Origin of the sequence: Pseudomonas sp. NPDC087612 (genome assembly GCF_044743505.1) — a bacterium.
Classification (GTDB): Bacteria; Pseudomonadota; Gammaproteobacteria; order Pseudomonadales; family Pseudomonadaceae; genus Aquipseudomonas.
On the sequence record NZ_JBIUWO010000002.1, the window covers coordinates 1 to 56,270 of the forward strand.

General features: G+C 64.0%; 51 protein-coding genes (1 of these 51 running past the window's edge). 37 read left to right on the forward strand and 14 right to left on the reverse strand.

All coding sequences use genetic code 11. From position 1 onward, the window contains the following. Positions 1–209: 209 nt before the first annotated feature. The 7 genes from ACIOVF_RS03540 (at position 210) to ACIOVF_RS03570 (ending at position 9,836) form a co-directional block, all read left to right on the forward strand. Entirely contained in the window at positions 210–512 is a 303-nt protein-coding gene (locus ACIOVF_RS03540) for a hypothetical protein (protein WP_258578838.1), read from the forward strand. A 73-nt stretch (positions 513–585) separates the two neighbouring features. Next, the gene (locus ACIOVF_RS03545; RefSeq protein WP_045193701.1) at positions 586–1,044 is read left to right on the forward strand and encodes a hypothetical protein; all 459 of its coding nucleotides are present in this window, start codon (positions 586–588) and stop codon (positions 1,042–1,044) included. 173 nt (positions 1,045–1,217) lie between these two features. Continuing rightward, positions 1,218–1,946, forward strand: a complete 729-nt coding sequence (gene dsbC, locus ACIOVF_RS03550) for a bifunctional protein-disulfide isomerase/oxidoreductase DsbC (RefSeq protein ID WP_045193700.1) — start codon at positions 1,218–1,220, stop codon at positions 1,944–1,946. A gap of 79 nt (positions 1,947–2,025) precedes the next feature. Continuing rightward, positions 2,026–3,330 (forward strand): homoserine dehydrogenase, encoded by a 1,305-nt coding sequence (locus ACIOVF_RS03555; RefSeq protein WP_093386830.1) that lies wholly within the window; start codon positions 2,026–2,028, stop codon positions 3,328–3,330. A gap of 105 nt (positions 3,331–3,435) precedes the next feature. Then, positions 3,436–4,845, forward strand: coding sequence for a threonine synthase (thrC, locus tag ACIOVF_RS03560; RefSeq protein WP_045193698.1), 1,410 nt, complete (start codon positions 3,436–3,438; stop codon positions 4,843–4,845). Positions 4,846–4,934: 89 nt separating this feature from the next. After that, a complete protein-coding gene (locus ACIOVF_RS03565; RefSeq protein ID WP_401287618.1) occupies positions 4,935–8,531 on the forward strand; it encodes a transporter substrate-binding domain-containing protein in 3,597 nt (1,198 codons plus the stop codon). An 84-nt stretch (positions 8,532–8,615) separates the two neighbouring features. Further along, complete coding sequence (locus tag ACIOVF_RS03570) at positions 8,616–9,836, forward strand: EAL domain-containing protein (RefSeq protein ID WP_401287621.1); 1,221 nt, start codon at positions 8,616–8,618, stop codon at positions 9,834–9,836. A 7-nt stretch (positions 9,837–9,843) separates the two neighbouring features. Here ACIOVF_RS03570 and ACIOVF_RS03575 read toward each other — a convergent pair whose 3' ends face one another. Continuing rightward, a complete protein-coding gene (locus ACIOVF_RS03575; protein WP_045193697.1) occupies positions 9,844–10,506 on the reverse strand; it encodes a response regulator transcription factor in 663 nt (220 codons plus the stop codon). 138 nt (positions 10,507–10,644) lie between these two features. Between ACIOVF_RS03575 and ACIOVF_RS03580 the strand changes: the two genes are divergently transcribed. Further along, positions 10,645–10,941, forward strand: a complete 297-nt coding sequence (locus ACIOVF_RS03580) for a DUF3509 domain-containing protein (RefSeq protein ID WP_082075368.1) — start codon at positions 10,645–10,647, stop codon at positions 10,939–10,941. A 159-nt stretch (positions 10,942–11,100) separates the two neighbouring features. On the opposite strand, the gene ACIOVF_RS03585 is transcribed toward ACIOVF_RS03580, so the two are convergent. Next, positions 11,101–11,988: a TIGR02285 family protein gene (locus tag ACIOVF_RS03585; RefSeq protein ID WP_156160154.1), complete on the reverse strand. Its 888-nt coding sequence runs from the start codon at positions 11,986–11,988 to the stop codon at positions 11,101–11,103. Positions 11,989–12,032: 44 nt separating this feature from the next. Next, positions 12,033–13,232, reverse strand: a complete 1,200-nt coding sequence (locus ACIOVF_RS03590; RefSeq protein ID WP_093386800.1) for a CaiB/BaiF CoA-transferase family protein — start codon at positions 13,230–13,232, stop codon at positions 12,033–12,035. 130 nt (positions 13,233–13,362) lie between these two features. Here ACIOVF_RS03590 and ACIOVF_RS03595 point away from each other — a divergent pair, with 130 nt between their 5' ends. The 3 genes from ACIOVF_RS03595 (at position 13,363) to ACIOVF_RS03605 (ending at position 16,890) form a co-directional block, all read left to right on the forward strand. Then, positions 13,363–13,902, forward strand: a complete 540-nt coding sequence (locus ACIOVF_RS03595; RefSeq protein WP_045193694.1) for a YaeQ family protein — start codon at positions 13,363–13,365, stop codon at positions 13,900–13,902. Between the two features lie 54 nt (positions 13,903–13,956). Further along, positions 13,957–15,666 carry a single-stranded-DNA-specific exonuclease RecJ gene (gene recJ, locus ACIOVF_RS03600; RefSeq protein WP_045193693.1) on the forward strand — a complete coding sequence of 570 codons (1,710 nt, stop codon included), beginning with the start codon at positions 13,957–13,959 and terminating at the stop codon, positions 15,664–15,666. Between the two features lie 117 nt (positions 15,667–15,783). Beyond that, entirely contained in the window at positions 15,784–16,890 is a 1,107-nt protein-coding gene (locus ACIOVF_RS03605) for an NADH:flavin oxidoreductase/NADH oxidase (protein ID WP_195885800.1), read from the forward strand. A gap of 139 nt (positions 16,891–17,029) precedes the next feature. Here ACIOVF_RS03605 and ACIOVF_RS03610 read toward each other — a convergent pair whose 3' ends face one another. From ACIOVF_RS03610 to ydcS, 6 genes are all read right to left on the reverse strand, one after another. Further along, complete coding sequence (locus ACIOVF_RS03610; RefSeq protein ID WP_401287628.1) at positions 17,030–18,892, reverse strand: NAD(P)-binding protein; 1,863 nt, start codon at positions 18,890–18,892, stop codon at positions 17,030–17,032. Between the two features lie 13 nt (positions 18,893–18,905). Continuing rightward, complete coding sequence (locus ACIOVF_RS03615) at positions 18,906–20,330, reverse strand: gamma-aminobutyraldehyde dehydrogenase (protein ID WP_401287631.1); 1,425 nt, start codon at positions 20,328–20,330, stop codon at positions 18,906–18,908. A gap of 18 nt (positions 20,331–20,348) precedes the next feature. Next, a complete protein-coding gene (locus ACIOVF_RS03620) occupies positions 20,349–21,155 on the reverse strand; it encodes an ABC transporter permease (protein ID WP_045193687.1) in 807 nt (268 codons plus the stop codon). Then, the gene (locus tag ACIOVF_RS03625; protein ID WP_045193686.1) at positions 21,145–22,083 is read right to left on the reverse strand and encodes an ABC transporter permease; all 939 of its coding nucleotides are present in this window, start codon (positions 22,081–22,083) and stop codon (positions 21,145–21,147) included. The genes ACIOVF_RS03620 and ACIOVF_RS03625 overlap by 11 nt, the downstream gene beginning before the upstream one ends. 1 nt (position 22,084) lies before the next feature. Further along, entirely contained in the window at positions 22,085–23,125 is a 1,041-nt protein-coding gene (locus tag ACIOVF_RS03630) for an ABC transporter ATP-binding protein (protein ID WP_401287636.1), read from the reverse strand. 72 nt (positions 23,126–23,197) lie between these two features. Further along, positions 23,198–24,349: a putative ABC transporter substrate-binding protein YdcS gene (gene ydcS, locus ACIOVF_RS03635; RefSeq protein ID WP_045193682.1), complete on the reverse strand. Its 1,152-nt coding sequence runs from the start codon at positions 24,347–24,349 to the stop codon at positions 23,198–23,200. A 152-nt stretch (positions 24,350–24,501) separates the two neighbouring features. On the opposite strand from ydcS, the gene ACIOVF_RS03640 reads away from it, so the two are divergent. From ACIOVF_RS03640 to ACIOVF_RS03710, 15 genes are all read left to right on the forward strand, one after another. Then, on the forward strand, positions 24,502–25,221 hold the full coding sequence (locus ACIOVF_RS03640) for a tellurite resistance TerB family protein (RefSeq protein WP_123565735.1): 720 nt from the start codon (positions 24,502–24,504) through the stop codon (positions 25,219–25,221). Positions 25,222–25,351: 130 nt separating this feature from the next. After that, positions 25,352–26,974, forward strand: a complete 1,623-nt coding sequence (locus ACIOVF_RS03645) for a methyl-accepting chemotaxis protein (protein ID WP_045193679.1) — start codon at positions 25,352–25,354, stop codon at positions 26,972–26,974. Between the two features lie 7 nt (positions 26,975–26,981). Next, on the forward strand, positions 26,982–27,512 hold the full coding sequence (locus tag ACIOVF_RS03650) for a chemotaxis protein CheW (RefSeq protein ID WP_401287640.1): 531 nt from the start codon (positions 26,982–26,984) through the stop codon (positions 27,510–27,512). Continuing rightward, positions 27,509–28,783, forward strand: coding sequence for a protein-glutamate O-methyltransferase CheR (locus ACIOVF_RS03655; protein ID WP_093386751.1), 1,275 nt, complete (start codon positions 27,509–27,511; stop codon positions 28,781–28,783). The genes ACIOVF_RS03650 and ACIOVF_RS03655 overlap by 4 nt, the downstream gene beginning before the upstream one ends. Further along, positions 28,780–29,445, forward strand: a complete 666-nt coding sequence (locus ACIOVF_RS03660) for a chemotaxis protein CheW (RefSeq protein WP_401287643.1) — start codon at positions 28,780–28,782, stop codon at positions 29,443–29,445. Before ACIOVF_RS03655 ends, ACIOVF_RS03660 begins: the two co-directional genes overlap by 4 nt. Beyond that, the gene (locus tag ACIOVF_RS03665; RefSeq protein ID WP_045193674.1) at positions 29,442–31,727 is read left to right on the forward strand and encodes a hybrid sensor histidine kinase/response regulator; all 2,286 of its coding nucleotides are present in this window, start codon (positions 29,442–29,444) and stop codon (positions 31,725–31,727) included. Before ACIOVF_RS03660 ends, ACIOVF_RS03665 begins: the two co-directional genes overlap by 4 nt. Beyond that, complete coding sequence (locus tag ACIOVF_RS03670) at positions 31,724–32,737, forward strand: chemotaxis response regulator protein-glutamate methylesterase (protein ID WP_045193672.1); 1,014 nt, start codon at positions 31,724–31,726, stop codon at positions 32,735–32,737. Before ACIOVF_RS03665 ends, ACIOVF_RS03670 begins: the two co-directional genes overlap by 4 nt. A 51-nt stretch (positions 32,738–32,788) precedes the next feature. Next, complete coding sequence (locus ACIOVF_RS03675; protein ID WP_045193671.1) at positions 32,789–33,793, forward strand: PleD family two-component system response regulator; 1,005 nt, start codon at positions 32,789–32,791, stop codon at positions 33,791–33,793. Between the two features lie 153 nt (positions 33,794–33,946). Continuing rightward, positions 33,947–35,042 (forward strand): peptide chain release factor 2 gene (gene prfB / locus ACIOVF_RS03680; protein ID WP_143013309.1). Its coding sequence is split into 2 segments (ribosomal slippage): positions 33,947–34,018 and positions 34,020–35,042, totalling 1,095 coding nucleotides; the frame shifts between segments, so codons are not numbered across the junction. Between the two features lie 93 nt (positions 35,043–35,135). Then, entirely contained in the window at positions 35,136–36,638 is a 1,503-nt protein-coding gene (gene lysS / locus ACIOVF_RS03685) for a lysine--tRNA ligase (protein WP_045193670.1), read from the forward strand. Positions 36,639–36,738: 100 nt separating this feature from the next. Then, the gene (locus tag ACIOVF_RS03690; protein ID WP_093386736.1) at positions 36,739–37,443 is read left to right on the forward strand and encodes a TetR/AcrR family transcriptional regulator; all 705 of its coding nucleotides are present in this window, start codon (positions 36,739–36,741) and stop codon (positions 37,441–37,443) included. Positions 37,444–37,471: 28 nt separating this feature from the next. Then, positions 37,472–38,017: a hypothetical protein gene (locus ACIOVF_RS03695; RefSeq protein WP_401287649.1), complete on the forward strand. Its 546-nt coding sequence runs from the start codon at positions 37,472–37,474 to the stop codon at positions 38,015–38,017. A gap of 24 nt (positions 38,018–38,041) precedes the next feature. Then, positions 38,042–39,319 carry a flavohemoglobin expression-modulating QEGLA motif protein gene (locus ACIOVF_RS03700; protein ID WP_045193667.1) on the forward strand — a complete coding sequence of 426 codons (1,278 nt, stop codon included), beginning with the start codon at positions 38,042–38,044 and terminating at the stop codon, positions 39,317–39,319. Continuing rightward, on the forward strand, positions 39,291–40,214 hold the full coding sequence (locus tag ACIOVF_RS03705) for an alpha/beta hydrolase (protein WP_401287652.1): 924 nt from the start codon (positions 39,291–39,293) through the stop codon (positions 40,212–40,214). Before ACIOVF_RS03700 ends, ACIOVF_RS03705 begins: the two co-directional genes overlap by 29 nt. Further along, positions 40,211–40,537 (forward strand): hypothetical protein, encoded by a 327-nt coding sequence (locus ACIOVF_RS03710; RefSeq protein ID WP_195885810.1) that lies wholly within the window; start codon positions 40,211–40,213, stop codon positions 40,535–40,537. Before ACIOVF_RS03705 ends, ACIOVF_RS03710 begins: the two co-directional genes overlap by 4 nt. A gap of 90 nt (positions 40,538–40,627) precedes the next feature. Here the strand turns inward: ACIOVF_RS03710 and ACIOVF_RS03715 are convergent, their stop codons facing one another. From ACIOVF_RS03715 to ACIOVF_RS03725, 3 genes are all read right to left on the reverse strand, one after another. Further along, the gene (locus ACIOVF_RS03715; RefSeq protein WP_045193663.1) at positions 40,628–41,416 is read right to left on the reverse strand and encodes an OmpA family protein; all 789 of its coding nucleotides are present in this window, start codon (positions 41,414–41,416) and stop codon (positions 40,628–40,630) included. Between the two features lie 50 nt (positions 41,417–41,466). Continuing rightward, positions 41,467–41,880 carry a DUF4398 domain-containing protein gene (locus ACIOVF_RS03720; RefSeq protein ID WP_045193662.1) on the reverse strand — a complete coding sequence of 138 codons (414 nt, stop codon included), beginning with the start codon at positions 41,878–41,880 and terminating at the stop codon, positions 41,467–41,469. 274 nt (positions 41,881–42,154) lie between these two features. Further along, complete coding sequence (locus tag ACIOVF_RS03725) at positions 42,155–42,499, reverse strand: pilin assembly protein (protein WP_093386725.1); 345 nt, start codon at positions 42,497–42,499, stop codon at positions 42,155–42,157. A 131-nt stretch (positions 42,500–42,630) separates the two neighbouring features. Here ACIOVF_RS03725 and ppc point away from each other — a divergent pair, with 131 nt between their 5' ends. The 8 genes from ppc (at position 42,631) to ACIOVF_RS03765 (ending at position 49,793) form a co-directional block, all read left to right on the forward strand. After that, complete coding sequence (gene ppc / locus ACIOVF_RS03730; RefSeq protein ID WP_401287657.1) at positions 42,631–45,258, forward strand: phosphoenolpyruvate carboxylase; 2,628 nt, start codon at positions 42,631–42,633, stop codon at positions 45,256–45,258. A gap of 43 nt (positions 45,259–45,301) precedes the next feature. After that, entirely contained in the window at positions 45,302–45,505 is a 204-nt protein-coding gene (locus tag ACIOVF_RS03735) for a hypothetical protein (RefSeq protein WP_093386719.1), read from the forward strand. Positions 45,506–45,515: 10 nt separating this feature from the next. Beyond that, positions 45,516–46,166 (forward strand): adenylate kinase, encoded by a 651-nt coding sequence (gene adk / locus ACIOVF_RS03740; RefSeq protein ID WP_045193658.1) that lies wholly within the window; start codon positions 45,516–45,518, stop codon positions 46,164–46,166. 87 nt (positions 46,167–46,253) lie between these two features. Continuing rightward, positions 46,254–46,928 carry a tRNA (adenosine(37)-N6)-threonylcarbamoyltransferase complex dimerization subunit type 1 TsaB gene (tsaB, locus tag ACIOVF_RS03745; protein ID WP_045193657.1) on the forward strand — a complete coding sequence of 225 codons (675 nt, stop codon included), beginning with the start codon at positions 46,254–46,256 and terminating at the stop codon, positions 46,926–46,928. A 129-nt stretch (positions 46,929–47,057) separates the two neighbouring features. Further along, entirely contained in the window at positions 47,058–47,354 is a 297-nt protein-coding gene (locus tag ACIOVF_RS03750; protein WP_045193656.1) for a hypothetical protein, read from the forward strand. A 3-nt stretch (positions 47,355–47,357) separates the two neighbouring features. After that, positions 47,358–48,227: a DUF72 domain-containing protein gene (locus ACIOVF_RS03755; RefSeq protein WP_045193655.1), complete on the forward strand. Its 870-nt coding sequence runs from the start codon at positions 47,358–47,360 to the stop codon at positions 48,225–48,227. Between the two features lie 33 nt (positions 48,228–48,260). Next, positions 48,261–49,091 carry an oxaloacetate decarboxylase gene (locus ACIOVF_RS03760; RefSeq protein ID WP_195885813.1) on the forward strand — a complete coding sequence of 277 codons (831 nt, stop codon included), beginning with the start codon at positions 48,261–48,263 and terminating at the stop codon, positions 49,089–49,091. Positions 49,092–49,097: 6 nt separating this feature from the next. After that, positions 49,098–49,793, forward strand: a complete 696-nt coding sequence (locus ACIOVF_RS03765; RefSeq protein WP_401287664.1) for an extensin family protein — start codon at positions 49,098–49,100, stop codon at positions 49,791–49,793. Positions 49,794–49,796: 3 nt separating this feature from the next. Here the strand turns inward: ACIOVF_RS03765 and ACIOVF_RS03770 are convergent, their stop codons facing one another. Further along, the gene (locus ACIOVF_RS03770; protein ID WP_195885814.1) at positions 49,797–50,417 is read right to left on the reverse strand and encodes an energy transducer TonB; all 621 of its coding nucleotides are present in this window, start codon (positions 50,415–50,417) and stop codon (positions 49,797–49,799) included. A 95-nt stretch (positions 50,418–50,512) separates the two neighbouring features. Here ACIOVF_RS03770 and ACIOVF_RS03775 point away from each other — a divergent pair, with 95 nt between their 5' ends. Then, entirely contained in the window at positions 50,513–51,295 is a 783-nt protein-coding gene (locus ACIOVF_RS03775) for a class I SAM-dependent methyltransferase (protein WP_045193652.1), read from the forward strand. Here ACIOVF_RS03775 and ACIOVF_RS03780 read toward each other — a convergent pair. Further along, positions 51,292–51,924, reverse strand: coding sequence for a TetR/AcrR family transcriptional regulator (locus ACIOVF_RS03780; protein WP_045193651.1), 633 nt, complete (start codon positions 51,922–51,924; stop codon positions 51,292–51,294). The two genes, ACIOVF_RS03775 and ACIOVF_RS03780, sit on opposite strands and share 4 nt — an antisense overlap. 195 nt (positions 51,925–52,119) lie before the next feature. Here ACIOVF_RS03780 and ACIOVF_RS03785 point away from each other — a divergent pair, with 195 nt between their 5' ends. Both ACIOVF_RS03785 and ACIOVF_RS03790 read left to right on the forward strand, forming a co-directional pair. Further along, entirely contained in the window at positions 52,120–53,220 is a 1,101-nt protein-coding gene (locus ACIOVF_RS03785) for an efflux RND transporter periplasmic adaptor subunit (protein WP_045193650.1), read from the forward strand. Positions 53,221–53,226: 6 nt separating this feature from the next. After that, positions 53,227–56,270, forward strand: partial view of an efflux RND transporter permease subunit gene (locus ACIOVF_RS03790; RefSeq protein WP_401287669.1) — the 5' portion only. 25 nt of this gene lie beyond the right edge of the window; 3,044 of the gene's 3,069 nt are visible here — the first part of the coding sequence; its start codon is at positions 53,227–53,229; the stop codon falls past the right edge of the window.

Genomic DNA, 56,270 nt, shown 5'->3' on the forward strand with positions numbered 1-56,270 from the left:
GAGTGAGTGATCTGAGCGTTTCGGATCGACTCGCCACGTTCAAAATCGGCGGTGGCCGAAGTCAGCCAGAAACACATGGCTACTTCAGACCATCCCTAGTGCAAACCTAGATGCAATTGGTAAAGCTAGGTACATAGAGATCAGTGATCTCAATAAAGCTAAAGTCAAACCGAAATGGACTCGCCGGATAGCTTGTGGAGGAAAATAAAATGAAAAAAATTGTTGATGTCAGAGTGCGTTGGGTCGATGAGCAATTAGGCGGGAAAGCCGTGCTGCCTCACAAAACACCTTTTTATGTTACGACCGACCTGCTTCGAAATGAATCAGGGATAGAGACGAACTGGAGTCTAGTGTTGGAAATAGAAAGCAATACAGAAGATGTCGGTAGCAGAACCGGTCTTGGTAAAGCCTATTTTCTGGTGGAGAACGCGCCATCCTCTTTACTAAGAAAAGGGTGTTCTTTGAAAGTGTATGAAGGCAGACGGTACGTTGCAGTGGTTGAGGTGGTTTAGCTGTTTCATCTGTAACGGCTGGTGAATATCCGCTCTAGATGCTTGCAGTCGGTGATTACATTCAAGGGTGAGCATGAAAAATAGAATCATCGTTGAAACCTACATTAAAATCGCCGACGGTTTCGTTGACTTTTTTGAGTTTCAAGGCGAGGTACGCCACCTGGATCAAATTGAAGGGGCTTTGGTTCTATCTATCAATGGTAAACGTCTTATTGATCAAAGCATGTTTGATTACGTCGACGACCTGTGGAGCTATTTGTCAGAAGGACTGCTGAAGGTCAGCGAGGGTCAATCGTTCAGCTGCTTTTTTCCGGACCAGCCAATCGAAGTCAAACTGACCCATGCCAATGGTCGTCTGCAGGTGAGCGTCAATTGCCACCGCGAGGTGTCTGTCGCCGCCGATAAAGATGAATTTGTCAGGGTCATGAGCGAGCAGGCGCGCAAATTCTTCATCCACTTACAGAACATACAACCCGGCGCCCAACGTACGTGCAGCTATGCCTTGGGCCATCTGGACAAGATTTGTCGGTAAATGTCGATCACCGACACCTGGCGCTATCTGCCTTGCGCTCCCGATCGAGCACGCCTCCGACCGTCGCCGCTTCTGTGGTAGGCTTGACCGGTTTGCACCGAGGGCCGCAATGACACCCCGTTTTCAGTACGGGCGTGCTGCATCCGGCCCCCCGTCCGCCCTCAGGAGTTCCCATGCGCGTGACCCAGATTTTCGCCGCCGCCGCCCTGGCGCTGGTCAGCACCTTTGCCGCTGCCGCCGACAACGCCGAGCAGGCGATCCGCAAGACCTTGCAGTCCCTGGAACTGGGCGTGCCGGTCGATAGCGTTGCCAGCAGCCCGCTCAACGGCCTGTATGAAGTCAAGCTCGAAGGCGGCCGCGTGCTGTACGCCAGCGCGGATGGCCAGTTCGTCATGCAGGGCTACCTGTTCCAGATCCAGGACGGCAAGCCGGTCAACCTGACCGAGAAGACCGAACGGCAGGCCATCGCCAAGACCATCAATGCCATTCCAGCGGCCGAGATGGTGGTTTATCCTGCCAAGGGCGAAACCAAGTCGCATATCACCGTGTTTACCGACACCACCTGCCCGTACTGCCACAAGCTGCACGCCGAAGTGCCTGAGCTCAACCGTCGCGGTATCGAAGTGCGCTACGTCGCCTTCCCGCGTCAGGGCCTGGGTTCGCCGGGTGACGAGCAGTTGCAGGCGGTCTGGTGCTCGAGCGACCGCAAGGCGGCGCTGGACAAGATGATCGACGGCAAGGAAATCAAGGCCGCCAAGTGCGCCAACCCGGTCGGCAAGCAGTTCGCCCTGGGCCAGTCGATCGGCGTCAACGGCACGCCGGCCATCGTCCTGGAAAACGGCCAGGTGATTCCGGGCTACCAGCCGGCGCCGCAAGTGGCCAAGCTGGCCCTGGCCAAGTAATTCAATCGCAAGCCGTTGCCTTGGGGTGACGGCAGTTTCACGATCGGCTGCCAGCCGGTCGTTTCATGGGGAGTTCACAGTGAAACCGGTCAAAGTAGGCATCTGTGGGTTGGGGACCGTCGGTGGCGGTACCTTCAATGTACTTCAGCGTAACGCCGAGGAGATCGCCCGCCGTGCCGGGCGTGGTATTGAAGTGGCACAGATTGCCATGCGTTCGCCAAACCCGAATTGCCAGATTACCGGTACCCCCATTACCGCTGATGTGTTCGAGGTCGCAACGAACCCGGAAATCGACATTGTCATCGAGCTGATCGGCGGCTACACCATTGCCCGCGAGCTGGTGCTCAAGGCCATCGACAACGGCAAGCACGTGGTCACCGCCAACAAGGCGCTGATTGCCGTGCACGGCAACGAGATCTTCGCCAAGGCCCGTGAGAAGGGCGTTATCGTCGCCTTCGAAGCGGCTGTGGCCGGTGGCATCCCGGTGATCAAGGCGATCCGTGAGGGCCTGTCGGCCAACCGTATCAACTGGGTGGCTGGGATCATCAACGGTACCGGCAACTTCATCCTCACCGAAATGCGTGAAAAAGGCCGTGCGTTCCCCGACGTGCTGGCCGAAGCCCAGGCCCTGGGTTACGCCGAAGCCGACCCGACCTTCGACGTCGAAGGCATCGATGCCGCGCACAAGCTGACCATCCTGGCGTCCATCGCCTTTGGTATCCCGCTGCAGTTCGACAAGGCCTACACCGAAGGCATCACTCAGCTGACCACCGCTGACGTCAACTACGCCGAAGCGCTGGGTTATCGCATCAAGCACCTGGGCGTGGCCCGCAGCACTGCCAACGGTATCGAGCTGCGTGTGCACCCGACGCTGATCCCGGCCGACCGCCTGATCGCCAACGTCAACGGCGTGATGAACGCCGTGATGGTCAACGGTGATGCTGCCGGTTCGACCCTGTTCTACGGTGCTGGCGCCGGCATGGAGCCTACCGCTTCGTCGGTGATTGCCGACCTGGTCGATGTGGTTCGCGCCATGACTTCTGATCCGGAGAACCGCGTACCGCACCTGGCCTTCCAGCCTGACTCGCTGTCGGCCCACCCGATCCTGCCGATCGAAGCCTGCGAAAGCGCCTACTACCTGCGCATCCAGGCCAAGGATCACCCGGGCGTGCTGGCCCAGGTGGCGAGCATCCTTTCCGAGCGCGGCATCAATATCGAATCGATCATGCAGAAGGAAGTCGAGGAACAGGACGGCCTGGTGCCCATGATCCTGCTCACTCATCGAGTGATCGAGCAACGCATGAACGACGCCATCACCGCCCTGGAAGCCTTGCAGGATGTGGTCGGCAACGTCGTGCGTATCCGCGTCGAACAACTCAACTGACAACTGCGGCAAGCGGCAAGCTGCAAGCGGCAAGATCACAGCGGGACTGCGGTGACTTGCAGCTTGAAGCTTGAAGCTTGAAGCTCAAACCGAAGGTTTGCAAAAATGCGCTACATCAGTACCCGCGGCCAGGCACCGGCCCTGAACTTTGAAGACGTGCTGCTGGCTGGCCTTGCCAGCGACGGCGGCCTGTACGTGCCGGAAAACCTGCCGCGTTTCACCCAGGAAGAAATCGCTTCCTGGGCCGGCCTGCCCTACCACGAGCTGGCCTTCCGGGTGATGCGCCCGTTCGTCACCGGCAGCATCGCCGATGCCGATTTCAAGAAGATTCTCGAAGAAACCTACGGCGAGTTCGCCCATGCCGCGGTTGCACCGCTGCGTCAGCTGAACAGCAACGAATGGGTGCTGGAGCTGTTCCATGGCCCAACCCTGGCGTTCAAGGACTTCGCCCTGCAACTGCTCGGCCGCCTGCTTGATCATGTGCTGGCCAAGCGTGGCGAGCGCGTGGTGATCATCGGCGCCACCAGTGGTGATACCGGTTCCGCCGCCATCGAAGGCTGCCGCCGTTGCGACAACGTCGATATCTTCATCCTCCACCCGCACCAGCGCGTGTCGGAAGTTCAGCGCCGGCAGATGACCACCATCTTCGGCGAGAACATCCACAACATCGCCATCGAAGGCAACTTCGACGACTGCCAGGAAATGGTCAAGGCCAGCTTCGCTGACCAGGGCTTCCTCAAGGGCACCCGCCTGGTGGCAGTGAACTCGATCAACTGGGCGCGGATCATGGCCCAGATCGTTTACTACTTCCATGCAGCCCTGCAGTTGGGCGGCCCGGCGCGTTCGGTGGCGTTCTCGGTTCCGACTGGCAACTTCGGCGATATCTTCGCCGGCTACCTGGCGCGCAACATGGGCCTGCCGATCAGCCAGCTGATCGTCGCCACCAACCGCAACGACATCCTGCACCGCTTCATGAGCGGCAACCAGTACGTCAAGGAAACCTTGCACGCAACCCTGTCGCCGTCCATGGACATCATGGTTTCGTCGAACTTCGAACGCCTGCTGTTCGACCTGCACGGTCGCAATGGCGCGGCTATCGCCGGGCTGATGGACAACTTCAAGCAGGGCGGCGGTTTCAGCGTCGAACAGGATCGCTGGACCGAAGCGCGCAAGCTGTTCGATTCGCTGGCGGTCGATGATGCGCAAACCTGCGAAACCATCGCCGACGTCTTTGCCCAGACCGGTGAGGTGCTCGACCCGCACACCGCGATCGGCGTCAAGGCCGCACGCGAGTGCCGCCGCAGCCTGGACACGCCGATGGTGGTGCTGGGCACTGCGCACCCGGTCAAGTTCCCGGAAGCGGTGGAGAAGGCCGGTGTCGGCAAGGCTCTGGAACTGCCGGCGCACCTGACTGACCTGTTCGCCCGCGAAGAGAAGTGCACGGTACTGGCCAATGACCTGAAAGCCGTTCAGGCTTTCGTCAGCCAGCACGGTAATCGCGGCAAACCGCTCTGATCGACTGATCGGCACAACAAAGCCCGTCTCTGACGGGCTTTTTTATTTCTACACTGGCAATGGTTTGCAGCAACGGATCAAGGGTATCAATGAGCACCGGACATCGACGCACAACAGGGCTGTTGCTGGCCTGCCTGTTCTGGCTGGGTATCGGGCCCTGGGCCCAGGCCGCCCAGAGCCTGCCCTTTACCCTGGTACCGCCGTTCACCGAGCTTGGGCCGATGCCATTGACCGCGGCCCAGCAACAATGGCTGGGCCCGGCGCGGGTGTTGCGGGTCGGTATCTCGTTTGCCGACTACGAGCCGGTGGACATCACCATCGACCGCAACCGCTACCAGGGCATCAGCGCCGACTACCTGAGCCTGGTTGCCGAACGCCTGGGGGTGAAAACCCAGGTGCTGGCCTTCGCCAAGCGCGAGGAGGCGATCGAGGCCTTGCGCCATGGCGACATCGATGTCCTGACCAGCGCCAACGGCTTTGAACGCAGCGTGGCGGGCCTGGCGTTCTCCGACGATTACATTCCGGACCGCTCCATGGTCGTGGTGCGTGGCGGCGCGCCGGTGCCGCCAAAGTCGCTGGCGGGGAAGAAAGTGGTCCTGCTCGACGGTTATGCCGACACCCGGGTCATGCACCAGGTTTATCCCGACAGTCAGGTGCTGCTGGCGCCCAACCTCAGCAGTGCCCTGGAGGCGCTCAACCAGGGTGAAGTGGATGCGTTTGTCGGCAACGAGATCATCATCCGCGCCTTCAATGCGCTGCGTCCGTACCTGGGCCTGCAGGTGGTCGGCCCCAGCGCCTTGCCGCCGATTGGCTTCGCCTTTGCCGTGCGTGCCGAAGACCGACTACTGCAGGAGATGTTCAACCAGGCGCTGGCCAGTATCGAGGAGTCGGTGCGCCGCGAAATTCTTGGCCGCTGGACCTCCGGCCTGGGCTCGGACGTGGCTCATCACCGGGTCGAGCTGAGCGTCGCCGAGCGCCGCTGGATCGCCAGCCATCCGCGGGTGACCGTGGTTGGTAGCCAGTATCCGCCTTACCTGTTCCGCACTCGCCAGGGCGCCTGGGTGGGGCTTAACAGCGATGTGTTGGCGACCATTGCGCAGATGACGGGCCTGCAGTTTGACTATGCGCCGTCCGAATCGATTGCCCAGAGCCTGGAACTGCTCAGGAGCGGGCAGGCCGACATGAGCACAACCCTCAGTGAAACCGCGGAGCGCCGCGAGTTTCTCGGGTTCACGCATTCCATTGGCGGGCAGAGCTGGGTGTTCATCGTTCGTGCGCCGCAACTGGGCCTGGCGTCGCTGGACGAACTGGCCGGGCAGACCCTGGCACTGCCGGCGCAGCATGCGCTGGAGAGCACCCTTCGCGAGGATCACCCGGGTATTCGCCTGTTGTTGGTGGACTCGCTGGAGCAAGCCCGGGAAAAGGTCCGCAACGGCGAAGCCCTGGCCACCATCGACAGCGAAATCGGCGCCTACAGCGTGATCGGCAACGACCCGGTGCTCAAGGTCGGGCGCGGAGTCGAGGGCAAGTGGGCACCTGACCGGTTCTCGGTGCGGCGCAGCGCTCCGGAGCTGGAGAGCATTCTGAACAAGGCCCTGGAAGCCTTTCCGGTCGCTGATTTGCGCACTGTGCGGATGAAGTGGCTGGGCGCGTTGGCGCCCCCCGCGCCGGCCTGGCAGCGGATTGCACCATGGATCTACTGGACTGTGGCGGCAGCGGTGCTGTTCGGGCTGGTGTCGCTGGTCTGGAGCAGTCGCCTGCGCGCGCAGATCAACCAGCGGCAAAAGGCTGAGCAAGCCCTCAACGACCAGTTGGCGTTCAAGCGTGCACTGCTCGACGGGATCCCCAACCCGATCTACGTGCGCGACCTGGAAGGGCGGCTGATCACCTGCAACAAAAGCTACGAACAGGCCTTCTCGATGCGCCTGGAAGATGTCAAGGGCCGGCGATTGACAGACATCGATGTCATTCCCGAGGCGCTGGCCAGGCAACTGCATGCCGATTACCTGAGCCTGCTTGAAGATCCGCAACCGGTGTTCGCGGACCGCTGTATCGAGTTTGAGGGCCAGCGCACCGATGCCTACCAGTGGACCGTGCCGTTCTACAGTGCCGACGGCCAGCTGCAAGGCTTGCTGGGCGGCTGGATCGACATCACCGAGCGCAAGCAACTGGAGGTGGCGCTGGTCGAAGCCCGGCAACAGGCCGAGCAGGCCAACCAGGCCAAAAGTACCTTTCTGGCGACCATGAGCCACGAGATTCGCACGCCCATGGCGGTGATCATCGGCCTGCTCGAACTTGAGCGGGAAACCACCCTGGGCCGCGGTGAGCAGCCGTCCCAGCGGCTGGAAACCGCCCATCAATCAGCCCGCGAGCTGATTGCGCTGATCGGTGACAGCCTCGACCTTGCCCGGATCGAGGCCGGCAGCCTGCAGCTCGAACCCCAGGCCCGGGCACTGGCGCCGTTTCTCAAGGCTATCGTCGAGCAGTTCCAGGCCCAGGCCCTGGCTCAGGGCCTGGACTTGCGCCTGCAACTGGCCAGCGAAGCAGAAGGGGTGTACTGGTTCGACCCGCTGCGCTTGCGCCAGGTGCTGACCAACCTGCTGGGCAACGCCCTGAAATTCACCCACCTGGGCCTGGTAGAGCTGCAGGTCAGCCGCACGGGCTGCGACAGTTTGCAGGGCATTGGCTTGCGCTTGTGTGTGCGTGACACCGGCATCGGTATCAGCAAGCAACAGCAGAGCGCGCTGTTCCAGCCCTTCGCTCAGGCAGGCGCGGGTGCCGAATATGGCGGCTCGGGCCTGGGCCTGAGCATTTGCCGGCAGTTGGTCGAGTTGATGGGCGGCAACATTGCCCTGCGTAGCGTGCCGGGCAAAGGTACCGAGGTCAGTGTCGAGCTGACCCTCGAAGCGCTGGCTGCCGAGCCTGTAGCGCCAGCGCCGACGCGTGGGCTGGCGGGCGGGCCGGCGCGGCGGATTCTGGTGGTTGATGACCTTTCGGCCAGCCGCTTGGTGCTCAGCCAGCAACTGGAATTCCTTGGCCATGAGGTGCTGGCTGTGGAGAACGGCCAGAGTGCTTTGCAGGCCTGGCAGGACGGCGATTTCGACCTGGTGCTCAGCGATTGCAACATGCCGGTGATGAACGGTTATGCGCTGGCCCGTGGCATCCGCCGCCTGGAACGCGACAGCCAGCGCCCAGCGATCGCCATCGTTGGCTGCACCGCCAACGCTATGAAAGAGGAGCGCGCCCGCTGCCTGGAGGCCGGCATGGATGAATGTCTGGTCAAGCCGGTTGCGCTGGCCCAGCTTGTCGCGGTGATCGACAGGCTGGCCGCGCGGCCCAGCTTCAGGATGGATACCCTGCAGAAGATGACCCAGGCCAACAATGCGGTACTGCGGCGCATGCTTGAGGAGTTGCGCAAAAACCTGCGGGAAGAGTCCGCTTTGCTCGCCTCTGCCGTCCAGACCCAAGGCTGGGAAGCCATTGGCGTGGCATTGCACCGCCTCAAGGGCGTCGCCTGCCTGATTGATGCGCTGCCCCTGGCGCAGGCGTGCGCGCAACTGGAAAAGGCCAGCCAGGTGCGCTCGACGCAGGCTGCCGACCCGGGATGGGCAGCATTGCAGGCGGCAATCGACCAGTTGAATCAGGACATTGAACAAGAGCTGTGGAAAATGTCACCTCAACTTTAGGACATGTCCTATGGGCGTCCTAGGTCAATTTTCCTAGAGTTGCACAGTGCTGTCGTTCAGATCGGCTACTGCGGGGAAATTTTCATGCACTCACTTAAGGTTCTGATTCTCGAGGATCATCCTTTCCAACTGATGGCCTTGCATCAGATGCTCAATGCCAATGGCGTCTTCGATGTGCTGACGGCGGAGTCGGTCGACGGCGCACGGCAGACGCTGTCCCGGCGCGGGCGGGTCGATATCGCCATCTGCGACCTGCACATGGACGGCCAGGACGGCCTGGAGCTGATCCGTCACCTGGCTGACAGCGGCCTGGCGGCGGCCTTGATTATCCTCAGCAGCGCCGAACGTGGTGTGCTCGATAGCGTTGCCGACCTGGCGCGACAGTTGGGCTTGCGGGTGCTCGGCAGTCTGCAGAAGCCGGCTTGCAGCGTGTCGCTGCACAAGTTGCTGCGCCGCTACCTCGACGAGCCCGGCGATTCGCCCCAGGCGCTCGCCGCACCGGCCCATGCCGAGCTGTTGGCCATGTCGCCCGCCGAGTTGGCGCAGAGCCAGGCGCAGTGGCAGGCCCATTACCAGCCCAAGGTGGGTTTCGACGGTGCCCTGGTCGGGGTGGAGGCGTTGGTACGTTGGCAACACCCAAGCCTTGGCTTGCTTAGCCCGGCGCAGTTCTTCCCCTTGATCGAGGGCGCCGGGCTGCTGGAGATGCTTAGCTGGCATGTGCTCGACCAGGCCCTGGCATTCAGTGCCCAGGCCAGGCTCGCCAGTGGCCAGCCATTACCCGTGGCGGTCAACATCGCCCCGCTGATGCTCACCCGCGATGATTTCGCCGCGCAGGTCGTCGCGGCCCTCAAGCGCCATGACGTGCCGGCCAGCGCCCTGACCCTGGAGGTCATCGAAACCCACAGCTGCCAGCTCGACAGCAACCAGCTCGAAGGGCTGTTGCACCTGCGCATCCAGGGCTGCCAACTGTCGATCGATGATTTCGGCATGGGCGTGTCCAATCTGCAGCGCCTGCTCGAACTGCCATTCAGCGAGTTGAAACTGCCCAGCGAGTTTGTCCGGGGCATGGCCGATGATGGCCGTAAGGCGGCGGTGGTGGCGGGGGCGCTGATCATGGCCCGGCGCATGGACCTGAACGTGGTGGTCGAGGGCGTCGAGACGGTGGATGACCTGATGGCGATCAAGGCCCTGGGCAGCCCGATCATGCAGGGCTATTTCATTGCCCGGCCGATGGCGGGGCAGGACCTGCGCCGGTGGATGCTCGAGCGTGAGCCGGCCGAGGCCAGGCTGCGGCGCAGGGCGTGAACAGCCTTCAGCCCAGGCCGTGCTCCTGCAAATAGAGGTACAGCGCGGCGTCATTGGCCAGGCCCAGCTTGCGCATGGCACTGACCTTCTGGCTGCTCACTGTCTGCTTGCTGCGGTTGAGCAGGGTGGCGATCTGGCCGACCGTGTGGCCGCCGGCGAGCAGGCGGGCGACTTCCAGCTCGCGCGGCGACAACGCCGTCTGGTCGCGAGCCAGGTCTTCACGCACGGCACCGTCCTGCAACAGCAACTGCTGCACCGAATCGGCCAGGTAAATCTTGCCGCTGCGCAGGCGGGCGATGGCCTGGGGCAATTCGTCGGCCAGGCTGGCCTTGCTCAGCAGGCCATTGACGCCCAGGGCCAGCATGGCCCGGAACAGCCCGGCATTGTTGAGCATGGTCACCACCAGCAGCGGCAACTGCGGATGGTGCCGGCGCAGTTGTTCGAGCAGCTTCAAGCCATCGTTCTGCTGCTCCAGCGGCATCATGAAGTCGGTCACCAGCACGTCGCATTCCAGGCTTTGCAGCAGGGTCGTGAGCTCCAGCGGGCCGCCAGCTTCGCCCACTACGCGAATGCCCGGAAGCTGCTCGAGCACGGCGCGCAGGCCGATGCGAAAGATCGGGTGGTCATCGGCCAGGATGATGCGCAGTTCACTGGGGGCAGGGGCTGTCACAGGCAGGCTCCGCTCAACGTGCTGGATTTCAATCTGTCATTTTTGCCGGGCATGCTGGGTAAAGGAAATCGCACTGAGAGAACTTTTCCGGCTGCCTCAGGGTCAGTGAAAGACCCCTTCTCGACAGGTAGGTGAACAATGAATGAGATGGAATGTATCAGATTGTTGCTTGGTCAAGCATTGGCACCGTACCGGGTCAGGCTGGTGCGCCTGAGCACCGGCTGTGATTTCGACCTGCGCCTGACCGACGAAACCAACCGCAGCGTGCTGCAGCGCACGGTCAAGCCCAGCCAATTGCAGGACCAGCGCCTGCTGGTCGACCTGGTCGATGGCCTGCAGCGTGACCTGCTGATTGTAGAGGGCCGCCTGCAGCCTTGCGTCATCGCGGCGCAGCGCCATCTGCAGCAAGGCCGCTCGATCAGCGCCAGGGTGTGACGGAACCTTTGCCGGGCAAGGCAATCAGACCTAACAAGGACAGCTGATCGGGATTTTGCTCCGATGTCGTGAAGCTGTCGTGCGAAGCCCTATGGGCTTTTGTTTAGCCCCGGGCGGCCTCCCCACCGTTCGGGGTTTCTTTTTGCCTGCGATCGGGCCTCAGGGGTGCTCGCCAAACAGGTGCAGGCTGTCGTGCAGGTACTGTTCGCGCATTTGCGGCGCCAGCCACTGGGCGTACAGGTCGGGCAAGGTGTCGTTGCGCAGCGCCAGGAGCAGTTTGTTGATATGGCTGATGGCTTCGCGCCCCAGCGGCGTGTCGGAGCAGCCGACCCGCAGCAACTGGTACTGCTCGACTCCCTGGATCGGGTAGAAGGCATAGTCGTCGCTGGGCCAGCCTTGCTGTTGCAGCAGGTAGCGCACTTCCGGCCAGTAGCCGAGCACCAGTTGCAGGCGGTCATGCTGCTGCATTTGCAGCAAGCTGGTCACTGCGTCATTGCCGTAGTGGCGGCTGAGGGTAGTGTCGGGCAGGGTCTTGAGCAGTTCATCAACCGCCGGGCTGTAGCTGCGCTGAGCCACCACACCCAGCTTGAGCGCGGTACTGCCGAGCAGCGTCTGCAGGTCGACCTGCTGGTTGTGCAGGTAGGGGTCAAGCAGGTGCTGGTCCTTGCGCCGGACCACCAGGCCGCTGCTGAGCACGCCCAGGCTGGGGATCGAGAAATGCACATAGCGCGCCCGCTCCGGGGTCCACAGCAGGGTCGGGTCGCAGGTGAAGGTGGGCGCCTGGAGCATCTGGATGCCGCGGGCGCGGTTGACCCGGACGATGCTGTGATCGTACTCGGGCATCTGTTCGATCAGCAGCGGCAGCAAGCGGTCGATCACCCCCTGGCCCTTGCCGGTACCTTCGAAAATGGTCAGCGGCGGCAAGTCGCGCAACAACCAGAACAAACGCTCCTTGGCCGAGGCCGGAGCGGGCAGGCCCAGGCAAAGCAACAGACCTAGCAACAGCGGCAATCCACGACGCATGCTCGCTTGCCAGTGATGGGTCATGTCCAGGTCTCCACCGTTGCCACGCAACTTGAGTAGTGCCGTGTTCAGACTGCGCCTTGCGTGCGTAGCCGGGCAATCGCTGCTGTGTCATAACCCAGCCCGGCCAGTACCTGCTCGGTGTGGGCTCCAAGCTCCGGCCCGACCCATTCGCTGGAGCCGGGGGTGTCCGAGAGCTTGGGGACGATTCCCGGCATCTTGAACGGCGTGCCGTCGGGCAGCTTGGCTTGCAGGAACATCTCGCGGGCGAGAAACTGCGGGTCGCTGAACATATCTTCGGCACTGTAGATGCGGCTGGCCGGTACCTGGGCCTCATTGAGCACCTGCATCAGCGCATCCAGTGGCAAGGTCCGCGCCCAGCGGTCGATCACCCCGTACAACTCATCGCGGCGCAGGTCGCGGCCGTCATTGCTGGCGAGCGCCGGATCGTCGGCCAGGTCATTGCGGCCGATGGCCTGCATGAAGCGCTTGAAGATCGCATCGCCATTGGCGCCGATCTGCACGTGCTTGCCATCGGCGCTGGTGTGGATGGAGGAGGGGGTGATGCCGGGCATGATGTTGCCGGTACGCTCGCGGATAAAGCCGAACACGTCGAACTCCGGCACCATGCTTTCCATCATGGCGAAGATCGCTTCGTACAGGGCCACGTCTACCACCTGGCCCTGGCCGCCGTTGACTTCGCGATGACGCAGGGCCATCAACGCCCCGATCACGCCCCACAAGGCCGCAATCGAGTCACCGATGGAGATGCCGGTACGCACCGGCGGGCGGTCCTCGAAACCGGTGATGTAGCGCAGCCCGCCCATGGATTCGCCGACGGCGCCGAACCCCGGCTGGTCTTTCATCGGCCCGGTCTGGCCGAAGCCGGACAGGCGCACCATCACCAGCTTCGGGTTGAGGGCGTGCAGCACGTCCCAGCCCAGGCCGAGTTTTTCCAGCACCCCGGGGCGGAAGTTCTCGATCAGGATGTCGGCTTCGGCCAGCAGCTTCTTGAGAATATCCAGCCCTTCGGCATGCTTGAGGTTGAGCGTCAGCGACTGCTTGTTGCGTGCCTGGACGAACCACCACAGCGACGTGCCTTCGTACAGCTTGCGCCACTTGCGCAGCGGGTCGCCGCCATCGGGCGACTCGACCTTGATTACCTCGGCGCCGAATTCGGCGCAGATGCGCGAAGCGAACGGGCCGGCGATCAGGGTGCCGAGTTCGATGACTTTGAGGCCGGCGAGAGGTTTGCTGGGCGTAGGCATGAGGCGTCCGTGGCAGCGGGTCAGGGCCCCCGTTTTTATCATAGCTGGGCGCGCCCAGATACTGCTGCGGCGCAAGGAACATGCGGATCGGTTAGACTGGGCGACTTTCCTTGCCGCAAGAAGCCCGTCCATGGCCCAGCCATCCACCACCTACAAGTTTGAACTGAACCTCACCGACCTTGACCGCGGCGTGTACGAAAGCGTCAAGCAGACCATCGCCCGTCACCCGTCGGAAACCGAAGAGCGCATGGCCGTGCGTCTGCTGGCCTACGCCCTGTGGTACAACGAGCAACTGTCTTTTGGCCGCGGTCTGTCGGACGTGGACGAAGCGGCGGTGTGGGAAAAAAGCCTGGACGACCGCATCCTGCACTGGATCGAAGTCGGCCAGCCCGATGCCGATCGCCTGACCTGGTGCTCGCGTCGCACCGAGCGCACCAGCCTGCTGGCCTATGGCAGCCTGCGCGTGTGGGAAACCAAGGTGCTGCCGGCGGTCAAGAACCTGAAAAACCTCAACATCGCCGCCGTGCCCCAGGAAGTTCTGGAAACCCTGGCCAAGGACATGCCGCGGGCGATCAAGTGGGACGTGATGATCAGCGAAGGCACGGTGTTCGTCACCGACGATCGCGGCCAGCACGAAGTCCAGCTGCAATGGCTGATGGGCGAGCGCTGATCGCGCGTCCTTTCAAGCCGAACATCCCTGATTGACGAGAAGCCCCAACGCCCCATGCGTATCGATCCCCGCCCGTTGCCGTCCACGTTGCCCTTTCTCGGCGACCTGCCACCCTTGCTGACCCGCCTGTATGCCGCCCGTGGCGTGCAATCGGCAGCCGAGCTGGATAAGAGCCTGGCGCGCCTGCTGCCTTACCAGCAGCTCAAGGGCATCGAGGCGGCAGTCGACCTGCTGGTGACGGCACTGGCAGAACGCCAGCGCATCCTTATCGTCGGCGACTTCGATGCCGATGGCGCCACCGCCAGCACCGTCGGCCTGCTCGGCCTGCGTCTGCTGGGTGCTGCCCATGTTGATTACCTGGTGCCCAACCGCTTCGAGTACGGCTATGGCCTGACTCCGGAGATTGTCGAAGTGGCCTTGCAGCGCCAGCCGCAATTGCTGATCACCGTCGACAACGGCATTTCCAGCGTCGAAGGCGTGGCCGCCGCCAAAGCTGCGGGATTGAAGGTCCTGGTGACCGATCACCACCTGCCTGGCCATGAGCTGCCGGCGGCCGACGCCATCGTCAACCCCAATCAGCCGGGCTGCGAGTTCCCCAGCAAGGCGCTGGCCGGGGTCGGGGTGATTTTCTATGTGCTGATGGCCTTGCGCGCTCGGTTGCGCAGCCTCGGTCACTACGACAACGCGCCGCAACCGAACATTGGCGAGCTGCTCGATCTGGTGGCCCTGGGCAGCGTCGCTGACGTGGTGCCGCTGGATGCCAACAACCGTATCCTGGTGCACCAGGGCCTGGAACGCATCCGTGCCGGACGGGCGCGGCCGGGGCTCAAGGCCATTCTTGAAGTGGCCCGCCGCGATCACGCGCGCATCACCTCCACCGACCTTGGCTTTATTCTTGGCCCACGGCTCAATGCGGCCGGGCGCCTGGACGACATGAGCCTGGGCATCGAGTGCCTGCTCAGTGACGATGCCAACCTGGCTCGGGAAATGGCCGGCCAGCTCGACGAACTGAACCAGGACCGCAAATCCATCGAGCAGGGCATGCAGCGCGAAGCCCTGGCCCAGCTCAAGGACCTGCCGCTGGAATCGATGCCGTTCGGCCTGTGCCTGTTCGAGCCGGACTGGCACCAGGGCGTGATCGGCATCCTTGCCTCGCGCCTGAAAGAGCGTTACCACCGCCCGACCATCGCCTTTGCCGATGCCGGCGACGGCATGCTCAAGGGCTCGGCGCGCTCGGTGCCGGGCTTTCATATTCGCGATGCGCTGGATGCCGTGGCGGCGCGCCATCCGCAGTTGATCAGCAAGTTCGGCGGCCACGCCATGGCCGCCGGCCTGTCGCTGCCGGCTGATAACTTTCCGGCCTTTGCCCAGGCCTTCGACGAAGAAACCCGTCGCCAGCTGTGTGAAGAAGACCTCACCGGCCGCTTGCTGTCGGACGGCACCCTGGCGGTCGAGGAGTTCCACCTGGAGCTGGCCCGGGCTTTGCGCAACGCCGGGCCCTGGGGCCAGCACTTCCCCGAGCCGCTGTTCCACGGGGTGTTCCAGCTGGTCGAGCAACGGGTCGTCGGTGAGCGGCACCTGAAGGTGGTGCTCAAGAGCGAATGCGGTTCGCTCAAGCTCGATGGCATCGCCTTTGGCGTCGACCGTGAAGTCTGGCCCAACCCCACCGTGCGCTGGGTCGAGCTGGCCTACAAGCTCGACGTCAACGAGTTTCGCGGCCAGGAAAGCGTGCAACTGATGATCGCGCATATCGAGCCGCGCTGATCTCACGGGGCAAAGTGGTCTAGGCTTCGAATGATGGGTCGAAGAACCTGCGGGGAAGATTCTGTAGTCGGCCGGTCAACTACCTGGAGCCTTACCACTTGATTTGAGAGGTGCCCCATGAGCCTGCTGCTTGAGCCGTATACCCTGCGCCAGCTGATCCTGCCCAACCGCATTGCCGTCTCACCCATGTGCCAGTATTCCAGTGTCGACGGCCTGGCCAATGACTGGCACCTGGTGCACCTGGGCAGCCGCGCGGTGGGTGGTGCGGGGCTGATTTTCACCGAAGCCACTGCCGTGACTGCCGACGGGCGCATTACCGCGCAAGACCTGGGCTTGTGGGACGACGCGCAGATCCCGGGGCTGCAGCGTATCACCCGTTTCATCACCGCCCAGGGCGCGGTGCCCGGCATCCAGCTGGCCCATGCCGGGCGCAAGGCCAGCACCCATCGGCCGTGGCTGGGCAAGCATGGCAGCGTCAAGGTCGACGATGGCGGCTGGGTGCCAGTGGGGCCCTCGAAAATTGCCTTCGACCCGGAGCACACAGCCCCCAGCGAACTGAACGAAGCGCAGATCGGCGAGATCATCCAGGCCTTTGTCGCCGCTGCCCGGCGCGCCCTTGAGGCCGGTTTCAAGGTGGTCGAAGTGCATGCCGCCCATGGCTACCTGTTGCACCAGTTCCTGTCGCCATTGAGCAACCAGCGCCGTGACCAGTACGGCAGCTGCTTTGAAAACCGTATCCGCCTGACCCTGCAAGTGACCGAAGCGGTGCGCGAGGTGTGGCCGGCCGAGTTGCCGGTGTTCGTGCGGCTATCGGCCACTGATTGGGTCGAGGATGGCTGGAACCCGGATGAGACTGTGGAGCTGGCCAAGCGCCTGCGCAAACTGGGCGTGGACCTGATCGACGTGTCCTCTGGCGGCACCTCGGTAAAAGCCGAGATCCCGACCGGGCCGGGCTATCAGACCCAGTTCGCGGCCAAAGTGCGGGAAGAGGCGGGGATCGCCACCGGGACGGTGGGCATGATCACCGACCCGATGCAGGCTGAAACCATCTTGCGTACCGCGCAGGCCGATATCATCTTCCTCGCCCGCGAGCTGCTGCGCGACCCGTACTGGCCGCTGCATGCCGACGACGACCTGGGCGGCAACAAGGCGGTGTGGCCGGCGCAGTATCAACGGGCTACCAGTCGCGAGCAGCCGATACATGAGTCTGATTTACGCGATTGACTGAATGGCGAGCGCTTCGCGCTCGATCGCGGGGCAAGGCCCGCTCCCACAGGTTCGGTGCCGCTCTCAGGATGGTGAATCAAGGATGATGGAGATCTTGTGGGAGCGGGCCTTGCCCCGCGATGCGGGCACCGCGCAATTAGGCCAATTCCCCCACCGCCCGCCACGCCTCATCAATCGCCGCATGGGCATAGGCGCTCCAGGCCGCGTCCGAGTTGGCGATGCTGACCTTGCCCACGGGCTGGCGCGCCAGCTCCATCCACTGCTCGATCTGCGCCGGGTCGTCGTAGAGGGTATTGGTGGAGCAGGCATAACCATGGGGCGAGCGGTTGACCGTGATCGCCAGGATGTCCTTGTTGTGGTCAAAGCCACCAGGACCCAGCATGCGTTGCAACTGCTCGCGCAGCTGGCTTTCCAGTACCTCGAATGAGGTGCCGTACAGGCGCCCGCGTCCGGCACGGGCCTGGTCGCGGCTGCTCATGCCGCTGTCGGGGCTGGTCGGGACAAACACCATGTGCAGGCCGATGGGCTGCGCCGGGTCGCGTGGATGTTCGTAGCCGCCGAGGCTCACCGGGTAGTCGAGCTTGATCCGGCTGTAGGGCTGGGTGGCGGCGTAGATCTCGTGCACGCCAAGCTTCTGGAACGCTTGCCAGTTGCGCACGATGACCTTGGTGTACACCAGCGGGAACTTGACGTTCTGGCTCAGGGCGTGGGCCTGTTCGGCCGACAGCTCGCGCAGCAGGTAGGGGATCATCATGTTGTAGCAGGCCAGGATGCAGTGCTTGGCGCGCACCTTGGCCAGTTGCCCGGCGCGGCTGTAGCCGACATCGACCCCACCCGCGACGTTGCGCACGCTCACCGCCGTGCTGTTCAGGCGCAGGCGCAGCGGTTGCCCGGCGCGGTCGAGCTGGCTGTAGTCGAAATTGGCGAGGACGATGTCTTCCATGCTCTGGCCCGGCGCCACCGATGGCACCAGGCTGCGCACCAGCAGGCGTGCCAGCGAGGCGTTGCCGTCGGGGAAGTGGTAGATGTAGGGCTCTTCCATCTCCGCCTTGGCTTCCTCGCTGAGCGGCGCCAGGTTCATCGCGGCAAAGCCCGGGAAGCCGACAGAGTAGGCGTCGGCAGCGGCGACGGCATCGATGCCCACGGCCATGAAGTCGTTGGTGCGGCCCTGGAAGTACTTGACCGCCCTGGCCGACAGGCCGACGTCCTTGAGCAGGAAGTCGCGGTAGCTGGTGCGCTCCAGATAGGCCGTCTTGTCCTCCAGCGACTTGCCGGCCAGGTAGTCGCGCGGCGCCTGGTGCAGGTCGATCAGCGCCTTGCGGTCGCTTGCGGGCAAGGGGAAGTCATTGATGAAATCGGCAATCGGGCGGGCGTTGAGCTGGCTCGGGGCGATGTCGTCGGCGACCATCGGCGTCGGGTCGCCAGTGACCAGCTTGTCTTCGCCGAAGGTTTCCTGGTCGAAGAACACCGCGCGCGACAGGCCCAGGTCGGGGTAGAAGCTGCGGTCAAAGGCGGTCTCGAAACGCTTGATATCGACGCCAAGCTTTTGCAGCAGGCCGTTGACCTCCTTGCTGTACAGATGGTTGGGCGACTGCAAGGCTTCACTGCCGCCATAACCGAGGATCATCCGCCCACCGGCGCTGAACTCGTTGCGCTTGGCGTGGCCGCCGAAATCGTCGTGGTTCTCGAGGATCAGGATCTTCGCGGCGGGATGTTTCTCGCGATAGAAGAACGCCGCCGCCAGGCCGCTGATGCCGCCGCCGACCACCACCAGGTCGTATTCCTCGCTGATCGGCAGGGCGTCGGTGGCGAAGGTCTTTTTCTCCCAGCCCATCTGGTGCGCAACTTCGAAGGCGCCGACATGGCTGCCACGCAAACCGGTCAAGGCCGGTGGGTAATAGCGCCCGCTGGGGGCCGCCTGAAGCAGTTGCAGCGGGGTCAGGCCCGCTGCGACGCCGATGGCGACTCCGTTGATGAAGTCGCGTCGGGTGATTTCCATGGGTGTCCTTACCTTAATGTTTGAACATCACATGCCGGACGCAGGTGTAGTCCTCCAGCCCGTACATGGACATATCCTTGCCATAGCCAGACAGTTTCTGACCGCCATGGGGCATTTCGCTGACCAGCATAAAGTGCGTGTTGACCCAGGTACAGCCGTACTGCAGGCGCGCCGAAACGCGATGGGCACGGCCGACGTCGGCGGTCCACAGCGACGACGCCAGGCCGTAGTCGGAATCGTTGGCCCAGGCCAGGGCCTGCGCTTCATCGTCGAAACGGGTTACCGAGACCACCGGCCCGAACACCTCGCGGCGGACGATCTCGTCATCCTGCTGGGCATCGGCCAGCACCGTAGGTTCGAAAAAGAAACCGTCACCGGCCACCGCCTTGCCACCGGTGACCAGGCGAATATGCGGCTGGGCAACGGCCCGTTCGACCATGGCCGCCACCCGGTCGCGGTGCTGGGCGGTGATCAGCGGGCCGAGCTCGGTGTCCGGGTCGTTCTGCAGGCCATGCTTGATGCTGGCCACGGCCTTGCCGAGCTTCTCGACGAATTGCTCGTAGATGCCGCTCTGGGCATAGATGCGGCAGGCGGCGGTGCAGTCCTGGCCGGCGTTGTAGAAGCCGAAGGTGCGGATGCCGTCGACTGCGGCGTCGATATCGGCGTCATCGAAAATGATCACCGGGGCCTTGCCGCCCAGTTCCATGTGCATGCGCTTTACGCTTTCGGCGGTGCTGGCAATGATGTTGGCGCCGGTTGGGATCGAGCCGGTCAGCGACACCATGCGCACTTTCGGGTGGGTCACCAGCGGCGTGCCGACGCTCGGCCCGCGGCCGAAAAGAATGTTCAGCACGCCGGCCGGCAACAGATCGCTGGCAAGTTCTGCCAGGCGCAGCGCTGTCAGCGGCGTTTGCTCCGACGGCTTGAGCACCACGGTGTTGCCGGCGGCCAGCGCCGGGGCGATCTTCCAGGCAACCATCATCAGCGGGTAGTTCCACGGCGCGATCGAGGCGACCACGCCCAGCGGGTCGCGACGGGTCATCGAGGTATGCCCCGGCAAGTATTCACCGGCAGCCGAGCCGCCCAGACAGCGGCTGGCGCCGGCAAAAAAGCGGAACACATCGGCGATCGCCGGGATCTCGTCATTGAGCGCGGCGGCGTAGGGCTTGCCGCAGTTGTCCGACTCCAGCCGGGCCAGTTCTTCGCCGTGGGCCTCGATGGCGTCGGCAAGTTTGAGCAGCAACAGCGAACGCTCTTTGGGCGTGGTCTGCGACCAGCTGTCGAAGGCACGGTCGGCGGCGCGCACGGCAGCATCGACCTGGGCCTCGCTGGCCTCGTTGACTTCCACCAGCACGCTGCCCAGCGCCGGGTTGAGCACCGCGTAGCCTGCGCCTTCGCCGTCCACCAGTTGGCCGTTGATCAACAGTCGGGTTTGCATGGTCCAGTCCTCCAGGAGTTATTTGCCGCTGCCGGCTACGCTTTCGCCGCCGCGGGTCAGGTAATAGGCGCCGAGGATCGGCAGCATGGTCACCAGCATCACCAGCATGGCCACTACGTTGGTGACCGGCACATCGCGCGGCCGGCTCAACTGGTTGAGCAGCCAGATTGGCAGGGTGCGCTCGTGGCCTGCGGTGAAGGTGGTGACGATGATTTCATCGAACGACAAGGCAAAGGCCAGCATGCCGCCGGCCAGCAGTGCCGAGCCGAGGTTGGGCAAAACGATGTAGCGAAAGGTCTGCCAGCCGTCGGCGCCCAGGTCCATCGACGCCTCGATCAGGCTCTGCGAGGTGCGCCGCAGGCGGGCGATGACGTTGTTGTAGACGATCACCACGCAAAAGGTCGCGTGGCCGACGACGATGGTGAAAATGCCCGGCTCGATCCCCAGGGTCTTGAATGCCGAGAGCAGGGCGATGCCGGTGATGATTCCGGGCAGGGCGATGGGCAAAATCAGCATCAGCGAGATGCTCTCCTTGCCGAAAAAGCTGCGCCGGTACAGCGCCGCCGAGGCCAGGGTGCCGAGCACCAGGGCGATCAGCGTCGCCAGGCAGGCGACCTGCAGCGACAGTTTGATCGACTCCAGCACGTCCGGGCGCGCAAACGCCACGCTGAACCACTTCAGGGTCAAGCCCTGGGGCGGAAAGCTGAAGGCGGCGTCCTCGGTGTTGAAGGCATAGAGGAAGATGATCAGGATCGGGAAGTGCAGGAACACCAGCCCGCCCCAGGCCGCCAGGCGCAGGCCGATCGAGGCGCGTTCAGAGTGCATCGAAGGCCCCCAGGCGTTTGACTATGGTCAGGTACACGGCAATCAGCACGATCGGCACCAGGGTAAAGGCCGCGGCCATGGGCATGTTGCCGATGGCGCCCTGCTGGGCATAGACCATGCTGCCAATGAAGTAGCCGGGCGGGCCGACCAGTTGCGGGACGATAAAGTCGCCCAGGGTCAGCGAGAAGGTGAAGATCGAGCCTGCGGCGATGCCCGGCACCGACAGTGGCAGGATCACCTGCATGAAGGTCTGTCGCGGCCGCGCGCCAAGGTCCGCCGAGGCTTGCAGCAACGAAGGCGGCAGGCGCTCCAGCGAAGCCTGGATCGGCAGGATCATGAACGGCAGCCAGATGTACACGAACACCAGGAAGCGCCCCAGGTGCGAGGTCGACAGGGTGCTGCCGCCGACCCCGGGAATAGCGAGGATGAACTGCAGCACCGGCCCCAGGTTGAGTTGCTGGACGAACCACTGGGCCACGCCGCCCTTGGCCAGCAGCAGGGTCCAGGCGTAGGCCTTGACGATGTAGCTGGCCCACATCGGCATCATCACCGCGATATAAAAGAACGCCTTGGTCTTGCCGCTGGTGTAGCGGGCCATGTAGTAGGCGATGGGGAAGGCCAGCACGGCGCTGGCCAGCGACACGGCGATGGCCATGCCCAGGGTGCGCAGGATGATGTCGAAGTTCGATGGGTTGAACAGCGCAGCGAAGTTGCCCAGGGTCAGGTCAGGGGTGACCGCCATGGTGAAGTCGTCGAAGGTGTAGAAACCCTGCCACAGCAGGCTCAGCAGCGACCCCAGGTAGATCGCGCCAAACCACAGCAGCGGCGGCACCAGCAGCAGCGCCAGGTACAGGTTGGGGCGCCGGTAGAGCAGGGTCGAGAAGCGCCGCATGACGCCCGGCGCGCTGTTTGCCAGAGCCTGGGTCATTTCAGTGGCCCTCGCCGGGCACGGTTTCCTGCAACGCCGTCATCGCCTCGCGGGCCCAGCGTGCCTGCAGGCGCTGGCCGGGCTGCCAGGGCGCGGCGTGTTCCTGCCACTGGTTGTTGGCCTGGCTGATGCTCAGCAACTGGCCGTTGTCCAGCTGCAGCTCGTAGCGGGTGGCGCTGCCCTGGTACTGGATATCGTGGAGCAGGCCGCTGACCTGGATTTCGTTGCTGGCCGCCGGCTGGTCGCCAAGGCGGATGTGTTCCGGGCGGATCGAGAACGGCAGCTGGCTGCCATTGAGCTGCTGCGCCAATGCGCCGCGCAGCACATTCGAGGTGCCGACGAACTCGGCGACGAAAGTGGTCGCCGGCTTCATGTACAGGTTGCGTGGAGTGTCGACCTGCTCGATGCGGCCGCGGTTGAACACCGCGACGCGGTCCGACATCGACAGCGCCTCGGTCTGGTCATGGGTGACAAAGATGAAGGTGATGCCCAATTGGCGCTGCAGCTTTTTCAGCTCGCCCTGCATTTGCTCGCGCAGTTTCAGGTCCAGCGCTCCCAGCGGTTCATCGAGCAGCAGCACCCGCGGGCGATTGACCAGCGCCCGCGCCAGGGCCACGCGCTGGCGCTGGCCGCCAGACAGTTGCACCGGCTTGCGCTGGCCATAGCCGCCCAGGGCAACCATGGCCAGGGCCTCTTCGGCGCGGGCATGGCGTTCGGCCTTGGCCACGCCCTTGACCTTGAGGCCATAGGCGACGTTGTCGCGCACGTTCATGTGCGGGAACAGCGCGTAGTCCTGGAACACCGTGTTGACGTCGCGCTGGTAGGGCGGCAACCCCGCCGCCTCTTCACCGTGGATGCGGATCGACCCGGCACTGGGTTGCTCGAAGCCTGCAATCAGGCGCAGGCAGGTGGTCTTGCCCGACCCTGAGGGGCCGAGCATCGAGAAGAACTCACCGTCGTGGATGTCGATCGACACCTGGTCAACCGCCCTGACCTCGCCAAAGGTGCGCGAGACATTGGTGAACTGCACTGCAAGGTTCATGGTGCGAAGCTCCAGCAAGAGGGAGCAAGCCCGCGTCTTCAGGTGGGAGCGGGCTTGCCCCGCGACAGGGCCCTAACGGCCGCCCATGATCGCAATATAGTCCTGGGTCCAGCGGCTATAGGGCACGAACTTGCCCCCTTCGGCCTGCGGGGTCTTCCAGAAGGCGATCTTGTCGAACTGGTCGAAACCATTGGTCTTGCAGCCCTCGGCGCCGAGCAGTTCGCTGCCGCTGCAGGCCGCCGGCACCGCGGGCAGCGAGCCGAACCAGGCCGCTACGTCGCCCTGGACCTTGGGCTGCAGCGACCAGTCCATCCACTTGTAGGCGCAGTTGGGGTGCTTGGCCTCGCTGTGCAGCATGGTGGTGTCGGCCCAGCCGGTGGCGCCTTCCTTGGGAATGGTCGAGGCCACCGGCTGTTTGTCGGCTTGCAGGCCGTTGACCATGTAGCCCCAGGAACTGGAGGCGACCACGCCCTCGTTCTTGACGTCACTCATCTGCACCGTGGCATCGTGCCAGTAACGGTGGATCAGCGGATGTTGCTGGCGCAGCAGGTCGAGCACCGCTTGGTACTGGGTTTCGTTCAGTTCATAGGGGTTGTGGATGCCCAGTTCAGGTTTGGCCGACTTCAGGTACAGCGCCGCATCGGCGATGTAGATCGGCCCGTCGTAGGCCTGCACCCGGCCCTTGTTGGGCTTGCCGTCGGGCAGCTCCTGCGGCTCGAAAACCACGCTCCAGCTGGTCGGCGCCTGCTTGAACACCTCGGTGTTGTACAGCAGCACGTTCGGACCCCATTGGTAGGGCGTGCCGTACACCTGTTGGTTGACCACGTACCAGGCGCCGTCCTTGAGCCGCGGGTCGAGGTTCTTCCAGTTGGGGATCAGCGCGGTATTGATCGGCTGCACGCGCTTGCCGGCGATCAGGCGCAGCGAGGCGTCACCGGAGGCGGTGACCAGGTCGTAACCGCCCTTGGTCATCAGGCTGACCATCTCGTCGGAGGTGGCGGCGGTCTTGACGCTGACCTTGCAGCCGGTGTCCTTCTCGAAGCCGGTTACCCAGTCGTAGGCCTTGTCGCTTTCACCGCGCTCGATGTAACCCGGCCAGGCGACGATATCCAGCTGGCCTTCGCCGGCGCCCACGGCTTTCAGGGGTTCGGCGGCCTGCAGGCTGGCGCTGGCCAGCAGGGCGGTGCTCAGGGCGCAGAGCGTGGCGGTCTTGTGCACGAACATGGTGTTCCCTCTTGTTGGAATTATCTCGGGGCGGTGAAAGTGCAGGTATAGCTGGTTTAAGCGTAGGCAACATCTGGAAGCAAATGCATTCAGCTTCGCTTCAGCCTGCGGCAGTACTCTTTGGGCTTCTTTCCTCCCCATGGAGATGCCCCATGAACACCCGCGGCTTGCTTGATCAACTGCTCAAATCCGGCCAGGACCTGCTGCAGAACCAGGGCGGCAAAAGCCCTGCCGGCAAATCCGGCGGCCTTGGCGACCTGCTCGGCGGCAAGGGCGGTGGTGGCCTGGGCAGCCTGCTCTCCGGTGCCGGCGGCGGTGCTCTGGCGGCAGGGGCGATGGGCTTGCTGCTGGGCAACAAAAAGGCTCGCAAGTACGGCGGCAAGGCCCTGACCTACGGCGGCCTGGCGGCCCTCGGGGTGATCGCCTACAAGGCCTACGGCAACTGGCAGGCCAAGCAGGGCACTGCGGTGCAGGGTGAGCCGCAAACCCTCGACCGCCTGCCGCCGGCCCAGGTCGAGCAGCACAGCCAGGCGATCCTCAAGGCGCTGGTGGCAGCGGCCAAGTCCGATGGCCATGTCGATGACCGCGAGCGGGCGCTGATCGAGGGCGAATTCGTCAAGCTGTCCAGCGACCAGGAACTGCAACACTGGCTGCACGCCGAGCTGAACAAACCGCTGGACCCGGCCGACGTCGCCCGCGCCGCCAGCACCCCGGAAATGGCCGCCGAAATGTACATCGCCAGTGTCATGCTGGTGGACGAGGAGCATTTCATGGAGCGTGCCTACCTGGACGAACTGGCGCGCCAGCTCAAGCTTGACCCGGCGCTCAAGAGCGAGCTGGAAAACCAGGTAAAACTTGCTGCCAGTCAATGAAACCGGGCTAATGGCCAGTATCTAGCCCGTTTGGCCCGATCCAGCCGTTAAGTCAGCCGCAAAAGCGCGCAGCCGCTGGGCTATACTCTGCCCATTTTTCCTGCTCGCGTAGAACACTTGAGGGCTGACTGTGAAAAACTGGACCTTGCGCCAACGGATCCTGGCGAGCTTCGCCGTGATTATCGCCATCATGTCGCTGATGGTGGTCGCTGCCTATTCGCGACTGGTGGCCATAGAGTCCGGCGAGGAAGCGGTGCGAACCGACAGCATCCCCGGGGTCTACTACAGCTCCATGATCCGCAGTGCCTGGGTCGACAGCTATGTACTGACCCAGCAGCTGGTGGGCCTGAGTGACCATCGCGAGCTCACCTCGGCCGACATGGAGCTGTACAAGGGCTTTGAAGAGCGCCTCAAACAGCACATGGCCAGCTACCAGGCGACCATTCGCGAGAAGGACGACCAGGCCAGCTTCGACCAGTTCGGCCAGCTCGAAGCGGGCTACCTGAAAGCGGTGGATAGCGTCCTGGAGGCCTACCGCAAGAAGGATTACCCCGAAGCCCAGCGCCTGCTCGCCGAGGTGCTGACCCCGGCTTGGGTCGATGGCCGCAAGCACCTGAACGGGGTGATCGAGCGCAACCGTCATTCGGCCGAATCCGCCACCGACTCCATCGTCAGCGCCGTGGCCACGGCCAAGTTCAGCATGATCGTCTCGCTGTTGCTGGCGATTGTCGCCGCAACCATCTGCGGCCTGGTGCTGATGCGCGCCATCACCGCACCGATGCAGCGTATCGTCCATGCCCTGGACAAGCTCAGCGGCGGCGACCTCAGCGTGCGCCTGAACCTGGACCGCAAGGATGAGTTCGGCGCGGTGGAAACCGGCTTCAACGAAATGATGGGCGAGCTGACCAACCTGGTGTCCCAGGCCCAGCGCTCCTCGGTGCAGGTCACCACTTCGGTGACCGAGATTGCCGCCACCTCCAAGCAGCAACAGGCCACCGCCACCGAGACCGCCGCCACCACCACCGAAATCGGCGCCACTTCGCGGGAAATCGCCGCGACTTCCCGCGACCTGGTGCGGACCATGACCGAAGTGACCTCGGCCGCCGACCAGGCCTCGATCCTGGCCGGCTCCGGCCAGCAGGGCCTGGCGCGCATGGAAGAGACCATGCACCAGGTGATGGGTGCGGCCGACCTGGTCAACAACAAACTGGCGATCCTCAACGAGAAGGCCGGCAACATCAACCAGGTGGTGGTGACCATCGTCAAGGTCGCCGACCAGACCAACCTGCTGTCGCTCAACGCCGCCATCGAGGCGGAAAAAGCCGGTGAATACGGCCGCGGTTTCGCCGTGGTCGCCACTGAAGTGCGGCGCCTGGCCGACCAGACTGCCGTGGCCACCTACGACATCGAGCAGATGGTTCGCGAGATCCAGTCGGCGGTGTCGGCCGGGGTCATGGGCATGGACAAGTTCTCCGAAGAAGTGCGCCGCGGCATGTTCGAGGTGCAGCAGGTCGGCGAGCAACTGACCCAGATCATTCACCAGGTCCAGGCCCTGGCGCCGCGGGTGTTGATGGTCAACGAAGGCATGCAGGCCCAGGCCACCGGCGCCGAACAGATCAACCACGCTCTGGCGCAGTTGGGCGATGCCAGCAGCCAGACGGTCGAATCGTTGCGCCAGGCCAGCTTTGCCATCGACGAACTGAGCCAGGTGGCCACCGGCCTGCGTGGCGGCGTGTCGCGGTTCAAAGTCTGACCTGCCGATGAACGACCTTCAACCTCGCCGCAACCAGGATGCGGCCTCCCACGGCACCCTGTACCTGGTGTTTCGCATCGGCGACCAGCGCTTTGCCCTGGACGCCCATGAGGTCGCCGAAGTGCTGCCGCGCCTGCCGCTCAAGCCCATTGCCCAGACCCCGGGCTGGGTGGCCGGGGTGCTGGCCCATCGTGGCGCGCTGGTGCCGGTGATCGACGTCGGCGCCTTGAGCTTCGGATTGCCGGCGCCGGTGCGCACCAGCACGCGCCTGGTCCTGGTGCACTACCGTGCCGACCCGTTGCGCCCGCACTTGCGGCTGGGGCTGATCCTCGAACAGGCCACCGATACCCTGCGTTGCGACCCCGCCGAGTTCCAGCCCTATGGCCTGGACAACGAGCAAGCGCCGTACCTGGGGCCGGTGCGCGAGGATGCCCACGGCTTGTTGCAGTGCATCGGTGTGCAGGACCTGCTCAGCGCCGAGGTGCGCCAGCTGTTGTTCCCGCCTGAGCTGGCGGCGAGCGACGAGGGCCTGGCATGAGTGGCGAACAGCGCTTCTTTCGCTTTTTGCAGGATCGGATCGGTCTGGATGTCGCCTCGGTCGGCGCAGCGATGGTCGAGCGCGCCTTGCGTCAGCGCTGCGCCACCCTCGAAGCCCGCGACCTGGATGACTACTGGCTGCGCCTGCAGCAGTCGAGCCAGGAGCAGCAGGCGCTGATCGAGGCGGTGATCGTCCCGGAAACCTGGTTCTTCCGTTATCCGGAGTCGTTCAACGCCCTGGTGACCCTGGCGCGCAAACGCCTGGCCGAGCTCGGTGGCATGCGCCCGCTGCGCATCCTCAGCCTGCCGTGCTCGACCGGCGAAGAGCCGTACTCGATTGCCATGGCCCTGCTCGACGGCGGCTTTGCCGGGCACAGCTTTCGCGTCGACGCTATGGACATCAGCCCCAATTCGATTGATCGCGCCGAACAGGCGCTGTACGGGCGCAACTCGTTCCGTGGCTCGCACCTGGACTTTCGCGAGCGGCACTTCAGCGACAGCGACGAAGGCCAGCGCCTCGACGAGCGGGTTCGCCAGCAGGTCAAGCTGCAGGTCGGCAATGTCCTGGATCCGGCGCTCAAGGCCCGCGAGGGCAGTTACGATTTCGTGTTCTGCCGCAACCTGCTGATCTATTTCGACGTCCCCACCCAGCAGCGGGTGTTCGAGGTGCTCAAAAGCCTGATCCATGAGCAAGGTGTGCTGTTCATCGGCCCGGCCGAAGGCAGCCTGCTGGCGCGCATGGGCATGCGCCCGGTGGGCATTGCCCAATCCTTTGCCTACGTACGCCAGGCTGAAATGCAGCCGGCGCCGCCGAGCAAGCCGTTGGCGATCCCTTTGCCGTTGACAGTGCCGGTGACGGCGGCCAGCGTGCCGCGCCCGGCGTCGGCGCCGCTGACAGTGCGCAAGCTCAAGCCGATTGCGCCGCCGCCGGCGAAGCCCGCCGCGCAGGATGCGGCCAGCCAATTGCTGGCGCAGATCGCCCAGTTGGCCAATGCCGGCAGCAGCACCGAGGCCCAGGCCGCGTGTACCCGTTACCTGCAGCAGTATCCGCCCACTGCCCAGGTGTTCTACTGGCTGGGCTTGCTCAGTGATACCGCCGGCGACAGCGGCGAAGCCCTGAGCCATTACCGCAAGGCGCTGTACCTTGACCCCCAGCATCCGGAGGCACTGGTGCACCTGGCCGCGCTGCTGGCTTCGCAAGGTGATGTCGCAGGCGCCCGGCGCCTGCAGGAACGGGCCGCACGGCGCGCTGACCGGGAGTCTGAGCAATGATGGGTGACAACGACGTGCAACTGGTCGCCAGTGACGCCGCCAGCATCGACGATTGCTGGAACCGTATCGGCGTACACGGCGACAAGAGCTGCCCGCTGCTTGATGAGCATATTCACTGCCGCAACTGCGACGTCTATGCCGCTGCAGCGACGCGCCTGCTGGACCGCTATTCGTTGTCTCAGGAAGCCCACGAGCAGAGCGAGGCGCCTGAGCAAGCCAGCAGTGGCCGCTCGTTGCTGCTGTTTCGCCTGGGCGAGGAGTGGCTGGCGCTGGCCACCCGCTGCCTGGTCGAGGTTGCGCCGCTGCAGCAGGTGCATTCCCTGCCACACCAGCGCTCGCGGGTGCTGCATGGCGTGGCCAATGTACGTGGCGCGCTGGTGCCCTGCCTGTCGCTGGGCGACCTGCTCGGCCTTGAAACCCAGGGTTCGGTGCCAACCTCGGCGCGGATCATGCCGCGCATGCTGATCATCGCCGCTGCCGGCGGCTCGGTGGTGGTCCAGGTCGATGAAGTGGACGGCATCCATGCTCTGGACCCCGTCCGCCTTGGGGCCGAGCAGGGCGAAACGCGTTTTACCGCAGCGGTGCTGCAATGGCGCGGACGCAGTGTTCGCGTGCTGGATGAAGACCAAGTGCTGTCTGCCGTGAACCGGAGCCTGTCATGACCCCAGAGCAAATGCGCGACGCCTCGTTGCTCGAGCTGTTCAGCCTGGAGGCCGAAGCCCAGACCCAGGTGCTCAGTGCCGGGCTGCTGGCGCTGGAGCGCAACCCGACCCAGGCCGACCAGCTTGAAGCGTGCATGCGCGCAGCCCATTCGCTCAAGGGCGCGGCGCGGATTGTCGGCGTCGATGCCGGGGTCAGCGTCGCCCATGTCATGGAAGACTGCCTGGTCGGCGCCCAGGAAGGCCGCTTGCTGCTGCGCCCGGAGCACATCGATGCGCTGTTGCAGGGCACCGACCTGCTGATGCGCATCGCCACGCCGGGCGATGCCAGTATCGACGCCGCGGTGCAGACCTTTCTGGTGCAGATGGCCGCGTTGCTCGACCCAGGTGCACCAGCAGCGCCTGCGATCGCAGCGCCGCCATTGCCGGAACCCGAGCCCGAACCCGAACCACTGGCGGTCGAGCTGCCAAGCGTTGACCCCGAGCCCGAGGTCGAAGCCGCGCCGGTGCGCAGCGGCAAACGCACGACCGAGGGCGGTGAGCGGGTCTTGCGGGTCACGGCTGAGCGCTTGAACAGCCTGCTCGACCTGTCGAGCAAATCGCTGGTCGAGACCCAGCGGCTCAAGCCTTACCTGGCCACCCTGCAGCGCCTCAAGCGCATGCACGGGCAAAGCATCCGTGCCCTCGATGGCCTCAAGCAGCAACTGGAAAGCAGCGGCCAGAGCGCCGAAGTCCAGGACGCTTTGGCCCAGGCCCAGCGTCTGCTCGGTGAGACCCAGCAAATTCTGTTGCAGCAAGCCTCCGATCTCGATGAGTTCGGCTGGCAGGCCAGCCAGCGCGCGCAGCTGCTGTACGACACCGCACTGGCCTGTCGCATGCGTCCGTTTGCCGATGTGCTGACCGGGCAAAGCCGCATGGTCCGTGACCTTGGTCGTTCGCTGGGCAAGCAGGTGCGCCTGGACATCGACGGCGAGAAAACCCAGGTCGACCGCGACGTGCTGGAGAAGCTCGAAGCGCCCTTGACCCACCTGCTGCGCAATGCCGTCGATCACGGTATCGAATCGCCCGAGCGGCGCCTGGTGGCCGGCAAGCCCCTGGAAGGGCAGATCCGCCTGCGTGCCTCGCACCAGGCCGGCCTGCTGGTGCTTGAGATCAGCGACGATGGCGGCGGCGTCGACTTGGCACACTTGCGCCAGAGCATCGTCGAGCGCCAGTTGTCACCGGCCGAAACCGTGGCGCAGATGAGCGAGGCCGAGCTGCTGACCTTCCTGTTTTTGCCCGGTTTCAGCCTGCGTGACCGGGTTACCGAGGTGTCCGGGCGCGGTGTCGGCCTGGACGCCGTGCAGCACATGGTTCGCCAGTTGCGCGGCTCGATCGAGCTGACCCAGACCAGCGGCCAGGGCAGTTGCTTTCACCTCGAAGTGCCGCTGACCCTGTCGGTGGTGCGCAGCCTGGTGGTCGAGGTTGGCGCCGAAGCCTATGCCTTCCCGCTGGCACATATCGAACGCACCCTGGAGCTGCCGGCCGAGGCCATCGTGCAGATCGAGGGGCGCCAGCATTTCTGGCATGAGGGCCGGCATATCGGTTTGGTCGCGGCCAGCCAGTTGCTCAACCGTCCGCCAAGCCAGGGTGAAGGGCAGAGCATCAAGGTGGTGGTGATTCGCGAGCGCGACATGCTCTACGGCGTGGCGGTCGAGCGCCTGATCGGCGAACGGGTGCTGGTGGTGATGCCGCTGGATGCGCGCCTGGGCAAGGTCCAGGATATTTCCGCCGGGGCTTTGCTCGACGACGGCGCGGTGGTGCTGATCATTGATGTCGAAGACCTGCTGCGTTCGGTGGAAAAACTCCTCAGCACCGGCCGCCTGGAGCGTATCGAGCGCGGCCAGCGCAGCGTGCGCGAGGCGGCGCGCAAGCGCGTGCTGGTGGTCGACGACTCGCTGACCGTGCGCGAACTGCAGCGCAAGCTGCTGAGCAACAAGGGCTATGAAGTGGCCGTTGCGGTCGACGGCATGGACGGCTGGAACGCCTTGCGCAGCGAAGACTTCGACCTGCTGATCACCGACATCGACATGCCGCGCATGGACGGTATCGAACTGGTCACGCTGCTGCGGCGCGACAGCCGCCTGCAATCGCTGCCGGTGATGGTGGTGTCGTACAAAGACCGCGAAGAAGATCGTCGCCGTGGACTGGACGCCGGGGCCGACTACTATTTGGCAAAGGCCAGTTTTCACGATGATGCCTTGCTCGACGCCGTCGTCGAGCTGATCGGGGGAGCGCAGGGATGAAAATCGCCATCGTCAACGATATGCCCATGGCCGTGGAGGCCTTGCGCCGGGCGTTGGCATTCGAACCGGCCCATCAGGTGATCTGGGTCGCCAGCAATGGCGCCGATGCGGTCAAGCTGTGTGCCGAGCAGTTACCGGACCTGATCCTCATGGATTTGATCATGCCGGTCATGGATGGCGTCGAGGCCACCCGGCGGATCATGGCCGAGACGCCGTGCGCCATCGTTATCGTCACCGTCGACCGCCAGCAGAACGTCCACCGGGTGTTTGAGGCCATGGGCCATGGCGCCCTCGACGTGGTCGATACTCCGGCCCTTGGCGCCGGCGATCCGCGTGAAGCGGCAGCGCCGCTGCTGCGCAAGATCCTCAATATCGGCTGGCTGATCGGCCAGCAGCGCAGCACCCCGACCCGGGCCATGGCCGCGCCGGTGCGAGAAGCCGCGCAGCGCCAGGGCCTGGTTGCCATTGGCTCTTCGGCGGGCGGCCCGGCGGCCCTGGAAGTGCTGCTCAAGGGCTTGCCGCGCAGTTTTCCGGCGGCCATCGTGCTGGTCCAGCACGTTGACCAGGTGTTCGCCGCCGGCATGGCCGAATGGCTCAGCAGCGCCTCGGGCCTGGCGGTGCGCCTGGCCAGCGAAGGCGAGCCGCCGCAACCGGGGCAGGTGCTGCTGGCCGGCACCAACCACCACATTCGCCTGCTCAAGAACGGCAACCTGGCCTATACCGCTGAGCCGGTAAACGAAATCTACCGGCCCTCGATCGACGTATTTTTTGAAAGCGTGGCCCGCTACTGGCGCGGCGACGCGGTCGGCGTACTGCTCACCGGCATGGGGCGCGATGGCGCCCAGGGCCTGAAGCTGATGCGCCAACAGGGCTTTCTGACCATCGCCCAGGATCAGCAGAGCAGCGCGGTGTACGGCATGCCCAAGGCAGCCGCCGCGATAGACGCCGCCGTCGAAATTCGCCCTCTGGAGCGAATCGCCGCGCGATTGATGGAAATTTTTCCAAAATGACGATATGTATTGAGCCACGCCGGCTGGCCGGCAGTGACCAGGTGACAGCGCATGAATGATTTACCGCTCGACGGTTTTCCGACCATGAATGAAAATTCGGCAATGGTCCTCTTGGTCGACGATCAGGCAATGATCGGCGAAGCGGTGCGGCGTGGCCTGGCTCACGAAGAGAACATCGATTTCCACTTCTGCGCCGACCCGCACCAGGCGGTGGCCCAGGCTGTGCGCATCAAGCCCACGGTGATTCTCCAGGACCTGATCATGCCCGGCCTCGACGGCCTGACCCTGGTGCGCGAATACCGCAACAACCCGGCCACCCAGGACATCCCGATCATCGTCCTGTCGACCAAGGAGGACCCGCTGGTCAAGAGCGCCGCCTTTGCCGCCGGGGCCAATGACTACCTGGTAAAGCTGCCGGACAACATCGAGCTGGTGGCGCGTATCCGCTACCACTCGCGCTCCTACCTGACCCTGCTGCAGCGCGACGAGGCCTACCGCGCCCTGCGCGTCAGCCAGCAGCAGTTGCTCGACACCAACCTGGTGCTGCAGCGGCTGATGAACTCCGACGGCCTCACGGGGCTTTCCAACCGTCGCCATTTCGACGAGTACCTGGAGCTGGAATGGCGCCGGGCCATGCGCGAACAGGCGCAGCTGTCGTTGCTGATGATCGATGTCGACTACTTCAAGTCGTTCAACGACACCTTCGGCCACCTGGCCGGTGACGAAGCATTGCGCAAGGTCGCCGAAGCCATTCGCGCCTCCTGCGCGCGCCCCAGCGACCTGCCGGCCCGTTACGGTGGCGAGGAATTCGCCCTGGTGCTGCCCAACACCTCGCCGGGTGGCGCCCGCCTGGTGGCGGAAAAACTGCGCCAGACCGTGGCGGCGATGAACATCGCCCACACCATGCCCAACGCCGACTCGGTGCTCACCGTGAGTATCGGCCTGGCGACCCTCACCCCGGGTATCGGCAGCCATTGCCGGCAACTGATTTCGGCAGCGGACAAAGGCCTGTACCTGGCCAAGAACAACGGCCGTAACCAGGTCGGGGTGGATTGACGGTAGCTACAAGCGGCAAGCTTCAAGCTGCAAGAAAAAACCTGGCGCCGGGTTTTTCTCCGGCCTCTTGTCGCTTGTAGCTTGCCGCTTGAAGCTCTAACTCCGCTATACTCTCCGGCTTTTCTACAGAATACGCACGAGAGCTGCCCGCCCATGGAAATCCAACCGATCCTGAACACCATCAAGGACCTCACCGAGCGCTCCGAGTCCATTCGGGGGTATCTTTGACTACGATCAAAAGCATGACCGCCTGATCGAAGTCAACCGCGAGCTCGAAGACCCGAACGTCTGGAACAAGCCCGAGTACGCTCAGGCCCTGGGCCGCGAACGTGCCATGCTGGCGCAGGTCGTCGAGACCCTGGACAAGATGTCCGGTGGCCTGGCCGACTGCCAGGACCTGCTCGACATGGCCGTCGAGGAAAATGACGAAGGCGCCGCGAGCGACGTCGTGACCGAGCTGCAAGGTCTGGAAGAAAGCCTGGCACAGCTTGAGTTCCGTCGCATGTTCAGCGGCGAGATGGACATGAACAACGCCTACCTGGACATCCAGGCGGGTTCCGGTGGTACCGAAGCGCAGGACTGGGCCAACATCCTCCTGCGCATGTACCTGCGCTGGGCCGACAAGCGCGGTTTCGACGCCACCATCATCGAGCTTTCCGAAGGTGAAGTCGCCGGCATCAAGGGCGCCACCGTGCACATCAAGGGCGAGTACGCCTTCGGCTGGCTGCGTACCGAGATCGGCGTGCACCGCCTGGTGCGCAAGAGCCCGTTCGACTCCGGCGCCCGTCGCCACACCTCGTTCTCGGCGGTGTTCGTGTCGCCCGAGATCGACGACAAGGTCGAAATCGACATCAACCCGTCCGACCTGCGCGTCGACACCTACCGCTCCTCGGGCGCCGGTGGTCAGCACGTAAACACCACCGACTCGGCAGTACGTATCACCCACGTGCCGACCAACACCGTGGTGGCCTGCCAGAACGAACGCTCCCAGCACGCCAACAAGGACACCGCCATGAAAATGCTGCGGGCCAAGTTGTACGAGCTGGAAATGCAGAAGCGCAACGCCGCCTCGCAGGCATTGGAAGACAGCAAGTCGGACATCGGCTGGGGCCACCAGATCCGTTCGTACGTGCTGGATGACTCGCGTATCAAGGACCTGCGTACCGGCGTCGAGCGCAGCGACTGCCAGAAGGTGCTGGACGGCGACCTCGACCAGTACCTGGAAGCGAGCCTCAAGCAGGGGCTGTAAGCCGCACACCACCGCCGCGATGCCCGGCCGCCCGCCGGCATCGCGCGCCCTGCCCGAAAAGGGCAACGAATACCTGATGGAAAGAATGACGACATGAGCGACCTGAAGACCGAATCGCAAGACCTGCAACAGGAAGAAAACAACCTGATCGCGCTGCGCAAGGAAAAACTTGCTGCCGAGCGCGCCAAGGGTAACGCCTTCCCCAACGACTTCCGCCGTGACAGCTACTGCAACGACCTGCAGAAACAGTATGTCGACAAGACCAAGGAAGAGCTGGAAGCAGCAGCGATTCCGGTCAAGGTTGCCGGGCGCATCATGCTCAACCGTGGCTCGTTCATGGTGATCCAGGACATGACCGGGCGCATCCAGGTCTACGTCAACCGCAAGACCCTGCCGGAAGAAACCCTGGCCGCGGTCAAGACCTGGGACCTGGGCGACATCATCGCCGCCGAAGGTACCCTGGCGCGCTCCGGCAAGGGCGACCTGTACGTCGAAATGACCAGCGTGCGCCTGCTGACCAAGTCGCTGCGCCCGCTGCCGGACAAGCACCACGGCCTGACCGACACCGAGCAGCGCTACCGCCAGCGCTACGTCGACCTGATGGTCAACGATGAAACCCGCCATACCTTCCGCGTTCGCTCGCAGGTCATCGCCCACATCCGCAACTTCCTGATGGCCCGCGACTTCCTCGAAGTCGAGACGCCAATGCTGCAGACCATTCCTGGTGGCGCCGCAGCCAAGCCGTTCGAAACCCACCACAATGCCCTGGACATGCAGATGTTCCTGCGCATCGCCCCGGAGCTGTACCTCAAGCGCCTGGTGGTCGGTGGTTTCGAGAAGGTCTTCGAGATCAACCGCAACTTCCGTAACGAAGGCGTTTCGACCCGGCACAACCCCGAGTTCACCATGCTCGAGTTCTACCAGGCCCACGCCGACTACGAAGACAACATGGACCTCACCGAGGAGCTGTTCCGCGAACTGGCCCAGCTGGTTCTGGGCAGCACCGACGTGCCGTATGGCGACAAGGTGTTCCACTTCGGTGAGCCGTTCGTGCGCCTGTCGGTGTTCGACTCGATCCTCAAGTACAACCCCGAGATCAGCGCCGCCGACCTGCAGGACATCGACAAGGCCCGCGAGATCGCCAAGAAGGCCGGCGCCAAGGTGCTTGGCTTCGAAGGCCTGGGCAAGCTGCAGGTGATGATTTTCGAAGAGCTGGTCGAGCACAAGCTGGAGCAGCCGCACTTCATCACCCAGTACCCGTTCGAAGTCTCGCCGCTGGCCCGTCGCAACGACGACAACCCGAACGTCACCGACCGCTTCGAGCTGTTCATCGGTGGCCGTGAAATCGCCAACGCCTACTCCGAGCTCAACGATGCCGAAGACCAGGCCGAGCGTTTCATGGCCCAGGTGGCCGAGAAAGACGCCGGTGACGACGAAGCCATGCACTACGATGCCGACTTCGTCCGTGCCCTGGAATACGGCATGCCGCCAACCGCCGGTGAAGGCATCGGCATCGACCGTCTGGTGATGCTGCTGACCAACTCGCCATCGATTCGCGACGTCATCCTGTTCCCGCACATGCGCCCACAGGCCTGAGCGAACTGAACAAGCCGCCTTCCGGGGCGGCTTTTTCATGCCTGGAAGAAATTCATCGATCGGATCCAACGTTTGGGGTAGACCAGCAGTGACTCCTGCAATGACTCAACAAGGCGCCGCCTGCGTGGCTACAGCGGTGGCCGAAAGCGTGCAGTACCAGGGCCGCAAGGCCAGCCGCGAAGGCAGCGAGCAGCGCCGCCAGCAGATCCTCGACGCGGCCATGCGCATCGTCGTGCGTGATGGCGTGCGCGGCGTGCGCCACCGCGCGGTGGCGGCCGAGGCCGGCGTGCCGCTGTCGGCGACCACCTATTACTTCAAGGACATCGAAGACCTGCTCACCGACACCTTCGCCCAGTATGTCGAACGCAGCGCGGCCTACATGGCCAAGCTCTGGGAGAACACCGAGGTGGTGCTGCGCCAGTTGCTCTCCCAGGGCGATGGCAGCCCGCAGTGGCGGGCGCGCCTGGCCGACGAAGTGGCGAAGATGACCACCGACTATGTGCAGCGCCAGTTGCATAACCGCCGCGACTTTCTGATGGCCGAGCAGGCCTTTCGCCAGGAGGCGCTGCTGTGCCCGCGCCTGGCAGAGCTGGTCAAGCTGCACGAGCAGATTCTGCTGCGCGGCGCCGTGCAGATGCTGCAGGTGGTAGGCTCACGTCAGCCACAACAGGATGCCCTGGTGTTGACGGCGATTATCGAGCAGATGGAATATCAGGGCCTGCTCGACGCTGAACAAGCCCAGGCTGAAGCGCCGATGCTCGCTATTCTTACCCGGTACCTGCATCTGGTCTTGGCGTCGGTGTAAGGCGCGAACCTATTTCAAGGAGAGGTTGATGAAAGCCAGAACCCTGCTGTTGGCATTGTCGTTCTTGCTGCTTGGCGGTTGTCTGGTCACCTTCAACGAGCCGATCCCGGCCAACAAGCCCGCGCCCAGGGCCCTGCTCGGCAAATGGACCAGCAAGGACGCCTGGGGCGAGCCGCTGACCCTGCAGATCAGCCGCAGCGGTGGCAACGCCTACAAGGCAGTGGCCATCGGCAAGAACAAGAAGCGCGACGAGTACGCCTTCACCGTGTCCCAGCACGGCAATCGCTGGTACCTCTCGGCCGGCGTGCCCAGGCGCCTGGGCGGCAACTTCCTGATCGGCGGCTTTGAAGTGCTCGATAACAAGGAACTGGTGGTCTACAACCTTGATGTCGAGCAGGTCAACCAGGCCGTGCAGAAGAAAGAACTCAGCGGCCGCAGCATCGAGGTGCCCGAAGAAAACGGCGAAGGGGTTCTAATCGACAGCCCGGCCGAGCGCGTCCTGGCTTACCTGGACGACCCGGCCAACTCCGACCTGTTCATCGAAGTGGCGCGCTTCAAGCGGGCCGGCAAGTAATCAGCGCAATTCAAGGAGTGTAGGGTGGACGAGTACCAGCAGACGATACGTGCCCTGTCTGATCGCATTGTCCTGGCGCAAACGCCCATTCGCGTGCTCGATGCGGTGAAGTGGGACGACAATATCCGCCAGGGTTTCCTCAAGGCCAAGGGCAAGGAGCTGCCAGCGGTAGACCGCGCCTACTACCAGGGCCGGCCGCTGTCGTTCGACTCGGCGGCAGTCAAGCTCGAGTTCCAGAACATCGAGCGCGACATCACCCGCCAGCTTGGCCAGTTCAACCCGGTCGGGCAGATCATGCGGCGCATGTGCAAGGAATACCGCATGGTGGTGCGCATGCTCGAAGCGCGCGGCACTGAAGACTTCGGTCTGATTTCCCAGGAACTGTACGGCGCAGCCTCCGATGCCTTCCATGCCGGTGACCCGACCCTGGCCGACCTCGGCCTGATGCTCTCGGACTACCTGAACAACATCGACGGCCGTGGCGACCTCAAGGACGAGCCGAAGAACCTCACCGCCAAGCAGGCTGTGGAGATGCTCCAGGGCCGCCTGAACAAGGTGTTCAACGAGGCCGAAGACACCATCCGCGTGTTCGAGTCCGACGGTATCGTCGCCGACGCCGCCGCTGGCGCCGACTACATCAAGATCCGCGCCGACGCCATGTTCAACAGCCGCGATGTGCGCGCGCTGGAGGTTCACGAAGGCCTGGTGCACGTCGGCACCACCCTCAACGGTCTCAACCAGCCGATCTGCACCTTCCTGGCCAAGGGCCCGCCCTCGTCGACCGTGACCCAGGAAGGCCTGGCGATCCTCATGGAAGTGATCGCCTTCGCCTCCTACCCCAGCCGCCTGCGCAAGCTGACCAACCGCACCCGCGCCATCCATATGGTCGAGGAGGGCGCCGACTTCATGCAGGTGTATGAGTTTTTCCGCGCCCAGGGTTTCGAGATGGCCGAAAGCTACGGCAACGCCAGCCGGGTGTTCCGTGGCTCGGTGCCCAACGGCTTGCCGTTTACCAAGGACTTGTCCTATCTCAAGGGCTTTATCATGGTTTACAACTATATTCAGTTGGCCGTGCGCAAGGGCAAGCTCGAACAGATCCCCTTGTTGTTCTGCGGCAAGACCACCCTTGAAGACATGCGCACCTTGCGCCAACTGGTCGATGAAGGCCTGGTGGAGCCGCCCAAGTACCTGCCTGAGCAGTTTCGCGACCTCAACGCGCTGTCGGCCTGGATGTGTTTCTCCAACTTCCTCAACCACCTGAGCCTGGACCGGATTGAAGCCGATTACTCGAACATTCTCTGAAGCATGGCGCAGGCATCTGGGCCTGCTGCTGGTGCTGCTGAGTCTGGGCGGCTGCAGTTCGCTGTTGTTCTATCCCGAGCCTGGCCAGCCGTTCACCCCCGAGAAAGCCAAACTCGCGTACCGCGACGTAACCCTGACCGCCGCCGACGGCACCCGCCTGCATGGCTGGTGGCTGCCGGCCAAGGCCGGTGTCGAGGTCAAGGGCACGGTGCTGCACCTGCATGGCAATGGCGGCAACCTGGCCTGGCACCTGGGTGGCAGTTGGTGGCTGCCGGAGCAGGGCTATCAGGTGCTGTTGCTCGACTACCGCGGCTATGGCCTGTCGCAGGGCAAGCCCGGGCTGCCGGAGGTCTACCAGGACATCGCTGCGGCGCTGGCCTGGCTGGACCAGGCCCCCGAGGTGCAGGGCAAGCCGCAGATCCTGCTGGGCCAGAGCCTGGGCGGCTCAATGGCTATCCATTACCTGGCCGAGCATCCGCGCCAGGCCGAGCGCTTCAAGGCCATGGTCTTCGATGGCGTACCGGCCAGCTACCGTCAGGTCGGGCGCTTTGCCCTGAGCAATTCGTGGTTGACCTGGCCGCTGCAGGTGCCTTTGTCGTGGCTGGTGCCCGATGGCGACAGTGCGATCCATTCGATAGCACAGATCAAGACCCCGCCCAAGCTGTTCTTCCACAGCATCGACGACCCCATCGTGCCGCTGGTCAACGGCCTGCAGTTGTATCAGGCTGCGCCGCCCCCGAGGGTGTTGCAGCTGACCCGTGGCGGGCATGTGCAGACCTTTGCCGACAAGATCTGGCGTCAGGTCATGTTGCGCTTTCTGGACGACCCGATGCATTTCAACGGGCTGCGGCGCCTGGCCGAAGTCCCCAATTACCCTGACGAGAAGTCGCAATGAGTGAAGAACGCAACGCCATCCCGCTGATCATTACCGGAGTCTGCAGCATCATCGGTACCGTCGCGGCCCTGTGGTACTACGGTTACCTGCATTTCGCCAAGCCCGAGGATGCCTTGCTGCTGTCCGACTTCACCATGCTCAAGACCATCCCAGGCGAGGACTACAAGATCTCCCTGCAGCCGGCCAGCCAGGTGGCGCAGTGCGTCGATGGCGTACTGGTGTTGTTCGATACCGCGCAAAAAGGCCTGACCGGCGTGCTGGTCAACAACAAGAAGCAGGCGGTGCGTTGCCTGGGCCAGGAAACCCCGCAAGAAGTCCAGTAAGCCCTGGGGCTGCTTTGCAGCCCAATCGCCGGCCACACAAACAAAAATCCCGCCAGACTCGGCGGGATTTTTGTTACTGCACAGCAACCATCAATTCAGCTGGCTGACCGAACGCGGCGCCACCGGCTGGTTGTCGTTGGAAATGGTCACTTCCACCCGACGGTTCTGCGCGCGACCCGAGTTGCTGGTGTTGTCGGCCACCGGATACTCCTTGCCGTAGCCCTGGGCGACGATGCGGGCCGGATCTACACCGGCACGTACCAGCGCCATGCGCACGGCCGCGGCGCGGCGCTCGGACAGCGACTGGTTGTAGTTGGCGCTGCCCTTGCTGTCGGTGTAGCCCTCGACGATCACCTTGCGGTCAGGGTTCTCCTGGAGGAACTGCGCCAGCTTGGTGATGTTCGGGTAGGCGCTGCTCTTGAGCGTGGCCTTGTCGAAGTCGAACAGCACGTCGCCGAAGGTCACCAGGGTGCCGCGGTCGGTCTGCTTGGCGTTGAGGCTGTCCTGCAGCTTCTTGATCTGCGCATCACGGGCATCCAGGCGCGCCTGGGCACGCTGGGCGGCAGCGTTTTTCAGGTTGCCTTCAGCAGTGCGCAGGGCAATGGTCTGCTTGGCCACTTCAACCCGCTGGTTGGTCAGGTAGGCAAGCTGGTCGACTTTTTTCGAGTCTTCCTTGTCCATGTAGGCTTTGTCGGCCTTGTTCAGCCAGTCCTGGGCGTCCTTGGTTTCAAGGGCCGCGACCTTGGCGGCCTGCGGGTTGCTCTGCAGGGCCGAGAAGTTGGTCCGGGCCGATTCCAGGTTGGCGTTCGGCTGCGTCGAGCAGGCGGCCAGGCCAACGCTCAGGGCCAGAAGGGCGGGGATCATCACGTGTTTACGCATAATGGTTCATCCTTTGATCGATTACGAATGCACGGGTCGGTGAGCGGGCGTCATTCGACGCTGCGCATGCCTTCCTCACGCAGGTCCTGAACGCCCTGGCGGGCATCCTGTACGGCTTTCTCGGCCTTGGCGGCCTGGGCCTTGCGCTCGGCGACGCGGGCGTCCCACTCGGCCTGCTCGGCCAGGCGCTTGGCGTCGTCGTACTTCTTGTCGTGCATGGCGATTTCCGCCTGTTTGAGCTTGTCCTGCGCAGCCTTCATCTCGACGGCGGCAAACTCGGTACCGCCGGCGCTGACAGCGGAATTGACCGCCGATTGCGTGACAGCGTACTGCTCGGTAGGTGGGTTGCCGGCACAGCCGGCCAGGACCAGACTGCTGCCCAGTGCCAGCGCGGCCAGCTTGAGCCCGCGCAGGTGAGTGGACGGGGTGTTTGCGGTGCGGGTCTTCATGGTGGTCAACTCCATTGGATCACTCCTGATGAACAACGAATTCCGTAACAGTCCATCGGCGCGACCCGTCAGCTACGGGACTGCTCTGACCCGGTTCTGAAAGGGTTTTGCCGTGATGGCTATTGGCTGTGACCGAAGCGTTTTTTGAATAGTTCAGAAAAAAGTGCCGCTTGTTCGCGGTTTTTTCTGACTGATCGGTCAGTGGGTTTTTCGTTGAACTTTCAGGCGTGCCGGCGGTACGCGAGCGCCTGCGCGGGCGCTCGCAGCGCGGATCAGGAGGCGGGGTGGATCAAGGCTTGCCGGCCTCTTTGGGGTTGCTCATCTCGTGCAGGTAGCGGCGTGAAAGGGCAAGAAACCGCGGGGTCGGACCGATGTCCTGGTACAGCGGGTCACCCTCTTCGTCGGTGGCAATCACCTGCGCGCCCTGAACATACGGAAAGCTCGCTTCCAGCTCTTCAAGCGCAGCCCCGAGCAGTTCGCCGAGCAGTTCTTCGGGTTGGCGCTTGGGGTACATCTCGGCCAGGGCCGCCAGGCGCGCCGCCGCTTCCATGTCCAGGTGCAGGACATGGCCGGTGGGGCTCAGCGAGCCTTTGGCGTGCTGTTCCCAATGCTGGGCAAGATCACGGATTTTCATGATGGTCTCCTGTGTGCCTGTGTTGAGCGTAGTTCACCCTGTGGCCCAGCCATGGCCCTGCCTTGAAGCCCGGGCGCTACTGGGGCACTCTGGACCCAGAGCGGTTTTCCCGAATGCCGGAGACATGGCTGATGACTGATATCGATGTGCGCTTGCGTGAAGATGTTCATTTGTTGGGCGAGTTGTTGGGCGATACCGTGCGCGAGCAGCACGGCGAAGCGTTTTTGCAGACCATCGAGGACATACGCCGCAGTGCCAAGGCCGATCGCAGCGGTAGCGCCGAGCAACTGAGCTCGACCCTCAATGACCTCGCCGAAGACCAGCTGTTGCCGGTGGCGCGGGCCTTCAACCAGTTTCTCAACCTGGCCAACATCGCCGAGCAGTATCAGCTGATCCGCCGCCGCGACGCCGGCCAGGCCGAACCTTTCGAAGCGCGGGTGCTGCCCGAACTGCTGGCGCGGCTCAAGGCCGCCGGCCACAGCGACGATGCCCTGGCCCGGCAGTTGGGCAAGCTCAGCATCGAACTGGTGCTTACCGCCCACCCGACCGAGGTGGCGCGGCGCACCTTGATCCAGAAGTACGACGCGATCGCCGCGCAACTGGCCGCCCAGGATCACCGCGACCTGACCCCCGCTGAACGCGAGCAGATCCGCGAACGCCTGCAACGGCTGATCGCCGAAGCCTGGCACACCGAAGAAATCCGCCGCACCCGGCCAACCCCGGTAGACGAAGCCAAATGGGGCTTTGCGGTGATCGAGCATTCGCTATGGCAAGCGGTGCCACACCACTTGCGCAAGGTCGACAAGGCCCTGCACCAGGCCACCGGCCTGCGCCTGCCGCTGGAGGCGGCGCCGATCCGCTTTGCCTCGTGGATGGGCGGCGACCGTGACGGCAACCCCAATGTCACTGCGCCGGTGACCCGTGAAGTGCTGTTGCTGGCGCGCTGGATGGCCGCTGACCTGTTTTTACGCGATATCGATGCCCTGGCCGCCGAACTGTCGATGCAGCAGGCCAGCGAAGCGCTGAGGGCCAAGGTGGGCGAGTCGGCCGAGCCTTATCGCGCCGTGCTCAAGCAATTGCGTGAGCGCCTGCGGGTCACCCGCGCCTGGGCCCAAGCCGCGCTGACCACGGCGCAAGCGCCGGCCGCTGAAGTGCTGCAGGACAACCGTGAACTGTTCGAGCCGCTGCAGCTGTGCTTCGAATCACTGCATGCTTGCGGCATGGGCGTGATTGCCGATGGCCCACTGCTCGACTGCCTGCGTCGGGCGGTGACCTTCGGCCTGTTTCTGGTGCGTCTGGACGTGCGCCAGGACGCCGCCCGGCATACCTCGGCGCTGAGTGAAATCACCGAATACCTGGGCCTTGGCCGCTACGCCGAGTGGGATGAAGACGCGCGTGTGGCCTTCCTGCAGGAGGAACTCAACAGCCGGCGGCCGCTGTTGCCCAGCTACTTCAAACCCCAGGCCGACACCGCCGAAGTGCTCGCCACCTGCCGCGAGATTGCCGCTGCACCGGCAGCTTCGCTGGGCTCCTATGTGATCTCCATGGCCGGCGCCGCTTCCGATGTGCTGGCGGTGCAGTTGCTGCTCAAAGAGGCCGGCGTGCTGCGGCCGATGCGCGTGGTGCCGTTGTTCGAAACCCTCGCCGACCTGGACAACGCCGGGCCGGTGATGGAGCGCCTGCTGGGCTTGCCGGGGTATCGCGCCGGCCTGCATGGCCCGCAGGAGGTGATGATCGGCTATTCCGATTCGGCCAAGGATGCCGGCACCACGGCCGCGGCCTGGGCCCAGTACCGCGCCCAGGAAACCCTGGTGCGCATCTGCCGCGAGCAGCAGGTCGAACTGCTGTTGTTCCACGGCCGTGGCGGTACCGTCGGGCGTGGCGGCGGCCCGGCCCACGCGGCGATCCTGTCGCAGCCGCCGGGTTCGGTGGCCGGGCGCTTCCGTACTACCGAGCAGGGCGAGATGATCCGCTTCAAATTCGGTTTGCCGGACATCGCCGAGCAGAACCTGAACCTCTACCTGGCGGCGGTGCTCGAAGCGACCCTGCTGCCACCACCGCCGCCACAACCGGCCTGGCGCGCGCTGATGGACCAGCTGGCTGCCGACGGCGTCAAGGCCTATCGCGGCGTGGTGCGCGACAACCCCGAGTTCGTCGAGTACTTCCGCCAGTCCACCCCCGAACAGGAACTCGGCCGCCTGCCGCTGGGCAGCCGCCCGGCCAAGCGCCGCGCCGGTGGCATCGAAAGCCTGCGGGCGATCCCGTGGATTTTCGGCTGGACCCAGACCCGCCTGATGCTGCCGGCCTGGCTCGGCTGGGAAGCGGCATTGAACAACGCCCTGGCTCGCGGGCAGGGGCCGTTGCTGGCCGAGATGCGCGAGCAGTGGCCGTTTTTCCGCACACGCATCGACATGCTGGAGATGGTTCTGGCCAAGGCCGATGCCGATATCGCCCGCTCCTACGACGAACGTCTGGTGCAACCAGAACTGCGACCTTTGGGTGCACATTTGCGCGACCTATTGTCGCAGGCGTGCGAGGTGGTGTTGGGGCTGACCGGGCAGCCGGTGCTACTGGCGCACAGCCCCGAAACCCTGGAATTCATCCGCTTGCGCAACACCTATCTGGACCCGCTGCATCTATTGCAGGCTGAGCTGCTGGCGCGCTCGCGTGGGCGTGAAGCCGCTCTGGACAGCCCGTTGGAGCAGGCCTTGCTGGTCACCGTGGCCGGCATCGCGGCAGGTTTGCGCAATACCGGCTGAGTTGGCAAAACGCTTTGCCGAGGGTTTGCCCAGGAAGGGCAGAATGCTTGTAAAGCAACAGGTTGCGCTCGGCGCAACCTGTGCTGCAAGTGGCCACAGTGCGTGGGTTTTTCCGACTTTCGAGCGCTTGTGTGGCTTGCGGGCGCTGTGTATCTTGAGCAGCCTTTTGATCGAAATTACGATCATCACCCAAATTCCGGGATTGGCCCTGCGTGGCAAACCCACTGATTTGCTTACAAAAAAATGAGGAGCACAAGATGCGCGTAATTCTGCTGGGAGCTCCCGGGGCCGGTAAAGGTACTCAGGCAAAGTTCATCACCGAAAAGTTCGGTATTCCACAGATTTCCACTGGCGACATGCTGCGCGCCGCGGTCAAAGCCGGCACCCCGCTGGGCCTGGAAGCCAAGGCGATCATGGACGCTGGCAAGCTGGTCTCCGACGAGCTGATCATCAACCTGGTCAAGGACCGTATTGCCCAGCCTGACTGCGCCAACGGCTTCCTGTTCGACGGCTTCCCGCGCACCATTCCTCAGGCTGAAGCCCTGGTGACTGCTGGCGTCGAGCTGGACGCCGTGGTCGAAATCGCTGTCGAAGACGAAGAAATCGTTCAGCGTATCGCTGGCCGCCGTGTGCACGAAGGTTCGGGCCGCGTTTACCACGTTGTCTACAACCCGCCAAAGGTTGAAGGCAAGGACGACGAAACCGGCGAAGCGCTGGTGCAGCGCAAAGACGACACCGAAGAAACCGTGCGTCATCGCCTGTCGGTCTACCACGACCAGACCAAGCCGCTGGTAGACTTCTACCAGAAGCTCTCGGCTGCCAACGCTGGCAAGCCGAAGTACGCGCATATCGAAGGCGTGGGCTCGGTTGACGCGATCACCGCCAAGGTCCTGGCCGCACTGAGCTGATCGACGCTCGGTAGTGCAGACAACGGCCCGCTTGCGGGCCGTTGTTGTTTATAATGCTGCTCTTTTTTCTTGCCCCTGGAACCCCCGATGACCACCTTGCTGGCCCTCGACACCGCCACCGAAGCCTGCTCCGTTGCCTTGCTGCATGATGGCAAGGTTTCCAGCCACTATGAGGTGATCCCGCGCCTGCACGCGCAGAAGCTGCTGCCGATGATCCAGCAACTGCTGGCCGACGCCGGCGTCACCCTGCAACAGCTCGATGCCATCGCCTTCGGTCGTGGCCCGGGCGCCTTCACTGGCGTGCGCATTGCCATTGGCGTGGTCCAGGGCCTGGCCTTCGCCCTGGAGCGGCCGGTACTGCCGGTGTCCAACCTGGCCGTGCTGGCCCAGCGCGCGATGCGTGAGCAGGGCGTGCAGCAAGTGGCGGCGGCAATCGATGCGCGCATGGACGAGGTCTACTGGGGCTGCTATCGCAACGTTGACGGCGAAATGCGCCTGCAGGGCAAGGAGGCGGTGCTGCCACCGGAGCAGGTGGCCTTGCCCGAGGGTGCCAGCGGCGACTGGTTTGGCGCGGGCACTGGCTGGGGCTATGCCGAGCGCCTGGCGGTCAAGGCCTGCGGCCAGGACGCCAGCCTGCTGCCCCATGCCCAGGACCTGCTGAGCCTGGCGACCTTCGCCTGGCAGCGCGGCGAGGCGATTGCCGCCGACCTCGCGCAACCTGTGTACCTGCGCGACAAGGTGGCCACGCCGAAAGCGCGCTGAGTGCAGTTCGTCGGTTATTCCCAGGCAGAATAAAACCTTTTGCCCGATCTGTGGTCCAGTTATCAATCGGGCATTAGCGAAGGATCAGCGATGCTGCTAAATTGCCATCACTGCTCCTGAGTAATCGCCATGCGCATAGACGGTTTTTCTTCTCAGTCCTACCCCATCAAGCGAGCCCCGCGCAAAGCGCCGGTACGTACCGATGACGTGGACGACGAAGATCTGCCGGGCGAGTTCGAAGTACAGGCGCAAGCCAGCGCCAGCCACGGCCAGGCGCGCACTGGCGGCCTGCCGGCGCGGCCTCAGGACATGATCTTCCCGCGGGCGCGCAACAAGCGCACCGCCCATGCCCTGGCCAGCTACCTGACCACTGCCGGTTTCGTTGACTGGGAGATGGAAGTACTGGGGCTGGACCTGTACATTTGATGGATGAGTCTGTCCACGCTGCCCTATTTTGTCGGTTGTCCGTCCTGGAGTGAAAACGCCTGGCGCGAGTACCTGTACCCGGCCGAGGCTAAAACCAGCGACTTCCTCGGCCTGTATAGCCAGGTCTTCAATGCCGTAGAAGGCAACACCACCTTTTATGCCCGCCCGGCACCGGCGACCATCGAACGCTGGGCGCAGCTGATGCCGGCGCACTTTCGCTTCACCGCCAAGTTCCCCGGCGACATCAGCCACAGCGGTGACCTGCACGCTCAACTGGCCGCCGCCCAGTCCTTCATCGAATTGCTCAAGCCCCTTGGCGCACGGGTTGCGCCGTACTGGCTGCAGTTGCCGGCAACTTTCGGCCCGGCGCGCCTGAGCGAGCTGGTGAGCTTTATCGACGAAGCTGGCGTGCCCATCGCCGTGGAGGTGCGCAACGCGGCGTTCTTCAGCAAGGGCGAGGAAGAGCGCCTGCTCAACCGCCTGCTGCTTGAGCGTGGTGTGGAGCGCATCTGTCTCGACCCTCGCGCGTTGTTCAGTTGTACTTCACAGACGCCCGAGGTGCTCCACGCCCAGTCGAAAAAACCGCGCGTGCCGCCTCGCCCGACCGCCTTTACCCAGCACCCGCAGATCCGCTTCATCGGCCACCCGGAGCTGGCCGCCAACGAGCCGTTTCTGCTGCCGTGGCTGGACAAGGTCGCGGCCTGGATCGAGGAGGGGCGCAGCCCCTATGTTTTCCTGCATACTGCCGACAACCGCCTGGCCGCCGCCCTGGCCCGGCGTTTTCATCAAGGCCTGATGGAGCGCCTGCCGGGGCTTGCGGCCTTGCCTGAACTGGACCGCACGCCAGAAGCCGAACAACTCGGCCTGCTCTGAGCGCGTCCTGCCGCCTGCCCGGGAGCCGAGATCATGGATGTGCAAACCCTGCGTGCCGAAGCCTTCAAAGCCCTGCATGAGCGCGATGGCGCCTTTGTCATTCCCAACCCCTGGGATGCCGGCTCGGCCAAGCTGCTGGCCAGCCTCGGCTTCGAGGCGTTGGCCACCACCAGCGCCGGCCTGGCGTTCTCCCTGGGGCGGCCAGATGCCGAAGGGGCGATGAGCCTGGATGAAACCCTGGTCAATGCCCGCGCCATTGTCGATGCCACGGCATTGCCGGTGGCTGCCGACCTTGAGAACGGTTTCAGCGACGACCCCAAGGGCTGTGGCGAGGCGATCCTGCAGGGCGCCGCCATTGGCCTGGTGGGCGGCTCGATCGAGGATGCCAGCGGCAATGTCGACGAGCCAATCTACAGCTTCTATCACGCCGTGGAGCGAGTCGAGGCGGCCGTCACCGCCGCGCGCAGCCTGGACTTTCCGTTCATGCTCTGTGCCCGCGCGGAAAACCTGCTGCACGGGCGCATGGACCTGGACGACACCATCGCCCGCCTGCAGGCCTTCGCCGAAGCCGGTGCCGATGTGCTGTATGCGCCGGGCTTGCGTACGGCCGAGGAGATCCGCCGGGTGGTCCAGGCGGTGGCGCCGAAGCCGGTCAATGTGCTGATGGGCCTGAGCGGTGTGCGCTTGAGTTTTGCCGACGTTCAAGCGCTGGGGGTCAAGCGCATCAGCGTCGGCTCATCGCTGGCGCGTGCGGCCTATGGGGCGTTTTTCAACGCCGCGCAGCAGATTCATGATCAAGGCTGTTTTGACTACGCCGACCAGGCGCTGTCGTTCGACCAGCTCAACCAGTTGTTCAGGCGCTGATCGACCATGCGCAAAGGATTGCTCGCGGTACTGTGTCTGATTCTGCTCGTTGCACTGGGTGCTGCCTGGCGCCTGGGCTGGCATCTGCCGGATGCCTGGAACCCCTGGGCGGTGCTGGATGTGCGCCAGCCGCCGAACCTGCTTACGCCGTACAAATTGGGCCGCCTTGAGGATGATCCGCAGCTGTGCGAGCAGGCCCTGGCCACTTCCAGCCTGCGCTACCGCAAGCAGGCCGACAGCCCCGCCAATGCGCCGTGCCCCCTGGAAAACGTGGTGCGCGTCGAAGGCTCGTCGGTGCGCCTGAGCAGCAGCTTTCTCGCCAGTTGCCCCTTGGCGGTGGCTTATGCGCTGTTCGAGCGCCACGCTCTGCAACCGGCGGCACAGCGCGCCTTTGCCCAGCCGGTGGTGCAGGTCGATCACCTGGGCAGCTTTGCCTGTCGCAACATGTACAACCGCAAGAATGGCCGCCTGAGCCAGCACGCCACGGCCAATGCCCTGGATATCGCCGGCTTTCGCCTGGCGGACGGGCAGCGTATCCAGTTGCTCAAGGACTGGTCGGGCGAGGGCGTCAAAGCGAAGTTTTTAAGGGATGTGCACGCCAGTGCCTGCGACAGTTTCAACACGGTGCTGGGGCCTGAGTACAACGCCGCACACCGCAATCACTTTCACCTGGACATGGGCTTCTGGCAGATCTGCCGCTAAGGCTCAGGCGGCGATGCGCACGTTGTTCAGCACCACCGGGCGAGCCCAGCGGTTGTCGAAGTCCAGCTGCGATTGCTGCACGGCCATGGTGGCGTCGTCGAAGGGCTCCGGCGCCTTGTCCAGCAGGTCCATCTCGAATTCAGCGATCGGCAGGTACAACGGTTTGGCCTGTGGTGCCGGGCCGGGTTCGGGCAGCGGGTGGCCCTGGCTCATGACTACCGGGCGTACCCAGGTGTTGCTGATATCCAGCTGGCGCTGTTGCTCGATGAGTTCGGCGGCGCTGAACGGCGGCGCGAGTTTTTCCAGCAGCTGCGGCTCAAGCTCGGCGATCGGCAGGAACAGCGGCTCTGGCGGGGCCAGTTCGGTGTCGTGCACATCGCACAGGCGCTGGTTGTGGATCTGCGCCAGCACCTGGCTGCCGCCCAGCGGCTCGCCGGTGACTTTGTCGAACTGCTCGGTGGCCACGGCCTTGGCCGCGTCCTCCTGACCTTGCTGCTCAGCCAGGGCGCGGGCAAAAAAATCCTGCCACAGGTGGCTGACGCCGCCCAGTGCCTGGGTATTGTGCCGGCCATAGTCGCCGACGGGCGAGATATAACCTGAGTTGAGCTGAAGAATGTCGGTCATGGCAGTCGCAGAGGGTGCTGGTCTGGCAAAATAGCGAATACTTCGTATATCGGCCGCGGCCGACGATCATTTAATTTTTTTGAGTACAGGATTTGATGGTGGAGCAACTGGCTGACGGCGGCATCCGGGTCGAGGCATTGACGGCCGATTATCAGGCCCAGGCTGGCGAGTGGGCGCGGCGTCTGGGATTGCCGCTGAGCGATGACAATGCAGGCTTTGCCGTGCAGATCGGCGCCGATGGCCTGCAGATCCAGCAGCTCGGTGCGCAGGCGCCGGGGCCGGTGCGGGTGGATTTTGTCGAAGGCGCGGCGGCGCACCGGCGGGTGTTCGGCGGCGGCAGCGGGCAGATGATCGCCAAGGCCGTGGGCGTCGCCCAGGGCGTGCGCCCGCAGGTGCTCGATGCCACGGCGGGGCTGGGCAAGGACGCTTTCGTGCTGGCGAGCCTCGGTTGCCAGATGACCCTGATCGAGCGCCAGCCGCTGGTCGCGGCCTTGCTCGAAGACGGCCTGGCCCGCGCCCGCAGCGATGCCGAGGTGGGCCCCATCGTTGCGCGCATGCAACTGCTCACCGGCAATGCCATCGAGCGTATGCGCACCTGGCAGGGTGAGCCGCCGCAGGTGATCTACCTCGACCCGATGTTCCCTCATCGCGACAAGAGCGCCCTGGTAAAAAAGGAAATGCGCGTGTTCCGCCCGCTGGTTGGTGACGACCTCGACGCCCCGGCGCTGCTCGAAGCCGCCCTGGCCCTGGCCAGCCACCGGGTGGTGGTCAAGCGCCCGCGCAAGGCGCCGATCATCGACGGGCCCAAGCCCAGCCACTGCCTGGAAGGCAAATCCAGCCGCTACGACATCTATCCGAAAAAAGCCCTCAAGGCTTAAGGTCGGTAAGCGCGCATGAACAGCGCCACCACTTCTTGCACATGGGCCTCGGAGGCCTCGGCATCCAGCGCCGGGGCATAGCCGAGCAACAGGCGGAAGTTGGCCGCGCCCTTGAGCAGGCAGAAGAAGTGCTCGGCGGCGTTGGCCGGCAATTCAATGCGCAGCAGCCCGCGGGCATCCACCTGGCGCAGCAGCGCCTCCATCTCGTGCAGCACCCGCAACGGGCCGGCCTCGAAGAAGATCTGGCTGAGTTTCGGGTCCTGATTGCCCAGGGCCATGATCAGCCGGTGCAGCTTGACCGACAGGTCGCTGCTGATCAGCGCCTGAAAGCCGCGGCCGATCTTCAGCAGCACCTGTTCCAGCGGAACCCCTTCAGGAAGCTCGAAAATCAGCTCGGGCAACTGCGCCGTGCAGGTGGCGACCACTGCCGAAGAGAACAGCGTCTCCTTGTCGGTAAAGTGGCTGTAGACCGTGAGTTTTGACACACCTGCCGCTGTCGCGACCGCATCCATGCTGGTGTTGGCATAGCCAAGGGTTAGAAACAGCGCCTTGGCTGCCTCGAGAATGGCCTGGCGTTTTGCCAGGTCCTTGGGCCGGCCGGGGCCGGTAGCAGCGGTGACTTTGGGCATGAGTGAAAAGTTACATATTCCAGTAAGTGCACATGGTACATCGCGACCGGCATTTCGGCGGGCAAAAATCGACGCGCTGCTCCCGGCGTAAATATGGGATTTCTCGCGCAGGCCTGCTTCCCCGCTCCGGTTCCCTGATTTAATATACCCGCCAGTATAAATATTCAAAGCGCCATTCGCGAAAGGTCATCCATCATGTTGCGCCATGCCTTGCCCCTCGCTTTGCCCGTTGGTCTCGTGCTGTTGCTTGCTGCCTGCGGGCAGGAAAGCGCACCGCAGACTTCCCTTCGTCCGGCCATGGTGGTGCAGCCGCAGCCGGCCAGCGCCGCCGCCGACAGCTACCCCGGCGAGGTGCGTGCGCGCTTCGAGCCGGAGCTGGCGTTCCGCATCGGTGGCAAGGTCAGCAAGCGCCTGGTCGAGGAGGGGCAGCGGGTCAAGGCCGAACAGCCACTGGCCGAACTCGACCCCCAGGATGTGCGCCTGCAACTGGAAGCCAGCCGTGCCCAATTGGCCGCTGCCGAAGCCAACCTGAACCTGGTCAAGGCCGAGCGCGACCGCTACAAGACCCTGCTCGACCGGCAGATGGTCAGCCATTCGCAATACGACAACGCCGAGAACCTCTACCGTGCTGGCCTGGCCCGGCTCAAGCAAGTGCGCGCCGAGTTCGACGTCGCCGGCAACCAGGCAGAATATGCCGTACTGCGCGCGTCCCAGGACGGCGTGATCGCCAAGCGCCAGGTTGAGGTGGGCCAGGTGGTGGCTGCGGGGCAGACGGTGTTCACCCTGGCCGCCGATGGCGAGCGCGAAGTGCTGATCGGCCTGCCTGAGCAGAATTTTGGCCGCTTCAAGGTCGGCCAGACGGTGGCGGTGGAGCTCTGGTCGCAACCGGATCAACGCTTCAATGGCCGGATTCGCGAACTGTCGCCTTCGGCCGACCCGCGCTCGCGAACCTTCGCTGCGCGCATCGCCTTTACCGCCGGCAAGGTGCCGGCCGAGCTCGGGCAAAGCGCCCGGGTGTACATCCAGCACGCCGAGAACATTCCCCTGGCGGTGCCGCTCTCGGCGCTGACCGCAGAAAACGGCCAGACCTACGTCTGGCGTGTCGATGCCAACAACACCCTCAAGCGCGTACCGGTGCGGGTGGGTGCCTACGGTGAAAACAGCGTGCCGGTGCTCGAAGGCCTGAATGCCTCGGACTGGGTGGTGGCGGCCGGCGTGCATGTGCTCCAGGAAGGGCAGCAGGTTCGTCCGGTGGACCGGTCCAATCGTGTGGTGAATCTGGCGGCCAAGGAGTAAGTCCCGATGGGTTTCAACCTTTCCGCCTGGGCCCTGCGCAATCGGCAGATCGTGCTGTTCCTGATGATTTTGCTGGCTGTGGTCGGCGCGCTGTCCTACACCAAGTTGGGGCAGAGCGAAGACCCTCCGTTTACCTTCAAGGCCATGGTCATTCGCACCAACTGGCCAGGGGCCAGCGCCGAGGAAGTCTCACGCCAGGTCACCGAGCGTATCGAAAAGAAGCTGATGGAAACCGGCGAGTACGAGAAGATCGTCTCGTTCTCGCGGCCCGGTGAATCGCAGGTCACCTTTATGGCCCGCGACTCGATGCATTCGGCCGATATCCCCGAGCTCTGGTACCAGATCCGCAAGAAGGTTGCCGATATCCGCCACACCTTGCCGCAGGGTATCCAGGGGCCGTTCTTCAACGATGAGTTCGGCACCACCTTCGGCAATATCTACGCGCTGACCGGTGACGGCTTCGATTACGCCGTGCTCAAGGACTACGCCGACCGCGTGCAGATCCAGTTGCAGCGGGTCAAGGACGTCGGCAAGGTCGAGCTGCTTGGCCTGCAGGACGAGAAGATCTGGATCGAGCTGTCCAACCTCAAGCTGGCCACCCTCGGCCTGCCCCTGGCAGCGGTGCAACAGGCGCTGGAAGAACAGAACGCGGTGAGCACCGCAGGCTTCTTCGAGACGCCGAGCGAGCGCCTGCAACTGCGGGTCAGCGGGCGCTTTACCACGGTCGAGCAGATCCAGCAGTTCCCGATCCGGGTCGGTGACCGCACTTTCCGTATCGGCGATGTTGCCGAGGTGCGCCGGGGCTTCAACGATCCGCCCGCGCCGCGCATGCGCTTCATGGGCGAGGACGCCATCGGCCTGGCGGTATCGATGAAGGCCGGCGGTGACATTCTGGTGCTGGGCAAGGCGCTGGAAACCGAGTTCGCCCGCATTGCCCACAACCTGCCGGCCGGCATGGAGCTGCGCAAGGTGTCCGATCAGCCGGCAGCGGTGAAGACCGGCGTCGGCGAGTTCGTTCAGGTGCTGGTTGAAGCGCTGGCCATTGTCTTGCTGGTGAGCTTCTTCTCGCTGGGCATGCGCACCGGCCTGGTGGTGGCCCTGGCCATTCCGCTGGTGCTGGCGATGACCTTTGCCGCCATGTACTACTTCGGCATCGGTTTGCACAAGATCTCCCTCGGCGCGTTGGTGCTGGCCCTGGGCTTGCTGGTGGATGATGCGATCATTGCCGTGGAGATGATGGCGATCAAGATGGAGCAGGGTTTCGACCGGTTCAAGGCCGCCAGCTACGCCTGGACCAGCACCGCCTTCCCGATGCTCACCGGCACCCTGATCACCGCCGCAGGCTTCTTGCCGATTGCCACCGCGCAATCCGGCACGGGTGAATACACCCGTTCGATCTTCCAGGTGGTGACCATCGCCTTGCTCGCCTCCTGGATTGCCGCGGTGGTGTTCGTGCCGTACCTGGGTGAGCGCCTGTTGCCTGACCTGGCCAAGCTGCATGCGGCCAAGCACGGCACCGCCGAAGGCGGCCCTGACCCTTACGGCACGCCGTTCTACCAGCGCGTGCGGCGCCTGGTGGGCTGGTGCGTGGAGCGGCGCAAGACGGTGATCGTGGCGACCATCGCGCTGTTTGTCGGCAGCATCTTGCTGTTCCGTTTCGTGCCCCAGCAGTTCTTCCCGGCTTCCGGGCGCCTGGAACTGATGGTCGATCTGAAGCTGGCCGAAGGCGCCTCGCTGAGCAACACCGCCGATCAGGTCAAGCGCCTGGAAGCGCTGCTCAAGGAACGCGCCGGCATCGACAACTATGTGGCCTATGTCGGCACCGGCTCGCCGCGGTTCTACTTGCCACTCGACCAGCAACTGCCGGCGCCGAGTTTCGCCCAGTTCGTGGTGCTGGCGAAAACCATCGAGGAGCGCGAACAGCTGCGTAGCTGGCTGATCGCAACCCTCGACGAGCAGTTCCCCGACCTGCGTTCGCGGGTCACGCGCCTGGAAAACGGCCCGCCGGTGGGTTACCCGGTACAGTTCCGGGTCACTGGTGAGCACATCGAGCAGGTGCGTGCCCTGGCCCGCAAAGTGGCTGCCAAGGTGCGCGAGAACCCCCACGTGGTCAACGTTCACCTGGACTGGGAAGAGCCGAGCAAGGTGGTCTACCTGAACATCGACCAGGACCGCGCCCGCGCCCTGGGGGTGAGCACGGCGAACCTGGCGAAGTTCCTGCAAAGCTCGCTGACTGGTTCGGCGGTCAGCCAGTTCCGCGAGGACAACGAGCTGATCGAGATCCTCCTGCGCGGCACCCAGCAGGAGCGCAGCGAGCTTGCCAACCTGCCGAGCCTGGCGGTGCCTACCGACAATGGCCGCAGTGTGGCGCTGTCGCAGGTGGCAACCCTGGAATACGGCTTTGAAGAAGGCGTGATCTGGCACCGCAACCGCCTGCCCAACGTCACCGTGCGCGCCGACATCTATGGCAAGGAACAGCCGGTGACCCTGGTCAAGCAGATCCTGCCGACCCTGGACCCGATACGTGCCGAGCTGCCCGATGGCTACCTGCTGGACGTGGGTGGCACAGTGGAGGACTCCACTCGCGGGCAGAAATCGGTGAACGCCGGGGTGCCGTTGTTCATCGTCGTGGTTCTGACCCTGCTGATGCTGCAACTGCGCAGTTTCTCGCGCACAGTGATGGTGTTCCTCACCGCGCCCCTGGGGTTGATCGGCGTGACCCTGTTCCTGCTGGTGTTCCGCCAGCCGTTCGGTTTTGTCGCGATGCTCGGGACCATCGCCCTGTCGGGGATGATCATGCGCAACTCGGTGATCCTGGTCGATCAGATCGAGCAGGACATCGCTGCCGGGCTGGACCGCTGGCAGGCGATTATCGAGGCGACAGTAAGGCGCTTCCGGCCAATCGTACTGACCGCCCTGGCGGCGGTGCTGGCGATGATTCCGCTGTCACGCAGCGTGTTCTTCGGGCCGATGGCGGTGGCGATCATGGGTGGCTTGATCGTGGCGACGGCGTTGACGCTGTTGTTCCTGCCGGCGCTGTATGCGGGGTG

Bases quoted from the DNA above. Each gene is read 5' to 3' on its own strand.
- ACIOVF_RS03540 (WP_258578838.1), top strand. From the start codon at position 210: ATGAAAAAAATTGTTGATGTCAGAGTGCGTTGGGTCGATGAGCAATTA.
- ACIOVF_RS03545 (WP_045193701.1), top strand. From the start codon at position 586: ATGAAAAATAGAATCATCGTTGAAACCTACATTAAAATCGCCGACGGT.
- dsbC (WP_045193700.1), top strand. From the start codon at position 1,218: ATGCGCGTGACCCAGATTTTCGCCGCCGCCGCCCTGGCGCTGGTCAGC.
- thrC (WP_045193698.1), top strand. From the start codon at position 3,436: ATGCGCTACATCAGTACCCGCGGCCAGGCACCGGCCCTGAACTTTGAA.
- ACIOVF_RS03565 (WP_401287618.1), top strand. From the start codon at position 4,935: ATGAGCACCGGACATCGACGCACAACAGGGCTGTTGCTGGCCTGCCTG.
- ACIOVF_RS03570 (WP_401287621.1), top strand. From the start codon at position 8,616: ATGCACTCACTTAAGGTTCTGATTCTCGAGGATCATCCTTTCCAACTG.
- ACIOVF_RS03580 (WP_082075368.1), top strand. From the start codon at position 10,645: ATGAATGAGATGGAATGTATCAGATTGTTGCTTGGTCAAGCATTGGCA.
- ACIOVF_RS03585 (WP_156160154.1), bottom strand. From the start codon at position 11,988: ATGACCCATCACTGGCAAGCGAGCATGCGTCGTGGATTGCCGCTGTTG.
- ACIOVF_RS03590 (WP_093386800.1), bottom strand. From the start codon at position 13,232: ATGCCTACGCCCAGCAAACCTCTCGCCGGCCTCAAAGTCATCGAACTC.
- ACIOVF_RS03595 (WP_045193694.1), top strand. From the start codon at position 13,363: ATGGCCCAGCCATCCACCACCTACAAGTTTGAACTGAACCTCACCGAC.
- recJ (WP_045193693.1), top strand. From the start codon at position 13,957: ATGCGTATCGATCCCCGCCCGTTGCCGTCCACGTTGCCCTTTCTCGGC.
- ACIOVF_RS03605 (WP_195885800.1), top strand. From the start codon at position 15,784: ATGAGCCTGCTGCTTGAGCCGTATACCCTGCGCCAGCTGATCCTGCCC.
- ACIOVF_RS03610 (WP_401287628.1), bottom strand. From the start codon at position 18,892: ATGGAAATCACCCGACGCGACTTCATCAACGGAGTCGCCATCGGCGTC.
- ACIOVF_RS03615 (WP_401287631.1), bottom strand. From the start codon at position 20,330: ATGCAAACCCGACTGTTGATCAACGGCCAACTGGTGGACGGCGAAGGC.
- ACIOVF_RS03620 (WP_045193687.1), bottom strand. From the start codon at position 21,155: ATGCACTCTGAACGCGCCTCGATCGGCCTGCGCCTGGCGGCCTGGGGC.
- ACIOVF_RS03625 (WP_045193686.1), bottom strand. From the start codon at position 22,083: ATGACCCAGGCTCTGGCAAACAGCGCGCCGGGCGTCATGCGGCGCTTC.
- ACIOVF_RS03630 (WP_401287636.1), bottom strand. From the start codon at position 23,125: ATGAACCTTGCAGTGCAGTTCACCAATGTCTCGCGCACCTTTGGCGAG.
- ydcS (WP_045193682.1), bottom strand. From the start codon at position 24,349: ATGTTCGTGCACAAGACCGCCACGCTCTGCGCCCTGAGCACCGCCCTG.
- ACIOVF_RS03640 (WP_123565735.1), top strand. From the start codon at position 24,502: ATGAACACCCGCGGCTTGCTTGATCAACTGCTCAAATCCGGCCAGGAC.
- ACIOVF_RS03650 (WP_401287640.1), top strand. From the start codon at position 26,982: ATGAACGACCTTCAACCTCGCCGCAACCAGGATGCGGCCTCCCACGGC.
- ACIOVF_RS03655 (WP_093386751.1), top strand. From the start codon at position 27,509: ATGAGTGGCGAACAGCGCTTCTTTCGCTTTTTGCAGGATCGGATCGGT.
- ACIOVF_RS03660 (WP_401287643.1), top strand. From the start codon at position 28,780: ATGATGGGTGACAACGACGTGCAACTGGTCGCCAGTGACGCCGCCAGC.
- ACIOVF_RS03665 (WP_045193674.1), top strand. From the start codon at position 29,442: ATGACCCCAGAGCAAATGCGCGACGCCTCGTTGCTCGAGCTGTTCAGC.
- ACIOVF_RS03670 (WP_045193672.1), top strand. From the start codon at position 31,724: ATGAAAATCGCCATCGTCAACGATATGCCCATGGCCGTGGAGGCCTTG.
- ACIOVF_RS03675 (WP_045193671.1), top strand. From the start codon at position 32,789: ATGAATGATTTACCGCTCGACGGTTTTCCGACCATGAATGAAAATTCG.
- lysS (WP_045193670.1), top strand. From the start codon at position 35,136: ATGAGCGACCTGAAGACCGAATCGCAAGACCTGCAACAGGAAGAAAAC.
- ACIOVF_RS03690 (WP_093386736.1), top strand. From the start codon at position 36,739: ATGACTCAACAAGGCGCCGCCTGCGTGGCTACAGCGGTGGCCGAAAGC.
- ACIOVF_RS03695 (WP_401287649.1), top strand. From the start codon at position 37,472: ATGAAAGCCAGAACCCTGCTGTTGGCATTGTCGTTCTTGCTGCTTGGC.
- ACIOVF_RS03710 (WP_195885810.1), top strand. From the start codon at position 40,211: ATGAGTGAAGAACGCAACGCCATCCCGCTGATCATTACCGGAGTCTGC.
- ACIOVF_RS03715 (WP_045193663.1), bottom strand. From the start codon at position 41,416: ATGCGTAAACACGTGATGATCCCCGCCCTTCTGGCCCTGAGCGTTGGC.
- ACIOVF_RS03720 (WP_045193662.1), bottom strand. From the start codon at position 41,880: ATGGAGTTGACCACCATGAAGACCCGCACCGCAAACACCCCGTCCACT.
- ACIOVF_RS03725 (WP_093386725.1), bottom strand. From the start codon at position 42,499: ATGAAAATCCGTGATCTTGCCCAGCATTGGGAACAGCACGCCAAAGGC.
- ppc (WP_401287657.1), top strand. From the start codon at position 42,631: ATGACTGATATCGATGTGCGCTTGCGTGAAGATGTTCATTTGTTGGGC.
- ACIOVF_RS03735 (WP_093386719.1), top strand. From the start codon at position 45,302: ATGCTTGTAAAGCAACAGGTTGCGCTCGGCGCAACCTGTGCTGCAAGT.
- adk (WP_045193658.1), top strand. From the start codon at position 45,516: ATGCGCGTAATTCTGCTGGGAGCTCCCGGGGCCGGTAAAGGTACTCAG.
- tsaB (WP_045193657.1), top strand. From the start codon at position 46,254: ATGACCACCTTGCTGGCCCTCGACACCGCCACCGAAGCCTGCTCCGTT.
- ACIOVF_RS03750 (WP_045193656.1), top strand. From the start codon at position 47,058: ATGCGCATAGACGGTTTTTCTTCTCAGTCCTACCCCATCAAGCGAGCC.
- ACIOVF_RS03755 (WP_045193655.1), top strand. From the start codon at position 47,358: ATGAGTCTGTCCACGCTGCCCTATTTTGTCGGTTGTCCGTCCTGGAGT.
- ACIOVF_RS03760 (WP_195885813.1), top strand. From the start codon at position 48,261: ATGGATGTGCAAACCCTGCGTGCCGAAGCCTTCAAAGCCCTGCATGAG.
- ACIOVF_RS03765 (WP_401287664.1), top strand. From the start codon at position 49,098: ATGCGCAAAGGATTGCTCGCGGTACTGTGTCTGATTCTGCTCGTTGCA.
- ACIOVF_RS03770 (WP_195885814.1), bottom strand. From the start codon at position 50,417: ATGACCGACATTCTTCAGCTCAACTCAGGTTATATCTCGCCCGTCGGC.
- ACIOVF_RS03775 (WP_045193652.1), top strand. From the start codon at position 50,513: ATGGTGGAGCAACTGGCTGACGGCGGCATCCGGGTCGAGGCATTGACG.
- ACIOVF_RS03780 (WP_045193651.1), bottom strand. From the start codon at position 51,924: ATGCCCAAAGTCACCGCTGCTACCGGCCCCGGCCGGCCCAAGGACCTG.
- ACIOVF_RS03785 (WP_045193650.1), top strand. From the start codon at position 52,120: ATGTTGCGCCATGCCTTGCCCCTCGCTTTGCCCGTTGGTCTCGTGCTG.